Consider the following 57,671-nt stretch of genomic DNA (forward strand, 5'->3'; position numbering starts at 1 on the left):
GGACGACCAGGCGGTAGGAGACCCGGCCCCTCCGCCTGGAACCGGCGTACGAGACGGTGCCCCCGTTCGCGGAGACGCTGAGGGTGCCCAGGTGGTACGGCGCGCCGACGGCACGAGCCGCCAGCATCAGCGGGGAGGCGACTTCGAGGGACAGGAACCACAGCCCGTCCCGTCCGTGCCGGTGCCGGACGTAGGTCCGGAGGTTGGTCTCCGCGAACGTCGGGAGCCCGGGCGCGGTGGCGGGTACGCCGGGAGGGCGTACGTCCGCCATGACGAAGGGCGTGAGCCCCACCCAGGCGACCCCCTCGTACTCGTCCACGACCAGTTCCCCGGGCACCAGAGCCTGCACCGCCTCCGGCCGGAAGGGCCAGTGGACGAACGTCTGCGTCAGCCAGCCGGCCCGCAACGCGGGCAGGCGCACCCGCTGCTCCGCTCCGTACGCCACCACAGCCGGCGAGTCCCCCACGCACCGGCGGCGAAAACGCGGCACAGGCGGCAGGACCGGTGTCAGGCCATGTCCGCGCCGCGCAGCAGGAGTTGTGCCACGGCCATGCCGGCCACCACGATCGCCGCCCGGAACGGCCACCGGCTTCGGCCCCCCGCCGGCACAGCCGTCCCCGCGACCGCCACGATCCCGGCCGCCGCCGCCAGTACCCGGCCCGAGAACGTCACCGCACCGGGTGGCCCCGCGACGACCACGCCCACGGCCGCCACCATCACGAACGGGGCCAGCCACCGGCAGGCCGGGCGGCCCAGCCGCTGCGGCAGCCCGCGCACACCGGCCGCGAGGTCGTCCTCGATGTCCGGAAGCACATTGACCAGGTGCGCCCCCACACCCAGCAGCGCGCCGGCCACGACCGCCCACCAGGCGGGCCAGGACGGCGAGGGCAGGCCGAGGGTGACGAAGGCCGGCAGCGAACCGAAACCCACGGCATAGGGCAGCGCCGAGAGCACCGTGTGCTTGAACACCAGGTTGTAGGTCCAGCCCGCGACCACCATGCCCGCCAGATGCGCCACTCCCGCGGCGGTGCCGCTCAGCAGCGACAGCGGTACACACAGCGCCAGGGCCGTCCCGGCCGCGACAGCCGCCGCCCGGGGCGCGAGTTCACCGGTGGCCACCGGCTTGTCACGCCGCCCGCAGGCCGTGTCGCGCCGGGCGTCGACCGCGTCGTTGCACCAGCCCACCGAGAGCTGCCCGGCCAGCACGGCCGCGGCCACCGCCGCCGAACCCGCCGCCCCGCGGCCCGCCGCCACGGCCAGCGCGGTCACGAACACGGTCACGGCGACCGCCGGCTCCAGGTGGCAGGAGCGCAACAGCAGCACCGGGACACGGTGTGCCGCGGGCGGAAGGGCATCCGGCGGGACGGCGTCGGGCGGGTGGAGTGACACAAAGGGACGTTAAGGGGGCGTATGGCAAGAGGAAGGTATTACCGACATGCGTGTCCCTGTGATCGTCGACGACGTTCCCCTTCCGCCGCCCACCGTGCCGTGCCCGGCGTCCCCGCCCGGCACGGCGAGCACGATCGCCGCGGTCCGCACCGCGCTGCCGCCGCACCGGTACACCCAGGACGACCTCACCGAGGCGATCGGCGACCTGTGCCTCGCCCCGGGGGCCGACCGCGCCGTACTGCGCCGCCTGCACGCCTCCGCCGGTGTGCGCACACGCCATCTCGCCCTGCCGATCGAGCGGTACGCCGGCCTCGGCGACTTCGGGCGGAGCAACGACGCGTGGGTGGCCGCCGGACTCGAACTGGGCGAGGAGGCCCTCAGCGGCGCGCTGCGGGAGGCGGGGCTCCGGTCGGCCGACGTGGATCTGCTGGTGTGCACCTCCATCACCGGCATCGCCGCTCCGTCGCTCGACGCCAGGCTGGCCGGGCGACTGGGCCTGCGGCCCGACGTCAAGAGACTCCCCGTGTTCGGCCTGGGCTGTGTGGCGGGCGCGGCCGGACTCGCCCGGCTGCACGACTATCTGCGGGGGCACCCCGACGACACGGCGGTGCTGCTCAGTGTCGAGCTGTGCTCGCTGACGCTGCAGCGGCACGACGACTCCCGCGCCAACCTCATCGCCGGAGCCCTGTTCGGTGACGGCGCGGCAGCGCTTGTCGCGCGCGGCCACGGCAGGGCGGGGCAGGGCACGGGCGGTCCCTCGGTGGTCGCGACCCGCAGCCGCCTGTATCCGGGCACCGAACAGCTCCTGGGCTGGGACATCGGCGCCAGCGGGTTCCGCGTCGTGATCGACGCCGGCGTCCCCGGGATCGTACGGGACCGGTTCGGCCGGCACCTGTGCGCCTTCCTCGCCGAACACGGCCTGACCACCGACGACATCGGGACCTGGGTGTGCCACCCGGGAGGCCCCAAGGTGCTCTCCGCCGTGGCCGACGCCCTCGGCCTGCCCGGAGACGCCCTGGACACCGCCCGGCACTCCCTCGCGACCGTGGGAAACCTGTCCTCCGCCTCCGTCCTGCACATCCTGCAGACCACCTGGGAGTCCCGCCGGCCCGAGCCCGGCACCTGGGGGCTGGTCCTGGCGATGGGCCCGGGGTTCTGCTCCGAACTCGTCCTGCTGCGCTGGTGAGTGCTCCCATGCCCTGGTACACGCTTCTCGTCCTGGCCGTCGCCGCCGAACGCCTCGCCGAACTCGCCGTCGCCCGGCGCAACGCGGCCTGGACCCGTGCCCGCGCCGGCGTGGAGCACGGCCGCGGCCACTACCCGGTCATGGTCGTCCTGCACACCGGTCTGCTCGCCTGCTGCCTCGCCGAACCCCTGCTCGCCCACCGGCCGTTCCTGCCCGCTCTGGGATGGCCCATGCTGGCGCTCGTCGCCCTGGCGCAGGCGCTGCGCTGGTGGTGCGTCACCGCACTCGGCCCCTACTGGAACACCCGGGTCATCGTCGTTCCCGGAGCACGCCTGATCGGCACCGGCCCCTACCGGTTCCTGCGCCACCCCAACTACGTCGCCGTCGTGGTGGAGATCGCCGCCCTGCCGCTGGTGCACTCCGCCTGGCTGAGCGCGGCGGCGTTCACCGTGGCCAACGCGGTCCTGCTCGCGGTCCGCGTCCGCTGCGAGAACACCGCCCTCACCGCGGCGGTGCCCGCGTGAGCGGCGGCCACGACCTGCTGGTCGCCGGAGGCGGTCCCGCCGGTCTGGCCACCGCCCTGCACGCCGTGCGCGCAGGCCTCGACGTCGTCGTGGCGGAGCCACGCCCGGCGCCGGTCGACAAGGCGTGCGGTGAGGGCCTGATGCCCGGCGCCGTCCGGGCCCTCGAGGCACTCGGCCTTCAGGTCCCCGGCCTGCCGATCAGCGGAATCCGCTACGTCCAGGGGTCCCGCCGGGTCCAGGCGGCATTTCGGCACGGCCCCGGCCTCGGCGCCCGCCGCACCGGCCTGCACGGCGCCCTGCACCAGGCCGTCGTCGACGCGGGCGTCCCCGTACTGCCCCTGCGCGTGGACGAGGTACGGCAGGACGCCACGGGCGTGACCGTGCCCGGGACCGGCCTGCGCGCCCGGTGGCTGGCCGCCGCGGACGGCCTCCACTCGCCGCTGCGCCGTTCCCTCGGCCTGGAGGTGAGGAGCGGCACGGCGCCCCGGTACGGGCTGCGCCGCCACTACGCGGTGCCTCCGTGGTCCTCCTACGTCGAGGTGCACTGGGGGCCGTACGGGGAGGCGTACGTCACCCCGCTCGGTCCCGCGCTCGTCGGCGTCGCCCTGCTGACGGCCCGGCGGGCCCCCTTCGACACCCAGCTGACCGCCTTCCCCGAACTGGCGGCCCGCCTTCCCGGCGAAGCGGCCGTCACCGCCGTACGCGGTGCGGGACCGCTGCGCCAGCGGTCCCGCACCCGCTGCCACGGGCGGGTCCTGTTCGTCGGCGACGCCGCCGGATACATCGACGCGCTGACCGGTGAGGGCATCTCCCTCGCCCTCACCGGCGCCCAGGCCCTGGTCGACAACCTGCGCCGCGGCACCCCCGGCCGCTACGAGACCGACTGGCACCGCGCCACCCGCCGCCACCGGCTCCTGACGGAACTCCTGATCAGAGCCCGCCGGCAGCCCGCACTCGCCTCACGCATCACCCCCACGGCCGCCCGCCTGCCACGCCTCTTCGCGTCAGCGGTCAACGCACTGGCGTGATGCCGCGCCGCCTTGAGGTCACACCTGCAGCAGGGCCTTGATGGCGCTGCGTTCGTCCATGGCCCTGTAGGCGTCGGCGGCCCGGTCGAGGGGGAGGTCGAGGTCGAAGACCCTGCCGGGGTCGATCCTCCGGTTCCAGATCAGGTCGATCAGCCGCGGCAGGTACTGGCGCACCGGGGCGGGGCCGCCGTGCAGGTGGACGTGGGAGAAGAACAGCTCCTGCCCGTCCAGGGTGACGCCGTGGGAGACGCCGACGTAGCCGACGTGGCCGCCGGGGCGAGTGGAACCGATGGCCTGCAGCATCGACTCCTGGGTACCGACGGCTTCGACGACCGAGTGCGCGCCCAGCCCGCCGGTCATTTCCTTGATCCTGGCCACGCCTTCGTCGCCGCGTTCGGTGACGATGTCGGTGGCGCCGAACTCGCGGGCGAGCCGCTGCCGCGGCTCGTGGCGGCTCATCGCGATGATCCTTTCCGCGCCGAGCTGCTGGGCGGCCAGGACGGCGAGCAGGCCGACCGCGCCGTCCCCGACGACCGCGACGGTCCCGCCGGGTCCGGCATGGGCCGCCACGGCGCCGAACCAGCCGGTGCCCAGCACGTCGGAGGCCGCCAGCAGGCTGGGAATCAGGTCCTCGGGGGGCATGTCCGGGGTGGCGACCAGGGTGCCGTCGGCGAGCGGGACCCGCAGCCGCTCCGCCTGGGCTCCCAGCGCGCCCATCAGCTCGCGGTGGACGCAGGAGGACTGGTAGCCGGCCCGGCAGATCTCGCAGGTGTTGTCCGATGCGAAGAACGAGCCGACCACGAACTGGCCGGGCTCGACGTTCCTCACCTCGCCGCCGACCTCCTCGACGACGCCGACGTACTCGTGTCCCATCGGCGCCGGTCCCTCGACCGCTTCGATCCCGCGGTAGGGCCACAGGTCCGATCCGCAGACACAACTCGCCGACAAGCGGATCACCGCGTCCGTCGGCGCGAGGATCCTCGGATCCTCGCGCTGCTCCACCCGGATGTCGCCGGGGGCGTGCATCACCACACCGCGCATGACTGCTGCTCCTTACGTGCCGGCTCGGCCTGCGGGGCGCTGCCGGGCGACCGCACTGTCACCCGGCTCGCCCGCCCGGGCGGTCTGCGCCCAGGGCCGCGGCCCTTTCGTCCGCAGCCGCGAAGGCGGACGAGGGAAAGCCGCACCACCCGGGTAACCGGCTTCCCACCCGCGCAGACAGGTTCTTACGCCTCCGGTGCGGGGCGAGCCGTCCGGACGATGAGGGAGCGGAGTTCTTCCACGGCCCGGGACCGTGTCCCGGTCAGTTCGGGCGACGACAGCACGGCCGCGGTGACGGGAACGGGGCGCGGTGTGCGGCTGAAGTGCTCGTCGACGGCGGTGATCAAGCCGGGGCACAGGCCCCACTCGCCGCCGATGACGACCATGCGGGGGTCCGCCAGTGAGACGGCCGCGGAAAGGACGCCGCCGATGGCCCGGACCAGCGCGGCGCGGACCCGCCCCGCCTGCTCGTCCTGGCCGGCGAGGAGCTCGACCAGTGCCGGGACGTCGATGGCGGTGGAGGAGGGCCGGCGCAGGCCGAGGACGGCGAAGACCTCGGTGAAGGCCATGGCCCGGCCGTCCGGACCCGCTGTGCAGAGGTGGGCGATCTCCCCCGCGAATCCCCTGTGCCCGCGCCGGACGACGCCGTCGCTCACCACGGCGCAGCCCAGGCCCTCACCGAGGTGCAGGTAGACGAAGTCGTCGACGCCCCCGGCGCAGCCGGCCCGGTGCTCGGCGCGGGCGGCCCAGTTGACGTCGTTGTCCACCAGGACGGGTCCGGACACGGTGGTCGCCAGGACGGCGGAGGGATCGAGGTCGCCGACGAGGAAGGGGGCGTCGGGCAGGTGCACGAGCCGGCCTGTCCCGCGGTCCACCGGGTCGGCGGCGCTGACCACCGCGAGGCGCAGCCGGCCGGGGATCCGCCCGGCCAGTTGTCCGGCTGCCGCGGTGAGGGCCTCGGCGGCCACCTGGGGCCCCGCGCTCGCCTCCAGCGCGGTGCGGACCTGCCCGTGGACGTGGCCGAGGGCGTCTACCGCTTCGGCCACCACTCCGTGCGGGGTGATGGCGGCCACCAGGGCGGCACCGAGCTGCGGGGCGAGGGAGTAGTACGAGCCGACCCGTCCGCGTCCGGTGGTGCGTTCGCCGGTGTCCACGACCAGGCCGGCCCGGGTCAGGCGCTGGACGCTGTCGGAAATCGTGGGCTTGGAGATCCCGGTGCGGGCGGAGATCTCCGCCCTGGTCAGGCGCGGGTGGGCCATGAGAGAACGCAGCACGTTCTCGTCGGTCAGGGCGCGCAGCATCTCCAGCGACGGCTTCGGAGGGGTCATGCACACCACTCTAGTAAGGGGTCTTGCCTAAAAGTGGTGAGATGCTTACCGTCATATCTAGTAAGGAGTCCTCACCAAAGGAGTCGGGCGATGACGCTCGCCGCTGAGCCGCACCACGCCACCGCCCTGCCGCACTGGCAGGAGGCCCCGGCGGACCTCACAGCCGCCATCCGCGAGATCAAGCCCGCTCTGCGGGCCCGTATCGAAGCCTCCGGCCGCACCGTCCAGGAGGTGTTCTCGGCCGTCGAGCAGCGCATCGAGGCCCGCGTCGCCGAGATCGAAGCCGACCGGGAGCGCGGCGAGGAGGTGTGGCCCGTCCTGGACTACGACGCGATCGCCGGCGGAACCGTCACGCCGGCGGACATGGCCGAGCTCAAGAAGCGCGGCTGCCTCGTCGTACGCGGCCACTTCCCGCGCGAGCAGGCGCTGGCCTGGGATGCCGGCATCGTCGACTACGTCGAGCGCAACAAGTTCTTCGAGAACTACGCCGGCCCCGGCGACGACTTCTTCGGCAGCGTCGGCTCCAAGCCCGAGATCTACCCCGTCTACTGGTCCCAGGCCCAGATGCAGGCCCGCCAGTCCGAACGCATGGCCACCGTCCAGTCCTTCCTCAACTCCTTCTGGAAGCACGCCTCCGACGACGGCACCCAGTGGTTCGACCCCGACCGCGACGCGATGTACCCCGACCGCATCCGCCGCCGTCCCCCAGGCACCGACTCCTCCGGCCTGGGCACGCACTGCGACCCCGGCACCCTGGACCTGTGGATGACCCAGGAGTACCAGAAGGCGTTCCGCCACCTCTTCGACGGCACCGCCGAGCAGTACGACCCCTGGGACGCGGCCCACCGCACCACCGGCCCCCAGTACCCCGGCTCCACCATGTGCTCCGCGTTCCGCACCTTCCAGGGCTGGACCGCCCTGTCGGACATGGACGCCGACCAGGGCGTGCTCCACACCGTGCCGATCCCGGAGATCATGGCCTACCTGCTCCTGCGGCCCCTGCTGCCGGATGTGCCCGAGGACTCCATGTGCGGCGTGCGTACGAACCAGGTGTTCCCCGTCACCAAGCGCTGGCACCCGATGCTCCACCGGGCCCTGACTCCCATCCCCGACGTCAAGGCCGGCGATTCCGTCTGGTGGCACTGCGACATGATCCACAGCGTCGCCCCGGTCGAGAACCAGAAGGGCTGGGGCAACGTCATGTACATCCCCGCCGCTCCCTGGTGCCCCCGCAACGAGAAGTACGCGGCCTCCGTCAGGGAGGCGTTCGCCACCGGCTCGAGCCCGACCGACTTCCCCGAGGAGCACTACGAGCGCTCCTGGAACGGCCGATTCACCGTTGGCCAGCTCAACGACACCGGCCGCCGGGGTCTGGGCCTCGACTGATCCGGCACGAGCGGGCCGCCCGAGAGGCGCCTGACGGTCGAAAGACCGGTCAGGCGCCTCTTGCCGTGTGTCTGGAAGAAGCCGAACTTCTTCGGTGAGTACGACACCAGGAGGTTCTTCGTCCGCTGGTGGTACAACGGCAGCGCATCGCTGACCAGCGCAAGCGGCGTCTGTCTCGGCTTTGGCGGGACCGCCGGCCCGGAAATGGCCCGGATCTTGACCGATGCGGTCCCTCGGACTGGGTGGCCGTCCGGCGCCACGCAGCGGTCGGAGCCGGAAGAGGGGACCTGATGCATCCGCTCGCACTCTGGTGTGACGTGTCCATCGGCCGAGACCGTCCGATGGTGTACCGCCGAGTGGTGTAGCAGTGATCACCGCGAAAGTGCAGCTCGCGGGCCTGGTTCGAGCGGCTGACCATCGGGCCGACCTGACGCGGTGTCAGTGCATTACTGCCCGAGGCGCTGCGATGCCGGCGTTGACGCGGCCTTCTTCGAGGCCGGGCCCAACAGGCGCGGCGATGGCGGTCACGACGACCGCCCCGACCCGACGGCCAGTCAGGCGATGGTGGCGTCGGGACGAGCCGGCTTGGGACACGACCTGCAGCTTCCCCTTGATCGCTGCTACACCGCATGGCAGGACATGGCCATGCCACGAGGCTCGGCCTCCACGGCACGGGCGACCTGGAGATGCAGCTATGCACCTCAGGATCCGGAGCGTGCCCGGCAACTGTTCCGCACGAGCTACGCGGCGGCGTGAAGATCACGACGCGCGACGAGTCGAATAGATGGCCGTCTCGGCGATGCCTTTCGACATACGGGCAGGTAGTGGCGGTGGACCATCAATGATCCGCGGGATCGCCGGTTTGGCTGACTGGCGATCCCGCGCCATGTTGCTCCGCTTCAAAGCAGTCTGCGTTTATCTGAGCTTGACGCATCATGCCGCTGTGGAACGTCGGTCCCGAATCGGACGTCGTCAGGGGCTGGGCGCTTGCCTGAAGTCGGCGAGCGCGCGTCCCATGCGCGCGAGTGCTTGACGCAGGATCGCCGGTGAGGTTGCGAAGTTGAGGCGTACGCATCCCGCGCCGCCGGTGCCGAAGGCGTGTCCGGAGCTGAGGGCGACGCGGGCTTCGTCGAGGAACATCCTCGCCGGCCCGGCGAGGTCGCTCACGATGCCCGGGCCGTCGGACGGGCGGTCGTCGTGCAGTTCCAGCCCAGTACAGTCCAGCCAGGCGAGGTAGGTGCCCTGGGGCGGGATGTACCCCACGCCGGGGAGGTGTTCGTCGACCAGCTTGCCCAGCAGGCTCCGGTTGTCGTCGAGCCCGAGCAGGAGTTCGTCGAGCCAGTCGGCGGCGTCGCGGAACGCTGCCGTGTGGGCGAGGATGCCCAGGTGGCTGGGGCCGTGGCCGACTTCTTCGGGCATACGCCGAAGGTCGTCCGCGGCTTCGGTGCCGGCGACGGCGACGGCGGCCTTGAGACCGGCCAGGTTCCATGCCTTGGACGCGGAGGTCAGGGCGAAACCGTTCTCGGAGCCGGGAACGCTGAGAAAGGGTGTGAAGACGGCTCCGGGCAGCACCAGTGGGGCGTGGATCTCGTCGGAGACCACCCGGACACCGTGTCTGCGGGCGAGCGCGGCGATCGCTTCGAGTTCCGCGCGGGTGTGGACGACACCGGTCGGGTTGTGCGGGTTGCTCATCAGGAATGCCGCGCGGCGGCCGTGGCGTCGTGCGCGTATGAACGCGTCTTCGAGGCCGGCGAGGTCGACCCGCAGATCGGGGCCGAGACGGGCCTCGATGACGTCCCGGCCGTCGTGCGCGACGAACGCGTAGAACGGGGGGTAGACGGGTGAGCAGACGACGACCGCGTCGCCGGGGCCGGTGATGAGGCGGAGGATTTCGACGATGCCCAGCATGACGTCGGGCACGATCGCCGTGTTCTCCACGCGCAGGCAGTCCCACCGCCATCGCGCGGCGGCGAACGCGGCGACGGCTTCGGCGTAGGCGGTGCCGTAGGGGTATCCGGTGTCTCCCCGCTCGACGGCCCGGTGCAGGGTGTCGGCGATGGCGGGTGCCAGGGGGACGTCCATCTCCGCCACCCAGAGGGGGAGGACGTCCTCGGGGTGCGTGCGCCACTTCATGCTGGTGCGCTGTCGCAGCTGTTCCAGGGACAGCTGGACGAGCGGATCGGTTCGGCCGTCGTCCCCGGATTCGGAGGCTGCCTGGTTCGCGGACTCGCTCATGCGGTGCTCCCCTTGCCCGGCCGGACCGGGCCTGTGCGGTGGCGGTGTGGTGGTCTTGCCGGACGGGTACGGAGGCATGCCTCCGGGGTGGGCGGTGGGGGGTGTGGCGCGCGTTCCGACGGCCCGTGCGCCTGGCGGTCGGGCGAGGCAGCCGGCCGGCCCGGCCCCGAGGGCCTTCCGGCAGGGCGCCGGTCTCGGGCCTGGAGCCGCGGCCGTCCACGATGATCCTCCCGTCCTCCGTGAGGTCGAGCTGCCCGTGGGCGACGGGGTGGAAACACCGTCGCGGCGTGCCCCCTCCTGGTCAGTGACGGCGGGGACGGCAACGCCCACGACCACGCCGACCGGGCCGACGCCGGGCTCAGCTGCGCGGCGTAGCGGAGTCGGCGAGGCCTGCCGGCCGTCGGCGATCAGCCGTGCCGGTCCGCCCACGAGCGGCGCGTAGGCCGCGACGGTCAGCCGGGCACGCGTCATCGTGGGTGTCGCCGCCCTGCTGACGGGTCTTGGCGACCTGGTCGTGCTGCAGGGCGATCAGCGGCGACACCACGACGGCAGGGCCGCCGAACATGACGGTCGGCACCTGATGGATCGCCGACTTGCCGGAACCGGTGGGCATGACGACCAGCACGTCGCGACCATCGAGCAGCGCCCCCATCGCCTCCGTCTGCTCGGGGGACAGGCCACTCCACCCGAAGCGTTCCCGGGCGATGCGGCGCAGCTCGGCGATCCGGTCGCGCGTGCCCGTGGCCGCCCGGGCCGGCGGGCTCCCAGTGTGCCGGGTCATGGCATGTCCGACCGGTCCGCCGTCCGCTCAGGTGGTACGCATCGGCGGTGGGCGGTGGGCGGTGGGTGTGGCTCTCACTTGCACTGTCGCGAAGCCTCCTTCACGACCCCGGGACACTCTCGCGAGCCCGGCCCGGGTATCCCCGTGGCTGCCGGAATTCAGGAGTACGGCGACCGGATCGAGACGCGCATCCGCCCGGCGCCGGGGGACCGCGGGACGGAGTTGGCGGTGCGCCTCAAGGAACTGCGGCCGGAGGCCATGTACTCGGCGCCGGCCTGGCTCGCCGGTGCCGACCCGGGCCGAGATCTGCGTCGGGTCCTGCGCGAGGTCAAGGCGTTGCTGGAGGCGGGCGAGGTCCCGCAGCCCGACGTGCCACCCACCACGCGCGACACCCCGGGCGGGAAATTCGTCGGGCTGCTGGGCCGCCGCCCGCGGCTTCGTTTGCCGTCTGCGCGGGCGGGAACCCGGCAGGACGGTTTACGCGCTGGCCGAGCGCTGCAGCCACCTCGCGGGACCGCTGTCCGAGGGAACCGTCGCGGACGGGTGCGTCCAGTGCCCGTGGCACGGCAGCGTCTTCCGGCTCTCGGACGGCTGGAACGTACGCGGCCCCGCCACCGCGCCTCAGCCTGCCTTCGGCACCCGGATCGTCGACGGCCACGTCGAGATACGCCTGTGCCGGCAGAACCGGGACGAGTGAGCGGAGAACGACGGGCAAGCGGACCGGCAACGGACCGGGACAGGAGCGGGCACAGCCCATGGACACAGCAGCTGACAGCTGCCTCCGTACGACGTCTGCACGGGCTGCTGCGGCACACGGAACGGGACTGTCCGGCAGGGCACGACCGGCCGCTCGGTGGCTGTCTCGCGGCCGTGGCGGGCTTCGCGGCGTACACGGCGGCCTGGGCCACGGCGGATCGGCGACCTGCCCCTTCCGCATGACCGTCTGGGTGGCCTCGACCCTGACGCCGGCCGGCTGCCCCGGCCGCGCGCGACACGTACCGCCATGGGCACGCTCGCCGCTCTCGCCGGGGCGGACACACCGCAACTGGCGTGCAGTGCGCTGATGGAGAAGACCGCCGGCGAGTGAACCCGCTGAGTCGGCCGGGGCGGGCATCCGGGAATGCCAGGCTCCCGATCCGGCCTGGTTGCGGCGGGCAGCGGACGGCGAGGGTCACCCCGACGAGCAGCAGGATCAGGTCGGCGATGTCCCGGACCCAGTCGTACTCGGGGAACGGCAATCCTCGACCGTCTCGTCCCACAGTTTCCCGAATCCCCGGGCCGGTGAGGGGCGTACAGAGCCGTCCTCGGAGAGGGGAACAGCTCTCGCCGCCGTCTGCCTTCGCTGGTCGGGCCGGGCGCCACCCGGGATGCGATGCTCATCCTGGCGCGTAACGTGGAAAAGGAGACGCAAGAGACAGAGAGACCAGGCACCCCTTCTGTCACCGCCGGGAATTCGCGGGCGATGACCGATGGAGGTGGGCGAGACATGGCGTTGGCTCGAAGCTGCGCCGTCGCCCACAGCCAGAAGGAGGGATTCTCGTGGGTGCAGCACCGGAGACCCCGCAGAAAGCCGAACTGACGGAGGAGCAGACGCGCGACACCGAGCGTCAGTGGTTCCTCGATGCCGACACCGGGGAGCTGAAGCCGGAGGAGTATTCCCATCGCGACCGGCAGGCCGGGCCGCGCCCGGTTCGAGTGGCCCGCTGGACCTTCGATTGACCGATCCGCCCGAGGACCGCGTCTGGGCTCGCCACCGTCGGCGTACGGGAGCGGTGTTGATCGTCGGCGCGGGAGCGGTCGGCGGATTTCTTGCCGAAGAGCTCGCACGGATCGGATTCAGCCCGCTCTGGCTGGTCGATCCCGACATGCTCGCGGTGGAGAATCTGATTCGTCACCCACTTGGTGCTCCGGCCCTGGGACAGCCCAAAGCCCTGGCACTGGCTGGGAAGATCCGTCGCGACTTCCCGTCTTGTGACGCCACCGGCCGTCATGTGGACTTCCTCGAGTTGCCTGCGGACCAGCAGCGGTCGCTGGTGGGTGGCGCGGACGTGGTGGTGGCGGCGACCGACTCGGCCGCGTGCCAGCGCCACGTCAACCGCGTGGCCCTCGCAGTGGGCAAGCCCGCGGTGTATCCGGCGGTCTGGGTGGACCCCAGGATCCGTGACGCCGAGGTCGGCGAGATCCTGTGGGTGCTCCCCGGCAGGCGCACACCCTGTTACGAGTGCGCGGCGGCGTTCCGGCGGGCGACGGCCGATACCCAGGCCGCTCGCGGTGCCCGGGTGGACATCCAACTCGTCGCCCTGGCCACGGCCCAGGTCGTGATCGCACTGGCGCACCCCGACGACGACCGCTCGGCGATCCTCGATCCGCAGCGCACCGCCATCTACCTCCACGGACTGACGCCCACCTCACCGGGTGTCCGGGCCACCTTCCCCAACACAGGGCTGAGCAGCCGAAACGTCCGGGTTCCCTTCCCGTCCCGGCCTTGCGCTGCCTGCCGTGGCTGGCGCCATGTGGCCTCTTCCCCGGCATCGGCCGCTGTGGGAACGGGCGGGCGGCCCGGCGATGACGGGGTACGTGGGTGGCCCATCTTCGCTGCCATCGTGTTGTGCATCGTGGTCCTGTTCATCGTCTCGCTCGCCCACGGTACGCACAGGTAGGGCCAGTGGTACTGAGAGTGCTGGTGCCCATCGCATCGTGCCGCGCGGACAGCCCGGCGGTCGGTTTCAGTACCGGCAGGCCCCGTCGGTGTCTTCGGAACCGATACCGATCACGTTCGACCAGATCATGGATCGGCCGCGTGGGGGGCTCGACGAGCGACATCCTCTGTCGGGTACCCCTGACAGGGCCCAGGAGCGGCGAGCAGGCGGCGCGCGATACGCAAGTGGCGGCGGCCGCGGTTCGGGTGAAAGGACGGTGGCAGGCCGGTGGGGAGGTCGGGACACGCGCGGGCGCCGGCCTGCAGCGCCCAGCACGCGCCGCCGGCAGCAGTGGCCGGCGGCAGGCGAATGAGCTGACGCGCGTCTGTGCATGGAGCGGAGTCGGCCTGACCGATGGGTTCAGCCGCGACCTTGCGCACCGGCACGACGTTGCCGGGCGAGGTGGGGCGGGCGACGAGGGGTTCGAGCGCGGAGAGGTCGATCTCGTCTGTGAGGTCGTAGACGGCGTCCGGCTCGGCGGTGAGCTCACGGAGGTCGGCTTCGCGGTCCTCGGCGCGCAGGAAACCGCGCGCCGTGGCATCGGAGGGAAGACGGAGGTGGTGGTCCCCGGGTCGGCGCCCGTGTCGGCGATGACGTGCCGGTCCATGGCGGTCGGTCCCGCAAGGCCCGGGCCGTGGTACTCCGGGATTCGGTTGACCGCTCCCTCGACGCTGTGTCGCCGCAGCAGTCCCAGTACCACGTCCTTGGCGCTCACCCAGTCCGGCAGGCGGCCGGTCAGACGGACCCCTCAGATCCCCGGCATGGTGATGTGCAGGGGCCGTCCGGCCATGGCGAGTGCAGTTCCAGGCCGCCGGTGCCGGGGGCGAGCATGCCGAGCGAACCGGCGGCGCAGGTGTGCGAGTCGGATCCGGCCGGCGTCTTGCCGGGGATGCCGAAGTACTGCATGTGGGTGGGGTGGGAGGCGCCGTTGCCGGGCTTGGAGTACCGGATGCCGAAGCGACGGCAGGCGGAGCGGAGGAAGGTGTGGTCCTCGGCGTTGTGCTCGTCCGCCTGGAGCAGGTTGTGGTCGACGTACTGGGCGCCGGCCTCGGTGCGGACCCGGTCCAGGCCGAGGGCCTCCGGTTCCTGCATCACCAGGGTGCCGGTGGCGTCCTGTGTGGGGGGCTGGTCGATCCGCAGGCCGATCTCGTGACCTGGTTCCATTCGGCCGTCGACGAGGTGATCGGTGATGAGCCGGTGTGCCGGCGTGCCGTGGGAGAACGCCACAAGGCCAGGGCGCGTGTGTGTGCTCCGGAACGGCAAGCCGGCACCGAGGCACTGCGAACAGCGTGGGAGGCGTCTGAACGGGTACCGGGCGTGCCCTTACCCGCTACGGCTGTTCGGGAGCCTGCCCGGGACCGGGGAGCGGTTCGAGTTCGGTCACTGCGTACTCGATCCGGACGTTGTCGGCCAGTTTCAGCGCGCCCAGGAACGCGCTGTACGGCTTGATCCCCCAGGTGGACTGGGTGACGGTCGCCCAGCCGCACACCATCCCATCCCCGTCACTGCCCCCGTGCACGGTCACCGGGTGGCTCCGGCCTTTGATGGTGAGGTCCCCCGTGATCTCGAAGGACTCGGGCGTTCCCGTGATGCTCGTGGAGCGGAAGGCGATGGTCGGGTGCTGTGCGGTGTGCAGCAGGCCCTCGCCCTTCAACGTCCGCTTGATCTCCTCCTTGTCGGCGTCGGTGAGGGGTTTGAGCCCTCCCGTCCCCTCCCGGACGGTCAGCGATCCCGTCTCGACCGTCACGGTCACCGACGACTTCCCGGGATCGCTCGCGACGACCACCGCGTTCCCGGACCATCGGGTGGCCTCGATCGTGAGGTCGTGCCCCGCCTTCCGGCCGAGCCCAGCGCGGCTGGTCTTGATCAGCAGGTGGCCGGCAGGCGGCCCGAACCCGTACGTTCCGTCGCTCAATGTCACAAAATTTACTGTATGTGACGAGTGCGGTGCGCCGCCTGAGGTGTGCGTGTAAGACGGTGGCCGCTCGGGTGGAACTCGAACAGAACCGGTATGGCTCACGGGCTGCTCTGCGGAGTCCTGGAGGGCGTTTTCTCCCAGTGTTTCATCCCGGAACAGCCGTTTGATCCTGCGGTGTCGGGTCGCGCCAGGAGATGGTCCTGCGGCTTCACTCTAGCGGCGGTGGTGCTGCCGGCGCCGTTTGAGGGCCAGGCCGCCCAGTACGGCCGCCTCGCTGGAACCGGTGGTTGAGCAGCCCGTTGATCTCCAGGTCCCTACTTCCGTGACGCGCTGACCAACAACGCTCATAAGGGGGCGAACCAGGGGTGCTGGCTGTGTTGCTTCGCGCGGATGTCTGCCCTGGGCCCACCACTGGTGAGGAGGCGCTGATGAGGGAGAGTTCCCAAGTCGTGGTGGTGACGGGTTCCAGCGGTGGCATCAGTCGTGCCGCGGCGCGGGCGTTCGCGGCGCGAGGGGCGAAGGTGGCGCTGCTCGCGCGGGGTGGGAAGGGGCTGGAGGGAGCCGCGGAGGAAGTGCGGGCTGCCGGGGGAACGGCATTGCCGCTGAGCGTGGACGTCTCCCGCTTCGAGGACCTGCAGGGGGCGGCACAGCGCGTGGAGGAGGAACTCGGGCCGATCGATGTGTGGGTGAACGCGGCGTTCACCTCCGTGTTCGCTCCATTCATGGAGATCCGGCCGGAAGAGTTCAAACGGGTCACCGAGGTGACGTTCCTGGGCTACGTCTACGGAACTCGGGTGGCGCTGGAGCGGATGCTGCCCAAGGACCGGGGCACGATCGTGCAGGTCGGCTCCGCGCCGGCTTACCGGGGCATCCCGTTGCAGTCGGCGTACTGCGCGGCCAAGCACGCCGTCCAGGGATTTCACGACTCGCTGCGGTGCGAGCTGCTGCACGACAAGAGCAACGTGCGGGTCACGATGGCACAGGTTGCAACGGCCGTCCAGCGGTGTCCAGCCGGTCCAGGCTATGAGCGAAGCTGCAGGTCAGGGCTGTGTGGTCCCGGAGGGTTCGTCCCGTCAGTGAGGCGTGTGTGAGACGACGAAGCTCCGCCGGAGCTGTGGGCGGGGCTACGACGACGCGCCGCGTCCGGTGCGGCCTCCGCCGCGCACTCGAGCTTTCTTCGCGGCGCGGCCTGCCGCTGAGGATTGTTGACGCTGTGGACGAGGTGAGCCGGCCGGCCGGTCGCCGACCGTTTCGTGCCCGGCCCCGGTGGACCGGGGCCGGGCCTGTCGTCGTGGCTTTCGCAGCCCCGGCTGGTCGGTCCACGGTCCACGTAGCCGGGATGGCCTTCGACGTCCGGTGTTCCAACCGGTCCTGGAGATCGAAGGCCGCCGCGGTCGGCGTGGCAGAAGGCGCGGGAGAGGGGGACTGCCGGCACGTCCTTGCCTTCGCCTGCCGACCCTCCGAAGCAGGAGCGGCGCGAGTACGACCGAGTCGGCATGCGTCGCGTCGACGCTCTCCGCGATCGCCGTCACTCGGTGGCGTTCCTCTTCGCCGGGGCTCTCCCACGGCGTTCACCCGCGTGGCTGTCCCAACTGCCGGTGGGGCGGCTCAGGCGATGCTCGACTCGACGGCGCCGGCATCGAGCACCGCGGGTCCGGTCTTGGCCCGGACCTCCTCGACGGTGACGTCCGGGGCGAGCTCGACCAGGCGCAGACCGTGGATGGTGACGTCCAGGACGCACAGGTCGGTGATGATCCGCTGGACGACACCCTTACCGGTGAGGGGCAGGGAACACTCCTCGACGATCTTGAAGCTGCCGTCCCGGGCCACGTGCTCCATCAGGACGACGACCTTCTTCGCGCCGTGGACCAGGTCCATCGCCCCGCCCATGCCCTTGACCATCTTCCCGGGGATCATCCAGTTGGCGATGTCGCCGGTGGCGGAGACCTGCATCGCGCCGAGGACGGCGGCGTCGATCTTGCCTCCGCGGATCATCCCGAAGGACGTCGCGGAGTCGAAGAAGCTCGCGCCGCGGCGTACGGTCACGGTCTCCTTGCCGGCGTTGACGAGGTCGGGGTCGACCTCGTCCTCGGTCGGGTAGCGGCCGGTGCCGAGGATGCCGTTCTCCGACTGCAGCACCAGCTCCACGTCATCGGGCACGTGGTTCGGGACGAGTGTCGGGAGCCCGATGCCGAGGTTGACGTAGTCGCCGTCCTCGAGTTCCCGGGCCGCGCGTGCGGCCATCTGCTCACGCGTCCAGCTCATGCGCGTGCACCTTCCTCACTCATGCCCGTACCGTCCTCTTCTCGATCCGCTTCTCGGCGGCCTGCTCCGGGGTGAGAGCGACGACCCGGTGGACGTAGACGCCGGGGACGTGGACCTCGTTGGGGTCGATGTCGCCGGGCTCGACCAGGTGCTCGACCTCGGCGATCGTGATCCGGCCGCACATCGCCGCGAGCGGGTTGAAGTTGCGGGCCGCGTCCTTGAAGACGAGGTTGCCGTGCCGGTCGCCCTTCCAGGCCCGCACCAGCCCGAAGTCGGCCACGATGGCACGCTCGAGCACGTGGTCGAGGCCGTCGAAGGTCTCCACCGTCTTGGCCGGGGAGGTCACCTCGACGGTGCCGTCGGCTGCGTACTTCCAGGGGATGCCGCCTTCGGCGACCTGGGTGCCCACACCGGTGCGGGTGTAGAACGCCGCGATGCCGGAGCCGCCGGCGCGCATCCGCTCCGCGAGCGTGCCCTGCGGGGTCAGCTCGACCTCCAACTCCCCGGCGAGGTACTGCCGGGCGAACTCCTTGTTCTCCCCGACGTAGGAGGCCACCACCCGGCGCAGACGGCCCGCGCCGAGCAGGATGCCCAGACCCCAGTCGTCGACGCCGGCATTGTTGGACACCGTCTCGAGCTCGTCCACACCGGCCTCCGGCAACGCCTGGGTCAGCACCGCCGGGATGCCGCACAGTCCGAATCCGCCCACCGCGAGGGTGCTGCCCGAGGGGATGTCGGCGACCGCCTCGGCGGCCGAGGCCACGACCTTGTCCATCACGCCACCCCCGTGGTCGGAACCAGACGTTCCCGCAGCGCCTGGGGAACCGGTGCCGGGCGGCCGTCGGCGTCGACGTGCACGACGGTGTGTTCGCCGCGCACGCAGACGCCGGCCGGGCCGGTGACGGTCCAGGTGTAGGTGATAGAGCTGTTCCCGACGTGTTCGACCTCGAGACCGACGGTGTACTCGTCACCGGCCGTGAGCGGCCGGTGGTACGAGGCCGCCGTCGCGCGACGGGGGAACCTGCCGATGTCGATGTCCGGAAGCACCGAGCGGTAGAGCGCGTGCTCGGTGTTCTCCGCCCACCGGTACGCGGCGGTGTGGTGGAACCGGCCGGAGGCGTCGGTGTCGGACCAGGCGACGATGCCGGACGTGCTGTGGACGCTCATGCCGGCACCTCGTCGAGCTGCTTGAGCCCCAGCATGTCGCGCGCCTCGCGCGGGGTGGCGATCTCGTAGCCGAGTTCGTGGATGATCCGCACGGCGCGCTCGGTGAGCTCCAGGTTGGTCGCGAGCCGGCCTCGCGAGTAGTAGAGGTTGTCCTCGAGGCCGACCCGCATGTGGCCGCCGAGGAGCAGGCCGTGGGTCGTCGCCGGAAGCTGGGTCGGCCCGATGCCCGAGACCCCCCACACCGTTCCCTCGGGAAGGTGCTCCACGAGCAGCTGGAGGATCTTGGGGGTGTACGGCAGGCCGCCCTGGAAGCCGCGCTGGCCGCCGAGCACGATGTTGCAGTAGTACGGCCGGGAGTCCAGGCCCTCGGCGGTCAGGGTGGTGAAGTCGGACAGGATGTGCCCGAGGTTGAAGACCTCCCACTCCGGCTTGATGCCGCGTTTGGTCATCTCCTCCAGCAGCCAGCGGGAGCGCTTCGGCGTCGTGGTGACGAGGTACTCCCGTTCGGCGGTGCTGGCCGTGATGGTGTGCGAGTCGAGGGTGGCCATCTCGCAGCCCACGCCCTCGATGCCCCTGATCCGTTGGTGCCAGTCGAGTTCCCAGAGCTCGTCGTTGAGCCGGACCGGCATGTCGCCGTGGATGCCGCCGCCGGTGGAGTTGTTGATGATGATGTCGGTTCGGGCCCGGATCAGGGAGTTGATCTCGGAGTAGACCTCGGGATCGCAGGTGGCCAGGCCGTCCTCGCGGCGGGCGTGGACGGCCACGACACTGGCTCCGGCCTCCCAGCAGCGGGCCACGTCGTCGGCGATCTCCTGGGGGGTGACGGGCAGGTGGGGACTCTGCTCCTTGGTGGCCATGCCACCGGTCGGGGCGATGGTCAGGATGATTTTGCGGCTCATCGGTTGTCTCCCGCGGTCGTGCCGGCGCGTTCGAGCGAGGCGAGGTCGAGTTCGAGGTCGTGGAACGGCTCCTGGTCGCTCAGGTGCACGTCGACCGCGAGCAGGGCACCGGTCCGCGGGCAGGCCCAGCCGGTGACCGTCAGGTCGTGGTGGAGGGTCGCGCCGACGGACGGTGGCAGGGACAGGGCGAACCGATGGGCTCCCTCGCGCCACCTGGTGGAGCCGGAGGAGAGCACGACGCCCTCGGGGGTGCGCACCTGGAACTGTCCGGTGTCCGTGTCCCGGACGAGGAGGAGCCGGTCACCCAGCCGTACCGCGTCGTCGGGAACCGCCTCGGTGACCGCCACCGGGTCCATGACGGCGGCCGGCTCGACGCCCAGCCGGGCGGCGCGCTGTTCGCGGCGGGCGGCGGAGGTGGCGGTCGCGTCGACCGACCCGCCGTCCCCGGAGAGGACCACGCCGTAGGTCTCCCGGGCCTCCTCCGGTGTGACCAGGCCGTAGTGGATGTCGTCCAGGACGTCGGCGGGGCCGCGGTCGAGCGGGTCGCCGATGCCGCCGCCGCCCTGCCAGGTCACCTCGAACAGGTCCGCCGGGGTGATCGGGAAGGAGCCCGGCTTCGGGCCGAGGTTCCGGGGTTGTTCCCCGCCGGCCCGGAAGCGCTGGCTGACCATGGCGCCGGGCAGGCCGCCGCCGAGCCCGGTGGAGTTCGGCACCTCGGCGCCGTGCGTCATCACGAGCGCCTCGGCCCGAGGCACGGAGACGGTGACGCCGACCTCGGCCCCGAGGCCCCCACGGCGGCGACCGGCGCCCCCGGTATCGGGGGCGAGACGCCGGTAGTGGTAGAAGAGCGGGGTCTTCTGCTCGTTGACCTCCACGTCGGCGATCGAGGGACACGGGGCGTTGATCGGTCCGGCGGCGTTCTGCCCGTCGTGGTCGGCGAAGGCGCCGAAGCCGCCGGCCAGCGGGTCCATCAGGTGGAGGCCGAACACCTTTCCGTGCCGGTCGCGGCCGGAGAGGTTGAAGGTCGCCATCGTGCCGCTGCTGACGGCCTGGGCGCGGTGCGCGTACTTCGGCGAGGCGAGCAGCAGCCGGTTCAGCGCCGCGGAGACGACGTTGCTGACCGTCCAGACCGCCTCGACGGTGGCGGACCCGACCGGTGCCGGCGGTACGGCGGTGCAGACCAGGCCGTCCGGCGCCGAGATCTCCACCGGGCGCAGCAGGCCCTCGTTCCACGGGATGCCGAAGCCCAGGGTGGGAATCACCGCACCCGCGACGCCGCCGGCCAGGCCGGCGCGTGAGGAGTTCACGAAGCCGTTGGCCTGGGGCGAGGAGCCGGAGAAGTCGAAGTGCAGACGGTCACCGCGTTTGGTCAGCACGCAGTCGATGGTGAAGAGGAGGTTCTGCTTGCCGTCGTGCTCGAGGAAGTCGCGGGTGTGGACGACTCCGTCCGGCAGTTCGCGCAGGCGCGCGCGCATCAGCGCCTCGGCGTCGTCGACCATGGTGTGCATCACCGACAGCACAGTCGACTTGCCGTACCGGTGGGAGAGTTCGGTGAGTCGCTCGGCCGCGACGTTCAGGGTGGCGATGAAGGCCCGGATGTCGAGGCCCACCTGGTCCGGAAGGCGCGAGGCGGTGAGGATCATCTCGAGGACGTCCTCACGCAGTTCACCGCCGTCGACCAGCTTGACGGCCGGGATGCGCAGACCCTCCTGCCACACCTCGGTGGCCTTGGGCGACCACGAGGCGAAGTCCATGCCGCCGATGTCGGTCTCGTGCGCCATCACGCCGGCCCACCCGAGCAGTTCGCCGCCCACGATCAGCGGTGCGCACATCTGTACGTCGTTCTGGTGCAGTGCGCCGATGAACGGGTCGTTGCCGATGATGCGGTCGCCGTCCTTGAGCTTGGTGCCGTTGCTCAGCAGGTGCCGGATGAGCGATCCCACGGGGGGCGCCTCGAAGGTCACCTGGTGCCCCATCGTGACGAACGCGCCGTCCGGCAGGTAGATGCCGGTGAAGAAGTCGCTCGCCTCGGTCACCGTCGGGCTGCCGCTGACCGACTGCAGCGCGAGCCGCATCTGGTCGGTGATGGCGACGAGGCGGCTGCGGACGACCTGGCGGATCACCGGGTCCGTGCTCGCGCCGTCCAAGGAGACGGGGGCGACGTCGATTGCGGCGGTCATGTCAGTTCACCTTCACGTGGATGAGGCCGAGTGCGTCGGTGGTGGCGACCCCACCCGGGGGGACCACCACGACGCACCCGGGAAGCTGGACGAGCGCGGGACCGGCGATCTCCTGACCGGCCGCCGGCCGGCGGCCGGCGTACACGGCGGTCTCGTCGGGCCGGTCGGCGTCGTCGAACACGACCGGACGCGTCCCGAGCCGGGTGAAGGGCTCGCCCGTGGCGTGGCCCTCCGCCCCGGCCGCGGGCAGTGCCGCCACCGAGCGGACCGAGAGGATCTCGAACCCGGCTTCCCGGAAGCCGGATCCCTTGCCCCACAGCTGCTCGTACTCCTTTTCGAAGCGGAGGAGGAGCTCCGCGACGGCATCCTGGTCGGGCGAGGCAGTCACGGTGACGTCGACGTGGTGGGCCTGGCCGAAGTAGCGGATGGACGCCGTGTGGGTGACCGTGCCGAGCTCGGGGTCGGGAAGGGCCGCGAGGGCGCGCGCACGGGTGTCGTCGAGTGCGTCGGCGATGACCCGCGCGTCCTGGGCGCTCGGGCCGGCCTCGGCGAGCACGCGCCGGTAGCACGTGCGGGAGGCCGTGGTCTTCAGGTCGGAGGTGCCGGCGCCGAAGGCCGACTGCGCCGTCGCGGTCGGCGGCACGATGAAGCCGGCCAGGCCCGCCTCGCGGCACAGGGCCCATGCGTGCGACGGCCCGGATCCGCCACCGGCGACCAGGGTGAACTCCCGCGGGTCGTGACCGCGCTCGATGGTGACGGCGCGCAGCAGGTCGGCCATCGCGTTGTCGAAGACGACACGGATCGCCCGGGCCGCTTCGACGGGGTTCAGCCCGAGAGGTGTTCCGACCTTGTCCGCGATGGCCTGCTTCGCGGCTTCGCGGTCGAGGACGATGCCTCCGCTGCCGAACTGCTCCGGGTCGAGCACCCCGAGGACGAGATCGGCGTCGGTGGTCGTCGGCTCGGTGCCGCCCTTGCCGTAGCAGACCGGGCCGGGCTCGGCACCGGCGCTGCGCGGCCCGACGCTGAGCACGCCGCCCTCGACCGCCGCGATCGAGCCGCCGCCGGCGCCGATCGAGGCGATGTCGATGCTCGGCACGCGCATGTCGGCGCCGCCGAAGGTGACCTCGTCGCTCATCAGCGCGACGCCGCCCGCGATGACGCCGACGTCGAAGCTGGTGCCGCCGACGTCCATGGTCAGGACGTGCGGGGTGCCGAGTTCCGCCCCGAGCTTCTGGCCGGCCACGACGCAGGACGCCGGACCGGAGAGCAGGTTCGACACGGGCCGCTCGGTGACCGTCCGCGCCGGGACCACGCCGCCGGCGCTCGTCGTCATCATGATCGGGGCGGTCATGCCGAGGGCGGCCAGCCGCTCCTCGAGGAGAGTGAGGTAGCGCCCCTGGACCGGCCCGAGTGCCGCGTTCGCCACTGTGGTCGAGGCGCGGGCGTACTCACCCACCGAGGGCGCGACCTCGTGGGAGAGGGAGAGGAAGACGCCGGGCAGCTCCTGCTCGACCAGCCGGGCGACGGCGAGTTCGTGGGCCGGGTTCTCGGTCGCCCACAGCAGACAGACGGCGACGGCCTCCACCCCGATGTCCCGCAACCTGCCGATCGCGTCGAGCACGCTGCCCTCGTCCAGCGGCGCGCGGACGACGCCGTCCGAGTCGATGCGCTCCGCGATCTCGACGACCTGGGTGCGGGGCACCAACGGCGGGACCTGGCCGCGCAGATGGTAGTCGCCCAGGTCCAGGCCCTGCAGGCCGGCCGTGCCGCGGCGCAGCCTTCCTATCTCCAGGACGTCGCCGAAGCCGGCGGTCGTGATGAGCCCGGTCCTCGCCGAGCGTCCGGTCAGCAGCGCGTTGAGGCCGACGGTGGTGCCGTGCCCGAACCGGGTCACCCTGGAGCAGAGTTCGCCGGTGCCGAGCCCGACGGTCTCGGCCGCCAGGTGCACGGCGTTGATCACGCCCGTCACCACGTCGGGGGTGGTCGGGGACTTGCACACCCAGGACTCGCCGTCCGGGGACCGGAGCCACAGGTCGGTGAACGTGCCACCGACGTCGGTGCCGATCGCCCAGCCGGAGGCGGGGGTTGTGGTGGTCATGGCTTCCTTTCAGAGTCGGTCGGCGACCCAGTCGGCGATGTAGTGAGCGGGAACGGCTTCGTTGTCCGCGCCGGCGTGCGACGCACCGCCCTCGGCACGGCTGAACACCTTGAAGCGGCGGTCGGGACTGTTGACGGCGTTCTCGTACTCGGGCACGGCGAACTCCATCGGGATCTGCCGGTCATCCTCGCCATGGGTGACGAGAAAGGGGACGGTGATCTGCTCGACGACGCCCTGAAGCGTCATGTTCGGGGCGAAGGCCATGAAGTCCTCGAGGCCGTCCTTGCCGAACACCCACTGCACGTGGTCCCAGTAGTGCGGCACGGGGTTCTCGCCCTCGCGCTGCAGGCGGCGCTTCTGGAGTTCGCCCCAGTTGTAGTTGGCCCCCCAGACCGCACAGAGCTTGAAACGCTTCTCGAACGCGGCCGCGCGCGGGGCGTAGTAGCCGCCGAGCGAGACACCGCTCATCCCGATGCGCGTGCCGTCGACGTCCGGCCGCGTCTCCAGGTAGTCGACCGCGGCACTCGCCCAGCGCTCGCTGTCGTGGACCGCGTGGAGTCCGCGCTCGCGGAGCGAGGCGCCGGTGCCCGGCTGGTCGACGCAGAGCGTCGCGATGCCGCGGCGCGCCAGTTCCCGCGGGAGGCCCAGCCGGAACAGCATCTCCTTCATCGAGTCCAGGCCGTTGCAGAAGACCATCACCGGGTAGCCGTCCGCCGGGGGCTCGCCGTCGGCGGGGACGAACAGCGCGGGATACGAGGTGCCCTCGTAGGGGACCTCGACGAACTCGGCGCGCTCCCCGCCGTGTTCGATCGCGAGCCGGCACGTCCGGACGGACTTGCGGTAGGCGGCCTCGCGCGGTGCGTAGTGACGGCTCTGCATGCGTTCGGCGACCAGGTAGTAGACCGAGGCGCGGGCGTAGCGCGCGGCGGCCGACAGGGGGTGCCCCTCGGTGAGATCCTGCTCGGCCTGCCGGACGAGTCCGTCGGCGAAGTCGCACCACGACCGGAAGAACTTCTCGGTGCCGGCGTCGTCCCCGTCCCTGGCCGCGTCGACGAGCGGGGCGCAGATCTGCTCGATCTCGCCGATCTGGCCACCGCAGTTCATGGCGATGCTGACCGACAGGCTCCAGACGTAGTTGGTCGGGAAGTAGCGGAACATGGTCACTTCCCGACGCGGTCGGCGGCACCGTTGCTGATCACGGCGCGGTTGAACACGCCCTGGTCGGCGACGACGGTCTGGCCGGTCATGGTGGTGTTGTTGCGGGAGGCGAGGTAGGCGTAGAGCGGCGCGTAGTCCTCCGGGGTCGGCAGGGTGGGCAGGAGGGCGAGGGTGAGGAACTGCGCCTCGAAGTCCTCCTTGGGGATGTCGGACTGCTTGTTGTTCTCAAGGCCGAGCGCACGGGGGCCGCGGAGCTGGCTGTTGGCGATGCCCGACGGGGCGACGCCGTTGACCCGCACCCTCGGTGCGAACTCGAACGCGAGCTGGTTGACCACGCTGCGCACCGCGCCCTTGGCGGCGGTGTAGAAGAGCCCGCCGCCGTCGGCGGCGTAGGCCGCGGTGGAGGAGGTCAGCACGATGGAGCCGCCCGTCTCCTCCAGGTCGTCGACGAAGACCTTGGCGGCCAGGATGTAGCCGAGGGTGTCGACGTGGAACACCTCGTCGAACAACGACTCGACCCTGTCGAGGGGGACGTCGCGCAGCGGGATGTTGCCGTCGAAGATGCCGTGGGCGCCGACGAGGGCGTCGATGCGGCCGAAGCGGTCCAGGACCGCCTGCCGGCAGGCGAGGAGGTCCTCGGTGCGGGTGACATCACCCTGGACGAGGAGCACGTCGTCGCCGAACTCGGCCTTGAGGTCGGCCAGTTTGTCCGCGGAGATCTCCATGACGGCGACCTGCGCGCCCTCGCCGATGAAGTGGCGGGCGATCCCGAGGCCGAGGCCGGAGCCGCCGCCGGTGATGAGGACGACATGGTTGTCGAGCATCTGCATGGTGGTTCCTTGCTGAAGGGGGAGGACGACCAGGGGGTCAGGCGGACGCCGCGCCCAGGGCGTCGTTCAGTGACGCGCGGGCACGGAGCAGCTTCCGATACGTCCGCAGGGCGCGGACGCGACCGCAGACGGTGGCGCCGTGCAACTCGTCGCCTGCGCCGTGGGCGACGACGAAGTCGCCGGTGGAGAGGGAGCCCTCGACGACGAGGTCGGTGTCGCCGGGGCGGCGCTCGCCGAGCATGTGGAGGGTGAGGCCGTATTGCTCGGTCCAGGCGTAGGGCACGGCATCGTGGGGGGCGGCTTCGCCCCGGGCGATGTTGAGGCCGACCCGTCGGCCGTGCTCGATGGCGTGGGTCCAGTGCTCGAAGCGGCGGGGACGGCCGTGGAGCGGGTCCCGGCGGGCGGCGACGTCGCCGGCGGCCCACACCCCCTCGACGTTCGTCCGTCCGGCCGCGTCGGTGACGACGCCGTGGTCGAGCTCGACGCCCGAACCGATCAGCCAGTCGGTGGCCGGCTCCGTACCGACTCCCGCGAGCACGCTCGCGGCCCGTCGTACCCGCCCGTCGGCGAGGTGGATGTCGTAGCCCTGCGCCGTCTCCTCGACGGAGGCCGTGGCGCTGCCGAGGTCGAAGGAGACCCCGTTCGCGAGGTGCAGACCGTGCAGCCAACCGGCGACCTCGTCCCCGAGGATTCCGGCAAGGGGCAGTTCGGTCGCGCACAGAAGGGTCACCTCGACGCCGCGCGAGCGGAGAGCGGTGGCCACCTCCAGGCCGATGAACCCTCCTCCGATCAGCGTCACCGGACGCCCGCTCGCCGCGAGCCGCCTGGCGGCGGTCAGATCGGCACGGTTGCGCAGGGTCGGCAGGGCGGTGCCCTGGGCCGTCACGACCGGGCGAGCCGTGACGCCGGTCGCGACGACGACGTGCCGCCACGCGATCGCCTCGCCCCAGTTGGTCACCACGAGGCGGCGGTCGATGTCCAGCCCCATGGCCCCGTGGCCGGCGAGGAGGTCGATTCCCTTGGCGGCCAGGTGCTCGCCGGTCCGCAGCGGAGCCGGCGTGGCGTGCTCCTCGGCGGCCAGCAGGCTCTTGGAGAGCATCGGCCGGTCGTACCCCGGTTCGAGCTCCCCGTCGAGCACGGTGAGGGGGCCGGTGTACCCGCCCTCGCGCAGGCCGTCGGCGGCGGAGAGCCCCGCCGCGGACGCGCCGACGATCACGATGCCGTCGTTGACACGGGTCACCGGTCAGCCCTCGATCAGGCGCAGAGCCTGCGCGGGACAGGCCCGGACGGCCTCCTGGACGTCTTCCAGGTCGTCCTCGGACAGCACGTCGCGGGTGACGACCGCGACCGGGCTGCCGGCCGGAACGGCGAAGACCTCGGGGTGGATGCCGACGCAGATTCCATAGGCGGTGCAACGCCCGGGGTCGACGGTCACGCTGGTCACAGGAACACCCCCAGGTTGGCGGTCTTGAGGCTGGTCTCGGTCAGGATCACTTCGCGGGCCAGGAGCCGCGGACCGGCGGCCGTGAGCCGGATCCGGTCGTTGCGGCGGCACGGGATCAGGTCGAAGTGGACGTCGATCCCGCGCTGCCGGTAGAGCAGCAGCGAGCTGTGGGCCTCGACGACGTCGGGCTCGGACGTGGCCCGTACCTCGACGCTGCCGACGAGCCGCATGGTGCGCGACGGGGGCACCTCGGAGTAGGCGTGACCGGTGTTCTGCCGGTCGATCCGGGTCCGTATGTGCGCCTTGGTGTCCCGGATGCGCCATGCGGCGCGGTTGACCTCGATGTCGCGCGGTTCGGTCGACTGGCGCGACGGCACGGTGTAGAGCAGATCGTCGTCGAGGAGCGCGAACCACTCCTCCTCGCGTGCCTCGTCCAGCAGACGTGCCTCGTGCGCGAGGAACTGCGCGACCAGGGCGTACGTCGTGGGGTCCACCGCGAGGGTGTCCGGGGCTTCGGCGGCGGTCATGACTGCGTCCCTTCGGTGGCCTGGTCGTCGGTGGCGGTGCCCTTCATCTGGCGCAGCCACTGGCGGAGGAAGTTGAACTGCACGTGCTCGCCGTAACCGGTGTTGCGGTGGACGCCCGGTCCTCTCCAGTCCGGGTCCGGAGCGTCGTCGACGGGCGAGTTGTGGCCCTGCTGGTAGTTGAACTTCAGCCCTTCCTTGCGCATCCACGGGCTGGAGGCCGCACGCGCCACGCCCTCCCAGGCGACGGTGTCGTCCTGCTCGTAGAGCCCGGCCGACCCGAAGCAGTACTGGCCGCCGACGTAGTCGCGCTGGGCGGACTCCTCGTCCTGGAAGTTCCACACGAACTGCCAGTTCCACAGTTCGAGCTTCCCCGGGGCGACGGGCTGCCACTGGCGGAAGCTGGTCATGACGGCCGGCGGACCGTCCGGGAGCGGGGAGAAGATCCGGATGAAGCTGAGGTTGGGGAAGATGGTCCCCACGGTGGGAGGCTCGTGGTCGACCACGAAGCGCTGGGTCTCGTCCAGGCCGCTGAGGTCGAACCGCTCCTTGTATTCGTCCGGGTAGCCCCACAGCGTGAAGCCCGGGTGGATGACCTGGGTCCAGGCGTGGCCTATGAAGGTGTGCCCGTTCTCGAACTCGTAGGTCCGGCCGATCTCGCAGGTGCCCTGGACGCCCTGGAGCATGTCGACCTCCTGGACGCTGAAGTGCAGGGTCGGCAGGTGGTAGACGTCGCCGGCGAAGTTCTCGCCGGCCGTCTTCCAGTCGCCGTTGACCATGTAGCGCTCGGGCGGACCGGCCACGCGCATGCCGTCGGGGTGGAGCTGGGTGATCAGGTCGAGCATCCAGGCACCGCCGCCGAGCCACTCCTCCAGCTCGGGCACGTCCTCGGACAGCGAGGCGAAGACGAAGCCCTTGCGGTTCTCGACCCTCGGGGCGCGCTTGAGGCTCCACAGCTCCGGGTCGAGCGGCTCGCCGTACGCGCGGTGCATCAGCGGCGTACCGACCAGCCTTCCGTCGTTGGCGTAGGTCCAGCCGTGGTAGGGACAGGTGAAGAAGCGCGAGTTGCCCGCGTCGGTCTGGCACACCTGGGTGCCGCGGTGACGGCAGTAGTTGGACAGCACGTTGATGCCGCCCTCGCCGTCGCGGGTCACGATGACCGGGTCGAGCCCGATTCTGCGCTGGACGAAGTCACCGGCCTTGGGAATCTCGCTCTCGTGAGCGACGAAGACCCAGGTGCGGGTGAAGATCCGCTCCATCTCGGCCCGGAAGACGTCGTCGTTGCTGAAGATCTCGGCCGGGACGAGATCCTCCTGCATGTCCTTCTCGACACGGTCGAGCAGCACGTCCAGCGGGGTCGAGAACGGCGCCGACGACCGGGGTTCGTTCGTGAGAGTCATCGTTGACTTCCTGTTCACGGGATGGTCTTCACGGGAGGGATCAGAGCGGGGGCGCGACGAACACGCCGCGGTCGGGGTCGTTGAACTGCTGCTTGGCCACGAACTCGTTCATCTGGTTCGCGGTGCCCCACTGGTCGATGAAGTCGGGCTTGGTGACGTCGTAGACGGACGGGTGGTGCCGGTCCCAGTCGACGGTCTCGAGCTCGGTGGTGTACTCGACGCAGTTCCCGACCCGGTCCAGGAAGTAGGAGTAGGTGTTGTCGCCGGCCTTGTGACGGCCGGGGCCCCAGATCTGCTGGACACCCTCACGCAGCATCCGGCCGGTGCCGCGCATGAACTCGTCGATCCCGCGCATCTCGAAGGAGAGGTGGTGGATCGCGACGTGCGGACCACGGGCGACGGCGAAGGAGTGGTGCCAGTCGTTGCAGCGCAGGAACCACATGAAGTCCCCGCGGGCGCCGAGGCACAGGGTGTCGGAGAGCTTGAAGCCGAGGTGCTTGACGTACCAGTCGACGGTCGCCTCGGGGTGGTCGGAGTTGACCACGAAGTGCGAGAGGCGGACGGGAATCGACTCGCGGGCCTCGATCGTCCGGAAGTCCCGGGTGGCGACGTCCGAGGAGACCTCGACCACGCGTCCGTCGCCGTCGAAGAACCGGAAGCCGTAGCCGGCGCCGGGCGTGTCGAGCTTCCGCGGCTCGTGGACGATGCGGACGCCCTGCTGGGCCAGCCGCGCGGCGAGGGCATCGACGTCCGTCGCGGAGGCGGCCCCGAACGAGACCAGGTCGAGCCGCTTCTGGTCGTCCTTCCTCAGGCGCACGATGTACTGCTCGGGGGACCCCTCCGCGGCCAGGAAGTGCACGCCGGTGTCGGACGCGAGGGGGGCCAGGCCCCAGAGGTCGCGATAGAACGCCAGCTGGCGGTCGAGGTCGGGGGCCGCGATCGCCACATGGCGCAGGTGGGTGATCAGTGGCTTCGTCACGTTTTCTCCTCGTTGAGTGGCGACGACAGCGGTGACGAGGCGCGCGTTCACGCGCTGTTCAGGTGAACGTAGTGACGCCAATCACCGCGCACAAACAATTCCTGGCAATGCCTGGCATTGATGAAATCAATTACCATGGCGCTATGGACCTTCGGCGCGTCGACCTCAACCTGCTCGTCGCCTTCGACATGCTCATGATTGAGCGGAGCGTGACCCGCGCGGCACAACGGCTCTCGATCGGGCAGTCGGCGATGTCCTCGACGCTGTCCCGCCTGCGCAAACTCTTCAACGACCCGCTTCTGACCAGGGAGGGGCGTGGTCTCGTCGCCACGCCGCTGGCCGAGTCACTCGCCGAGCCGGTGCGCGAACTCCTCACCGGCATCGAGATCGTGCTCGCCCAGCGGGAGGCGTTCGACCCGTCCACGGCCCGGCGGACCTTCTCGGTGATAGCCAACGACTACCTGACGATGACGTTTCTTCAGCCGCTCATCGCCCGGCTGTCCGTCGAGGCGCCCGGCATCCGGCTGAACATCTTCCCGACCGGCGACGACTTCGCCGACCAACTCCGCGGACACCGCGCGGACTTGCTGGTGATGCCGAGGGAAGCCTTCGAGGAACACGAGCAGTTCCCGCACCGGGTGCTCTTCCAGGACCGCTATCTGGTCGCCGTCGACAAGGACCATCCCGAGGTGGGTGACGAGATCACCCTGGAGCAGTTCACGACCCTCCCGTATCTGGCCGCGTCCTCGGGACATCTGCGGGGTCTGTCGGAGATGCAGCTCGACTTCCTGGGCGTGCCGCGCAACGTCGAGATCACCGCCGGGTTCGGCATGGCGCCCTTCCTGCTGAGCGGTACGCGTCTGATCACGCTGGTCCACGAACGGCTCGCGCACAAGATCGGAGAAGCCGCGGGGATCCGCCTGCTCGAGCCGCCGATCCCACAGCTTCAGCCCATCACCGAGATCATGGCCTGGACCAAACGGACCGACCGCGATCCCGGGCACCGCTGGTTCCGTCAGTGCCTGATCGACCTGGCCGCGGAGGAGCCGGTGAGTCGGCCCGGCCTCCTGCCGGATCCGGACAACGCCCGCCATCCCCGGATCGCGCCCGCTGCCGACCGCGCCTAGCGTGCGGCCGGTCACCGAGGTGAGGGAGCAGTCGTGGAGCGGGACGGACGCCGGAGTGTACTCGTCGTCGGCGGAGGAATCGGCGGCCTGACGGCCGCAACGGCGCTGCGCAGGCAGGAGCACAGGGTCGAGCTCGTCGAGCTCCGCGGCGGCTGGACGGTCAGCGGGTGGGGGCTCAGCCTGACCGGCCCCGCACTGCGCGCCCTCGAAGCCCTCGACCTCGCCGAGCCCTGCCTGGCCCTCGGCTACGGCATCACCAAGATCGCCCACTGTGACGGTGCGGGGCAGGTCCGTACGGTCATCGACCTGCCGGGCCTGCTGGGGGAGGGGCGCCCCTCGCAGGCGGGCATCGCCCGGCCGGATCTCGCACGGGTGCTGCGCGAGGCAGCCGAGAAGCACGGTGCGACGCTTCGGACCTCGCTCACCGTCACCCGGCTCGGTGACGAGTCCGACGGGGTCCGAGCGGAACTCTCCGACGGTACGACGCGCGACGTCGACCTGGTGGTCGTGGCGGACAGCGTCGGATCGAGGACCAGGACGCTGTTGGGCTTCACGGAGAAACCCGAGTACAACGGCCAGATGGTCTGGCGGGCGGTCGTCCCGCGTCCCGCCTGGGCAGATCGCCTGTTCACCTTCGCCGGAACCACGCACAACGCCGGCCTGATACCCGTCTCGTCAGAGAGCGCCTACTGCTTCCTGACCGAGAACACGCCCGTGCAGGCGCCGCTGCCGGACGACGAGCTGGCGACGAGGATGCGGGAACTGCTCGCCCCCTTCGGGGGACGTGTGGCCGAGGTACGCGAGTCGATCGCCGACGCCGACGCCGTCGTGCGCCGTCCGGTCCGGACCGTGCTGGTCGAGGCGCCGTGGCACCGCGGCCGGACGGTCCTTCTCGGAGACGCGGCGCACACGCCGTCCCCCCAGCTCGTCAGCGGTGCCGCCCTGGCCATCGAGGACGCCGTCGTGCTCGCCCGGGAGCTGGAACGGCACGCGGAGACGGCCGGGGCACTGGAGGCTTTCAGCGCACGTCGCATCGAGCGGGCCCGGCTGGTCGTCGAGACCTCGCGGAAGATCGCGCGCCTCGAGCAGGCCGACCGGCACGGCGAGGCCTACGAGCTCCAGGGACGCTGCCACGGTGCTCTGGCGGCTCCGATCTGAGCGGTGCCGTCGGATCGAGGACCGTGGCCGTGCGGGCGCCAGTGACGATCCGCGTGCCCGGGGACTTCGTTCAGCGGACCGGCCACTGACCGGGCCACGACGTTCTCCCCGGATCCCCGCCTGACGGGCGCCCAGCCAGGCGGGGATCGCACCGCTGTCGCTCACGCACGCGCAGCGGTGGCCGAAGGCAGCTCGCCGTACCGGTGCCGGTAAGCAGCGGCGAAGCGGCCGAGATGCGTGAACCCCCAGCGGTGGGCGACGGCGCTGACACGGTCCGATCCCGCCAGGAGATCGGCGCGGACGCGTTCGAGCCGGCGGTCTCTGAGGAACGCCATCGGCGAGCAGCCGAAGTGCTCGCGAAAAGCGTCGCTCAGTGTGCGGGCGCTGCAATGGCCCGCCTGGGCGAGGTCGCTCAGAGTGATCGGGTCACCGATCCTCTGATCGATGAAGTCGAGGGCCCTGCGCAGCGGCCGCGGCCGAAGCGGCGAGTGCCCCTTGAGGAGCAGATCGCTGAAGTTGTGGCGGTGCGCCGGCAAGAGGCTGATGACGAACGACCGCACGTGTGCTTGGCGGACTGCCGGGTGGTCGAAGATCTTCGAGCCCGTATCGAGTTGGTCGATGAGCGACTCGACCACGATACGGAGACCGGCGTGGTCGGCGCCCATGAGATCGAGCGCGAGGTCGAAGACGATCGGACCGTCCGGCTCCCGGCCCAGCAGGGCGGTGAGTTCCGTCTCGACGAGTGCACGATCGAGCCGGATCCCGAGCGTCTCGGTGTCCGGTCTCGCGGGGAGCAGGCGCTGGCGGTCGCCAGGATTGAACACCGCGGCTCGCGAACTCGTGTTGACGGTGTGTTCTCCACGCCGTTCGGCGTTCAGCAGACCTGACACCACGAAGTCCACGAAATACGAGCGCTCGGCTTCCGGCCCCGCAATCTCCACACCGAGCCCCGCGCGCCACGGATCCCCAACCGCTGCTGCTGGTGATGTTCCGCGAGACAGGACTGCTGCGTCTCCAGCGGCGGGTGTACAAGTCCGTGGAACGCCTGGCCGGAAACCGGCCGGTGATGCTGCTGCAGATGAGCCGGACTCCGCACGGCGACGGCTCCGGGCTGAGGGTGGAAACCTCCTCCCGCACACGCGGGCTGCTGTACGCGGCGGGAGCGATCCGCGCCGCTGCCGCGCACGGGGTGGCCACTGTCCACGTTCCGGAGAACGGTCAGTCGGCCCTCAACCCGCCTTTGACGCCCGCGCGTTCGGCCGCCTGCTCCACCCGTTCCGTGCACCCGCGGACGCTGGCTGGTCTGAACGCACTGGTGAGTGCCGTCAGCCAGGCGGGCAGCACGGTAGAGGTGGTCAACCCCTGGGCCCAGCTGACGAGAGGCGAGGTGTGCAAGGTCGGAGGTGACGCCGGCCTCACGCCGTCCGACCTGGAATCCACGCTGAGCCGCGGCAAGCCGCCGGCGCGGCGCAACGGCGGACCGCCGATTGCCAACTGCGGCGTCTGCTTCCCGTGTCTGGTCCGTCGCTCCGGTCTGCTGCATGCCAACGGCACCGACAACACCAAGTACGAGGCAGTGCCATGGGCGGCCGACGGCCTCTCTCACGAACGGGGCACAGACCGGCGGGCCCTGCAGCGATGGCTGCTCGGCCGGTACACCCTGACCGATGTGGTTACCGATACCCCATTGCCGCCGGAAACGGACCCGAGGGCGGCGTTCGATTTGATCAGGCGTGGGCGGGAGGAGCCGGCCCGGTTGCTTCGCATCGCGGATACGTGCGGGGTCGCCGACGCGGCGTAGCGCACGGCCGGCCCTGCCGATGGTCCGACTGCTGGCCGGCGGTTGCTCATTGCGTGTGCGGAGCCGTTGTACTCCTGGTCGGTGACGGGCCCGGCCCACACCGTTTCGGGTGCGTCATCGCCGGCGCCTTCCCGCAGGGCGATGTGCTCCACGAACCGGCCGGGAACGGCACCGGGCCAGCGCTCCCCGTCGGGCGGGCATCCGACTGCTTCATCGGCGTGCGCTTGGAGGACGACGCCGCTGCGGATGCCGATCAGGGCGACGTCGGAGACTACGTGCTGGGCCTGCCCCACGGTGCGGGAATGTCAGTCGGTGAGTGCTACGCCACTGGGTGGATCGTTCCCTGATTCGGTCCCTGGGGAAGCGGCGAGGCTCCGACTGGTCCGTGGCCGGTCCGGGAGCCACGCCGATTCAGGATGAATTACGGCGGGTGGTTGCTGGGCGTTCACGGACAGTGACTTCGAGCCTGAGGTGCCTGGAGGGACAAGGTTCCCCCCAGGCAACCGACTTGATCCCTCTAGAAGAACCCAAGTTTCTTCGGGGAATAGCTACAAAGAAGGTTCTTCGTCTGCTTGTGGTACAGCAGCTGCACCTGCATTGACCAGGCGAAACGGTAGTTGGCGCAGTCTTCGGTCGGGAGCTGGTCCGGACATGGTCCGGATCTTGCTCTGGAGGTGTCGGTTCGGTTCATGCTGCGACTGCAGTGCGAGCGATTGGGAGCGAGCGGGACTTGACGGCGCAGATGGTTGCCTGGCCTCGTCGGGCTCTTCCAGCACATAGGAGGCGCCGGTCGCCGGTGACTCGCGGGCCGTACCGTCGCACAACGCAGGGGCTCCGGGATGGTTGCCGCCTGCGGAATCGCGACCGCGCACGCGGCACAGGCGTCGGCGCTGCCAGGTCCGGCCCCAGTCTGCCCGGATCAGTACCAGTTGCTCTGAGCCTCGCTCTCGCGCGGGCCTGGAGCCAGGAGCTTCGCGGGGCCACCGCGGAGATGGAAGGCGAGCGGCTCCGCGGCATCGTGTCCACCGCTTTCCCCTACCTGCGCGAAGCAGGGGAGGACCGCAGAGCGGGCCAGATCGAGCGGCCTGAACGGGACGTAGCTCAAGTCGGTCGGAGTGTCAGTGGTCGCCGCCATACTCAGAAGATGTGCAACTGACTTTCAGGCGCATGTCCAGGAGTCCTCGACCGAGTAGGAACGAATTGACACCCGAGAGCGACGCGGTGCCTGACCGCGACCCCTACCTTCTGGCGCAGATACGAGAGGCCTTCGGGCGCGTGGTCTACAGCCACAAGACCCATGAGAAACAGGCGGACATCTGCTTCACCAAGCACCGGTGGCAGCAGGGCGTCCTCATTGCTCTCACCGCGATCAGCTCGGGCACCTTCCTTGCCGCGGTGGTCGGCCTGCTCGGCAACGCAGTGCTGACGAGTCTCGCGACCTCTTCTATCGCGCTCCTGGTCACCTGGATGAGCCTTGGGACGAAGACCTTCAAGTTCGAGGAGGAGTCCGATGCCCACCGCGGCATCGCCTCTCGGCTGTGGGACGTCCGGGAGTCCTATATCTCCCTCATCGCCGACCTGATGTCCGGCACTGTCTCCGTCGCGGAGGGCCGAGAGCGGCGGGACGAGCTGCAGCGGGCCGCGCGCGACGCGTACGCCGACGCGCCTAGGACGAGCAGCAGGGCGTTCGCGCGCGCCCAGGGCGGGCTGCAGAACAACGAGGAGATGACGTTCACCTCGCGCGAGATCGACCTCTTCCTCCCGGAGGCGCTCCGGCTCGGCGAAGGCGAGGCATGAAGATGAAGACCTCAGAGATCTTCGAAACGCTGCTCGAAAACCTAAAGGTCGGAGACACGGCCACGACGGTCGCCTCGCGCCGGGATGAGATCACGAAGGCGCTCAACAAGGACTTCCGCGACAAGGACGGCTGCACCGACTACAAGCTGATGGTCGGATCGTTCGGCCGGCACACCGCGATCAAGGGCGTGTCCGACCTCGACATGATCTTCATCCTGCCGCCCGGGATCCGGTCGAGCTACGACGGGGACACCGGCCCGCGGAGGATTCTCGAGAGGGTTCGCGACGACCTTAAGGCGCGGTACAAGAACACGGAGATCCGCGTCGACCAGTGCGTCGTCCGAGTGCGGTTCGCGTCCAACGCCTTCAAGTTTGAGGTCCAGCCTGCGTTCGAGAACGCCGACGGCAGCTTCGACTACCCGGACACGAAGGCTGAGGGCTGGAAGGTCACCAAGCCGCGCGAGGAGATCGCCGCGACCAAGGAGTGCAACGACCGCACCTCGACGAACATGCGCCACCTCGCCCGGATGGCACGGGCCTGGAAGAACGCGAACGGCGTAAACATGGGCGGCCTGCTCATCGACACCCTCGTCTACAACTTCTTCGACCAGACCGACGACTACGACGCAGCGGGCACAGGCTCGTTCGACCTCATGGCCCGCGACTTCTTCGAATTCCTCAAGGATCAGTCAGAGCAGGAGTACTACCTGGCGCTGGGCAGCCGACAGCGGGTCCACGTCAAGGCGCAGTTCCAGCCGAAGGCCAAGAAGGCGTACAACCGATGCCTCGAGGCGATCGCGGACGAAGGCAAGACGTCCGCCAACAAGAAGTGGCGCGAGGTCTTCGGCACGTCGGTGCCGCTGGCGAAGAGCGCGAGCGAGTCGTCCCGGTCGTTCAGGGACACCGAGGAGTTCATCGAGGATGAGTTCCCGGTCGACGTGTCCGAGGCTGTGTCCATCGACTGCGAGGTCACGCAGGCCGGATGGCGTCCGACCTGGCTTCGCGCGATGCGTCGCGGCGGGATCCTGCTAAAGGCCGACAAAAACTTGAGGTTCGTGGTCACCAGTTGCTCGGTCGGGGAGCCCTACACGCTGAAGTGGAAGGTGCTCAATCGTGGTCCGGAAGCCGAGCGGCGGGACGCGATCCGCGGCCAGATCGTCGACTCGAGCAAGCGGGGAGTCCGCATCGAGCACTCGGACTTCAAAGGCGAGCACGTCGTCGAGTGCTACGTAGTCAAGGACGGGGTCGTCGTCGCTCGGGACCGGATCGACGTGCCGATCGGCAACACGAGCGTGAAGAGGGCGAACGCCTTGTAGAAGACCGATCCTCGAAGCGTGACGAGGCCCCGACGACTCTGCCGGGGGCTCGTCGCATCAGACGCATCCGCCCCCCAGGGTTGAAGTATGGGCAGCTCTCTCGCTGTCATGTCCGAGTGCCTGCTCAACGCGGAGCTGGCTTCCGCGAAAGCGGTAGGCTGCCCGCCGCCCGGCTGAGCTGCGTTCCGGGGATCCCGGCAGGTCCGCTGAGTGGATCGTCGATCTGCTCAGCGACGAAGCAGATGCCGCGGAAGAGGAGTTTCGGCGGGTTTGGGACCTCGGCTGAAGCTGGTTTTCCGTCGGACGCTTCCGGAGAATGGTGCCGTGGAACGGCGGATCGACTTCTGGCGAGAGCGGCAGATGTTCTGTGGGCGCTGCGATCATGGGTGGCGTGTCGATTTGGACTGGATCGATCGGTGGGAGCAGGCGACGGAAACCTGCCCCGGCTGCGGCATGACCTGCGAGCACGAGGATTCGCCTCGGGTGACGCTCGACTCCTGCGACCCGGCACTCGACGGCGACAGGGTCGCGCAGTTTTTCTGGTACCACGCCAGTACGCAGGCGCACTGGCCGACGCGGGACTTCGACCCGTCAGCCGTCTTGACTCCCGAGATGCGCAGGAGGATGGGCGGAGAGCAGCGGGTTTCCGCGTGGGTCGCGAGCCAGCGGGCGAAGGCCCTCCACGTCGGCACGTACGAGGCCGCTGTCCACAACATGCTGCGTCGGATCCGTGACCAGGCCGACCAGCGCAGCCAGTTCAATCTGTATCAGGTCCGTCTGAAGCCATCCGTTGTGGTGCGGGAGGGGTGGCTCGTCGACCCCGCAAACTTCGTCGGCGACGTCGTGCTCGACGAGGTCTGCCCGCCAGGCGTCGACGTCGCCCGCTACCTGAATTACCACGAGGATCCGGGAGGGCTCTCGCTCGCACTGGGGAGGAACGCGATCGCCAGCGTTCAGCGGATCGCGGTTCCGCTCCCCGACACCCGGGATGGCGGCTGGGTGCGCGATGCCGTCGCGGCTCTTGAAGGCGTGAGCGACACCGCCGCCCCGGCGACCGGCAAGCTGGCCCTCCGCATGCGGCCGCCATCGGCGCGCGCCGTCCTGGGCCGACAGCTCGGTGCGTCCCTGGCTGACAGACTGCCGGTCAATCTCCGGAACCAGTTCAGGTCGGCCGCGGCGTTCGCGGAAGGAGAGGATCCAGAGCGCTGGGCGCGACGGACCAGCGGCCTGTTCGATCTGATCGACGATCCGACTTCCGTGCTGGCTGCGCTCGACCAGCAAGATCCCCGGGAGGTCTGAGAACGGCCTGTCCCGCTTCTGTGGGGCAGGAAGCCCTGAGGTCGCTGCCGGTCTTTCAGGTGGGCGCCGCCCTGAGCCTCGATCCACCGCGTGATTTTTGATCGCGCAGTGTGATTGCTTTTCGGGGTGGGTTTTCGGTTTGGGGCAGGGCGGGGTTCCGGATGGCCGTTCCGGTGGCGGGTTCTCCGAGGTCTTCCAGGTCGTGGGTGGACGGCGGGGTCTGGCTGCTCAGGTCTGCATGCGCTGGCCGGTGGCGGTCCACAGGCCGATGAAGTCGTCGGCCCAGCGCCAGTGTTGGGGCAGGTGCAGCACGAGGCGTCGTCCTGGGCGGGCGATGCGGGCCGGGACGGTGATCAGGTGGCGGCGGATGGTGCCGGTCCGGGCCCGTGCGTGGAAGGTGGAGGTGAGGTGGCCGGCGGCGCGGGTGAGGTTGTAGGCGGCTGCCGCCAGGGTGAGCCAGGCCGCGTTCGCGGTGAACTTCCCCGAGGGCAGGTGGGCCAGGGCGGAGTCCTCCAGGTCGGCGAAGACCTGTTCCACCGCGGCGTGAGCGCGGTGCATGGGCTCGGCGTCGGTGAGGACGAAGACGCTGTCGGTGAAGATCGCGTGGTGGCGCCAGACGGCGAACAGTTCGCTCTGCCCGTCGGGGACCGTCTTGGGGTTCAGCCGTTTCACGCGGCGCACGATGAGCCGGGCGGTGGCGCGGAAGGCCTTCTTCTTGCTGGTGAACGCGGTGAAGCCGATCTCGGCGATCTCTGCGTCGGAGATCCAGCGTTCCTCCTCGTCGTCCCAGATCGCGTCGGTGTACTTGATCGATCTCCAGGCGTCGGGATCGATCGTCTCGATGGCTACGCGGATCGTCTTGGTGACCGCGACGGCCAGGGAGAAGCGGGCGCCGGCCTTGCGGCAGGCGTCCACGACCTTGTGGGAGAAGTAGGCGGAGTCCGCGCGGACGATGATCTGTGCGGTGATGCCCATGGACCGCACCGCCGCGAGGGCCTCGCGCAGCAGCGAGGCGGCGCCCTTGCCGGAGCCCGCCGAGCCCTTGCGCAGCCTTGTTGCGACGATGACCGGCGCGCAGGTGGCGGTCTTGACGGTGACGATCTGGAAGTGGAGGCCGCGGACCTTGGTGTAGCCGAAGGAGGCGCCCTGCTTGGCCGGGCCGTAGACCTGCTTGACCTTGGAGTCGATGTCGACGAACACCACCTCGTCCCCCTTCGGGACGAAGCCCGTGTGGGCGGCCAGATTGCAGGTGAACGCGCGTACCGCCGCCTCCAGTTGACGCACGTGTCCCCAGGTGAAGGCACGCAGGAACGTGCCGAGCGTGGACGGTGCCCGCACCCCTGCGAAGAGTTTCGGCAGCCCGCCGTGCCGCAGCACATCCAGGTCGTCGATGGAGTCCGCGCCGGCCACCATGCCTCCCACGACGCTCATCGCCTTCGCGTCGGCGGCCGTCCCGGCGCCGTTCTTCGCGCCGGTCAGCTTGACCTTCTCGGCGACCAGGGCCGGCAGGCCGCACCGCTCGGCCAGCCGGATCACCGGGACCAGTCCGGCATGCGCGATGAGATTCGGCTCGTCGAACGCGGCGAACACCCGCGCCGGGCTGTGGAACAATTTCACTCGAGAGGTGCCTTGCTGATCGTGCCTGATGTGAGCGTAGAGAACTCTCATCATCGCAGGTCACAAGGCACCTCTTCGTTCCCGGCCCTCACGCCGACCGGTGATCACACGGTGGATCGAGGCTGAGTGGGGAGAGCGTGAGCAGCTCAAACGCCGCGGAGCGTCATGCTGACCGCGGAGTCGATGACGGCTTGGGAAAGTCGCTTCCATCCGATTTCGTTATCCCGGTCTAGTGCCGCCGTGTCGAGACCATCGAGGCCATCGTAGATTTCGCGAATCGCGGCGTGCTCCCCGGCGCGCACCGCTTCCAGGAGGCGCAACGTCTGCATCTTGAAGGGCATGCACGTCACCCTCGCCTGGAGACTGAGCTGTTCGGCCAATCATGCCTGACGTGATGCTGACGAGAATGGACAGCACTTGATGGCTCTCAGGGGCAGGTGGTGCGTCGGCTTCGCCGACCAGGACCATGAGTGAGGCGCGGCACTCAGGCACGCCGGAGGCGACGGACAGCTCCACACGCAGCCCTACATCGTGCAGGGTCCTGGCGATCACCTGCGGATGCATGGGCCGCTCGACCGAATACGCGTGGATGGATTGAAGGGGTTCCAGGGCATCGTTCCATCGGTTTTGATACACCAGGACCTCGGTGAGGAACCCTCTCAGCTCAAGGCGCTGGGGGCCGCGCAGACCGTCGTCCTTAAGCAGCGTTCGGCAGCATTGCTCGACTTCCTCGTCGGTCATGAGCCCGGTCGTGAGGGTGTCATTGATCTGGCCGATCTCGCGCTGAATGCGCGCGGACGGAATGGTCGGCATCCGTTGGCTCAGCGAGTCGAGATCGGCGGCGAGGGCTTGCACCTCTGGCTCCGGGGTGCCATGGCCAGTGTGACTGCGGAGCACTGTCAGGCAGTTGGCGATGGCCAAGGACGCGTCCTCGGGCGGGGAGTCGGCCAGTTGGAAGGCGAGGTCTCGGGCGCGCTGTAGATGGTGCAGCCATATTGCCGGCGCTTCTAGGTACCCTGTCGCGCTTTCCGGCGGACCGATCCGGCGGCAACACGACCCAGCTCTCACCGGGCGCGATCAAGATGCGATGGCACAGCCTCGCGTCCGTCCGGATGGGGCAGGGCGCCGGCGGACCGGTAGGCGAGCCAAAACCCTCGGCCGGGACTCGAAATTGTGTTCGGGGATCGTCGCAAGGGCGAGAAGCGGGAACGATCCAGATCCGGATGTATCCGGCCTCTTGCCTGCCGTTTTCCCTCCCCGAGGCAGCCTGGCCTATCCCGTCATCGGCTCGGGCCGAGTCCCGTTGTCAGTGGTGGCCTCTACGGTTCCTTGTGGCCGGCGCGGAATGCCCATGCGCGGCTGTGCGGGCATGAGTGCCGATCGAGTGGGGCGTCCATTTTCGCTGTTGGCGGGAAATGCGGTCGTACTTGCTGGGGTAGTGAGAGGGCAGGATGTATGGAGTTGGACTACGACCGCCTGGTCGCCCTGCGGAAGCAGAGCGCTGCTTGGCGGCTGCTGAAGGCCGACAATGCGGCACTGATGTTGAGCTTCTTCAACAAGGTGTTCGTCGAGCAGGGAGCGCGCTCGATTGCCGGTGCGGAGCTTGTCGAACGTCTGGACGATGAGTTGTTCGCCCTCAATGACCGGCTCGGGCAGGGCACGTTTCCCAAGTCCGCGAAGGCGTATCTGGATGTCTGGTCGGCACCGGGGAACGGCTGGCTGCGCAAGTATTACCCGGCGGATTCGGACGAGCCGCACTACGACGCCACGGCCGCGGTCGAGAAGGCGATCGCGTGGGTCCGGTCGCTGGAAGAGCGTTCGTTCGTCGGTACGGAGTCGCGCCTGAATACGATCTTCGATCTGCTGCGGCAGATGACGTTCGGCACCGAAACGGACCCCGAGGCGCGACTGGCCGAGCTCTCCCGGCGACGGCATGAAATCGACCAGGAAATCGAGCGTGTTGAGGCCGGCGAGGTAGACGTTCTGGACAGCGCGGCGCTGCGGGACCGCTACCAGCAGGTGACAACGACGGCGCATGGGCTGCTGGCCGACTTCCGCGAGGTTGAGGCGAACTTCCGGGACTTGGACCGGGACCTGCGGAGCAAGATCGCCGCGTGGGACGGGGCCAAGGGCGAACTCCTGGATGAGGTGCTGAGCAGCCGCGAGAGCATCGCTGAGTCGGACCAGGGACGGACCTTCCAGGCGTTCTACGACTTCCTGCTCGCCCCGAGCCGTCAGGACGAACTCAAGACGCTGCTGGCCGAGGTTGAGGCCATGGAAGCCATCGACGAGCCTGACCCGCGCATGCGTCGCATGCCCCGGGACTGGCTGGAGGCCGCCGAACGCACCCAGGCCACGGTGCGGCAGCTGTCGGATCAGCTCCGCCGATTCCTGGACGACCAGGTGCGCTCGGAAGACCGCCGTGTCCTGGAACTGGTGCGCGCGATCGAGACGCAGGCCCTGGCCCTGCGCGACGTGCCGGGCGTGAATCTGGTCGCCGAGATCGATGCGGCAGCCCCGGCCATCGCCCTGCCGATGGAGCGGCCCTTGTATACGCCGGTGGTCAAGGCGCCGATCGACAGTACCGGCATCGAGGCGGGGGACGATGAGTTCACCGCCGACGCCTTGTTCGAGGCGGTGTATGTGGATCCCGCCCGGCTCACGGCCGCGGTGCACCACGCCCTGGGCTTGCGCACGCAGGTGTCCTTGGCCGAGACGCTGCGCGAGCACCCTCTGGAGCAGGGGCTTGCCGAACTGGTCGCCTACTTCGCGCTACCGGACGACGGGTTCACCACCGTGTTCGACGACGACCGCCAAGAAGAGATCACGTGGATCGGCGAGGACGACGTCCAGCAGGTCGCCACCGTGCCCGTGGTCACCTTTGCTCGCACCAGCCCCGGCATCGCCTGGGTATCCAGCCCGAAGGAGGGGCGATGACCACACCTGCCACCCCCACCCCGCAGCAGCCGTACACCCTCTCGCTGCCGGTCAACCAGCTACTCAAGGGCCCGGTCTTCCGCGACCAGCACGAGCGGGCCTGGGACGCGCTGCTGCACCACAGTGCCGGCGTGAAGGACTACGTCGACGTCATGGGGCTGCGCGTGGTGATCGACGAGATGGAGGGCTACGCCTTCCTCCAGTCGAAACCCGACGACGAGGACGATGACCGCGATCCCCGCATGGCGCCGCCGCGGCTGATGCCCCGCCGCTCGCTGTCCTACCCCGTCAGTCTGCTGGTCGTGCTGCTGCGCAAGAGGCTTGCCGAGTTCGACGCGGGCGCCGACGGCACCCGCCTGATGATCACCCGGGACGAGATCGTCGAGATGATCCGGATGTTTCTCCCGGCCGGCAGCAACGAGGCACGTCTGGTCGACCAGATCGACGGCCACATCAACAAGGTGGTGGACCTACAGTTCCTGCGCCGCGCTCGCGGGCAGGAGCAGCTGTTCGAGGTGCAGCGGATCATCAAAGCCTTCGTCGACGGGCAGTGGCTCGCCGACTTCGACACGAACCTGGCCCAGTACGCAGCCACCCACACCCCCCAGGAGAAGTAGCAATGATCCCCGCCCAGCCCGGCCCCGCCGACACGAGTGCCTCCACCGACCTGGCTGCGGCAGGCTTCCGACTGGAGCGTATGGAGGTCTACAACTGGGGCACGTTCGACAAGCACGTGTGGTCGTTCGGTCTCGGCGGCGCCAACGCCCTGCTGACCGGTGACATCGGTTCCGGCAAGTCCACCCTGGTGGATGCGATCACCACGCTGTTCATGCCCGCCCGCAAGATCGCCTACAACAAGGCAGCCGGTGCGGAGAGCGGCGAGCGCAGCCTGCGCTCCTACGTGCTGGGCCACTACAAGTCCGAACGCAACGAGACCACCGGGACGACCAAGCCAGTAGCGCTGCGAAAGCCGGGCAGCTACTCCGTCATCTTGGGCGTGTTCACGAACCCGGCGATGGCTGCGACCGTCACGCTGGGGCAGGTGTTCTGGCTGGCCGACGGGAACGCCACCAGCCCCGAGCGGCTGTTCCTCGTCGCCGACCGGACGCTGTCCGTCGCCGGGGACTTCGCCGACTTCGGCACCGAGGTGCGGGCGCTGAAGAAGCGTCTCGAAGCGGGCGATGTCCGCGTCCACAAGACGTTCCCGCCATACAGCAAGGATTTCCGGCGCCGGATGGGCATCGAGTCCGAACAGGCGCTGGAGCTCTTCCATCAGACGGTGTCGATGAAGTCGGTGGGCAGCCTGGACGAGTTCGTGCGCAGTCACATGCTCGAACCGTTCGATGCGGCGGCGATGACGGACAACATCGTGAGCCACTTCGACGCTCTGACTACTACCTACAACTCCGTTCAGCGGGCCCGTGCCCAGATCGAGGCCCTCACCCCGCTGCTTGAGGACTGCGACGCCTATGAGGGCCTGGCCGCACGCATCGAGGAGGCCGACGGCCAGCAGGCCGCCTTGCGGTACTTCATCGCCCAGCGCACGTCGGCGCTGCACGAAGCCCAGCGCGCCGAGGCGGAGCGGATGCTCGCCCGCCTGGAGGGCGAGAAGAAGACCGCGAAGGACGAGCTGGAGCGGCTGCGGGACCAGGAACGCCGGTGGGAACTGCAGCGTGAGGGCCTGGGCGGCGGGCGCCTGGGCGAACTGGAGCGCCAGATCGAGGAGACGGAGCAGCAGCGCGCCGCTCAGGAGAAGCGTGCCCGCCAGCACGCAACCCTGCTGGAGCAGGCAGAGCTTGCCCCGGTCACCGATCAGGCGCAGTTCACCGACCGCCTTGAGGAGGTCGCCCGGGCCCAGCACGACGTCGCCGGGACGACACAGGAGACGCGCACGGCCCTGGAGACGCTCGCAGTCGAGGCCGCACAGCTGAAGCAGCGGGCCGAGGACCTGAACGCAGACCTGATCAGTCTGCGCTCGCGCCGCAGCAACATCCCCCGCAAGCAGCTGGAGGTACGCGCTCGCCTGAGCCGCGAACTCGGCATCGAGGACAGTGCTCTGCCCTTCGCCGGCGAACTCATTCAGGTCCGAGACGAGGAACAGGCGTGGGCCGGAGCCGCCGAGCGGCTGCTGCGCGGCTTCGCCGTGTCCCTCCTGGTCCCCGGCGATCAGTACGCTCGCGTCTCCGACTGGATCAACGACCACCACCTGGGGACGAAGCTGGTCTACTTCCGCGTCCCGGAGAAGCTCCCGCCACGGCGCCTGCCCACCGGTGCGTCCATGGCGCTGTTCACCAAGCTCGAAGTGCGCGAGGACTCGCCGTTCGCTCCGTGGCTGGTCGGCGAGCTCGAACGCCGTGCCTCCCACGCCTGCGTGCCGACGATGGAGGACTTCCGGCACGCCGAACTAGCTATCACCGCACAGGGGTTGATCAAGGGGACGCGGGGCCGCCACGAGAAGAACGACACCACCCGCATCGACGACCGCAGCACGTATGTGCTCGGCTGGACGAACCAGGCGAAGATTGATGCCCTCCTGGATCAGGCGGGACGAGTCCATGGCGCCCAGCGCGAGATGGACGAGAAGAGACGCACGTTGGGGGCCGCCTACGAGGACGCCATCAGCCGTGACAAGGTCCTCGACCGGCTGACGGCGATGGTGGACTACAGCGAGATCGACTGGCCGTCCGCGGTACGGCGCATCACCGAGCTGACCGCGGAGAAGCAGCGCCTGCAAGCCGCCTCCAACGACCTGGACGAACTCACCCGCCGCCTCACCGAGACCGCAGACGAAATCGCCGAACAGGGAGCCGCCTACGAGAAGGCCAGCCAGAGCTGGGGACGGGTCGACGGCGAGCGCGACGCCGCTGAACGCGCCCGCGACGAGGCCCGCGCGGTACTCGACGAACCGGCCGCCGGCGCTGCACAGGCGCACTTTCCGGCCCTCGAACAGCGCTTGAACACCGCCCGCCTGGCGTGCCGGACCGCGCAGGAGTGCGCGCAGACGGAAACCCGGCTGCGCGAGGAGATGACGGCGCACAAGCACCGCTGGGCCAAGGAGCAGACCCGCCTCGCCCAGACGATCGCCGCCCAGATGAGCTCCTTCCGCACCACCTATCAGGTCGAGACCAGCGAACTCGACGCCTCGGTTGCCTCCGCCCCTGGCTACCGTGCCCTGCACCAGCAGCTCGTTGCCGACGACCTGCCGCGCTTCCAGGACCAGTTCCGCACCTACTTGAAGACCAACGTGATCCGCGAAATCGCCGGATTCCACGCGCAGTTGAACATCTGGGCCGACGAGATCGACGACCGCATCAACACCATCAACGAGTCGCTGGCCGGCATTGACTACAACCCGGGCCGCTACATCATGCTCAAGCCCGAGCAGACGCCCAACACCGAGATCCGCGAGTTCACCGCGGAACTGCGCGCCTGTACCGACGACGTCCTATCCGGCGACGACTCCGACCTGTACTCCGAGGAGAAGTTCCACCAGGTCCAGCACCTAATCGAACGCTTCAAGGGCCGCGAAGGCCACGCGGACAGCGACCGCGGCTGGACCAAGCGCGTCACCGACGTGCGGTACTGGTTCGTCTTCAGCGCCAGCGAACGACGCCGCGAGGACGACTCCGAGTACGAGGTGTACTCCGACTCCGGCGGCAAGTCCGGCGGACAGAAGGAGAAGCTCGCGTACACCATCCTGGCCGCCTCTCTCGCCTACCAGTTCAAGCTCGACACCACCCACAGCAGAAGCCGTACCTTCCGCTTCGTGGTCATCGACGAAGCCTTCGGGCGCGGCTCGGAGGAATCCGCCCGCTTCGCCCTGGACCTCTTCAAACGTCTGGGCCTGCAACTCCTTATCGTCACCCCACTGCAGAAGATCCACGTCATCGAGCCCTACGTGTCCGCCGTCGGCTTCGTCGACAACCCCAGCGGACACCATTCCCGCCTACGCACCCTGACCATCGCCCAATACCGCCAAGAACGCCTCGCCCACACCCTGGCCAGCCTGCAGCCCGCCGCCGGACAGGGAGACTGAGATGACGACGCATCAAAACCTCAACTGGACTACGCCGCAGGCCGTCCTCGAACGCCTCCGCAAACGCTGGAACACGGGTACCTACCTCACCCAACTCGCCAACGGGGCACCCTGGGAACCCGTCGAGATTCCCCTGCGCGGCCCGAAAGCCGGCGACATCACCCGCCACTACGACGACGTCCTCGCCTGGACCGAATCGTGGGCGCCCAGCGCACACCGGCACCTGCGCATCGAATACCGCCGGCTCGGCGGACGCCTGGCCGGCGTGAACTACATCCCCGACCGCGTCTGGGTCGACGACCGCGACGACCTCTGGCGCATACTCGGCGTCACCCCCACGGTCGCCCGCTACCAAGCCCTGCTGGCCTCCACCCAGGAAAGGCTGCCCGCTCTCATCGACTGGATGGTTGCCCACCCCATGCAGGTCCTCCAGCGGGAGGCCGACTGGCATCGCCTGGAGGGCACGATCCGCTGGATCACCGACTACCGTGGCCCAGCCGTCTACCTACGCCAGCTCGACGTACCTGGGGTGGACACCAAGTTCATCGAACGCCACCGCGCTATCCTGACCACCCTGCTCGAACAGTGCCTTCCCGACGACCGCATCGACGCCGAGGCCGCGCGCACTGACTTCGCCGCCCGCTTCCGTTTCCTGCGCAAGCCCGCCTACCTGCGATTTCGGCTGCTCGGCGGCGAGTCGCTGGGGGGCTTCAGCGAACTCATGATCCGCGCGGATGAGTTCACCGCGCCGCCGCCCGGCATCACGACCGTGTTCGTCATCGAGAACGAAACCACCTACCTCGCTTTCCCCGACCAGCCCCACAGCATCGTGATCCACGGCGGCGGCTACGCCGTCACCCAACTGTCCGCCCTGACCTGGCTGCACGATGTACGCCTTGTGTACTGGGGCGACCTGGACACTCACGGTTTCACCATCCTCGACCGGCTGCATCGGGCCTTCCCGCACACGCAGTCCATCCTGATGGACCGGAGCACTCTCTTGGAGCACCGCGGCCAATGGGTGAAGGAGGACGCCCCCACCCACCAGCCTCTCGGCACGCTCACCCCGGACGAAGCCGACGTCTACGCCAGCCTCGCGGACGGCGAGTTCGGCCCCAACGTGCGACTCGAACAAGAACGCGTGCGCTACCACCTGCTCGAAGTCGCCCTCAACGACCTGCGCCAAGGGCCGCGGTGACTAACCCTCGTGCCTGGCCGGCAGTCGGAGACCGGGAACTGCGGCGTCGCTGCCGTTCTGTCGCGCCCCGGGGTGCAGGCGCGGCGTCGGAGCCGAGCGGTTCGATCTGCAGACCAAATACCCAGAGCGGCATGGGCCCCACGACCGATGGGCTGCGCGGCAATCGCCGCTGGGACTACATGGGTTGAGGCAACCCCTTTTTCGGAACAGACGTTCGAAACGAATGATGCTCCGGCGGGGGGTCCTGCGTAGACGGGGGCCTGATACGACGACGCCCCGCCGGCTTGCTGCGGCGGGGCGTCGTCGTGCAGCCAGCGCGCTACGCGCGGCCGATGCGACCTCTCGATGCCTTTTCGGGAGCCATGGGCCCGGGCTGACCGGGGCGCAGTGGTGCTGACTAGCCGGGTGCCGATTCGCTGCGCCAGGTGCTTGGTGGGCGCCAGCCCGGGGCGGTGCAGGCATCGGACCGTGGCGCATCGAGCACACACCTGGGCACCAACTTCTCCGCCGTGCTGCCGACTACTGACCGGGTGCCCGCGCGGCGGGGCCCTCCAGCCAGTGCCTGATGCGCCGGGACCACTCCTGAATCTCGAACGCAGCCCGCGACCGTTCGTCTCCGTACTGGTCCAGCACGGCGAAGCTCGCGTCAACCACACTCAGGGCGTCGTCGTGACGTCCTTCGTCGCCGAGCAGGACGGCGAAATTGATCAGGCTCATGGCGTGGTCCGTCCAGACGCGCCGCGCCTCCTCCGGAGGCAGGGCACCGTAGATCTGGGTAGCCTCGGCGACGGCCGTCCGAGCCTCGCCCTGCCGTCCCAGGTCGCCCAGGCGGCTGCCCAGGTTCGTGAGACTCCTCGCCAGATCGCCCCCAACCGCCGGCTCACCCAGCTCGGCCCTTCTGCGCCCGATGAGAACAGCCTCCTCGATAGCCTGGAGTGCCTCACGGTACCGACCTGCCTCCGCCAAGCGGTTGGACTGGTTGTTCAGGGTCATGGCGTGGCCCGCGCCGAAGAAGCCGAAGTCCCGGCGACTCAGCTCCCGGTACAGCGTCTCCGCTTCTGCGACCGCGTCGAGACTCTCCCGCGCCCGGCCGGCTTCGCCCAGTCGCACGGAAAGATTACTGAGGGCCTCGGCGAGACCAGACGAGAAGGGGACGGGGGCGGAGTTACCCCCTACCGACAGCAGCTCTCGGTACACCTCCACGCTCTCCAGGGCCGCAGCGAGCGACTCCTCCCGCTGCCCCACGGAGGCCAGTTGGTTCGAGAACGTCAGGAGAAGACGGGCGAATTCCAGCCCGTAGGTGCCGATGTCCCGCCCCGCCAGATCCCGAACCCGCCGGACGTCCTCAGCGACGACCTCCTCCGACGCTCGGTCGGCCGTCGGGCCTCCGGACGCAAGGGCGAACGCCTCGGCCAGGGTAGCGGCGGAGGGTCTGCGGGCGGGGTCACGCTCCAAGCAACGCCAAAGAGTCCGCAGGAGCACCGGGCCGATCCTGGGGTTGGTCAGGGGACCATGTCGCGAGTTGTCGTCCCTGGGGTCGCTCCACCGTCCCGAGAGGAAGGCCAGCAGCAGCGCACCGACGGCGTACACATCGCTCTGCGGCGTGAGCGACCGCTCGTCGTCGTCCGCCTCCAGGTAGGTGTCGCTGAGGGGCAGCACGTCGCGGTGAGCACTGTCGACTCCGTCGATCGTCGCGGTCGCCCAACCGACCAGCCGGACGTCGCGGTCGGTCACGAGAACGGCCAGGGGTGAGAGCGAGCCGTGCACGAGCCCCCGAGAGTGGGCGAAGGCAACGGCCTCCGTCAGGCCCAGCCCGATCCGCAAGAAAAGCTCCTCCGGGACCATTCCCCCGTGTTCGTCGAGGACGGCGCGCAGGTTCGGTGCGGGCGGTGAGGACGGGGCGTCTGTGCGGCCGTGGACGCAGCTCGCCGCGACCCACGGCAGCTCCCCTGTGGTGGGCGCCGCCACACCGAGGAGTGCGGGGGCATGCGTGCCCTGCATCCGCGTCAGGCACTCGGCTTCCGTCCGGACGAGGTCCCGCGCGGTTCCCGGGTCGCGGGTATGCAGCATGACCGGCGCCCGGACCGTGGCGACGGTGCCGTCATCGTCCTCGGCCAGGTACATCGTCAGGTGAGGCCACCCGTGGGCACTGCGTGCACGGAGCCGGAATCGACCGAGCCGTACCGGGTCCTCCGGCAGGAGCTCCACCCAGCCGGCTGGCAGGGTCTCGCCCGGCGCGTCGTCGTACGCCTCATCAGTCCCGGCGGCTGCGGAGTCCCGGGGCTCGGTGGAATCCCCGGTCTCGCCCTCGGGGACACGGGTTTTCGGCATGGGCGCCACTGGCCTTGCGTCGGCGGACGGGATGCCGAGCCGCGATAGTGCCTGCTCCCGTAGCCAGCCGAAGGAGCGCCCGGTGTCGTCGATGACGGCCGCGCCGTCCGGGTGCCCGACCCACGCCGGGAAGACCGGGGCGCGGCCGACGGCGGCCTCAATGCGCTGCGTCACAGCCTCGGCGGTGCGGAGCAATTCCCTAGGGGAGACGGCGCTGAGGAGAACGCGCCGGGCGCCGTCTGTGAAGTCGTACCGCCGGTGGTGCGGCAGCCGGTCCGCACCGTCGGCGTCGAGCTCGTGCATCAAGCCCCCTAGGAACACCTCCATGAGGTGTCCGATGTCTGTCGGCGGCCCGAGGGCGGCCTGCACCAGGCGCATCACGGGCGGCGTGACGGGGGCGACGGCCGCCACGTGGGCCGCGAGCCGATACGCCTCGGCGGACGCGGCCTCCCTGAAGCGGAGTACCGCTTCGGCGGCGTCGCCGTCCCGGGCGTCGGCGACGGTCCGGCTGGAGCCGGGACGGCCGGCGTCCCACAGCGGGAGGAGCGCTGTGCCGCCGGGTGAGGCGACGAGCCACGCCCAGTCGGCGACGGCCGCAGGGGTCGGCGCGAGGACCGGGACGGGTACGGAGTCGAAGCGGACCAGGTCCGGCGGCAGGTCAGGGTCGGTGACGTGCCAGGCGCGGGTGGGGCCGCCGCGGCGATGGGTGGTGACCTGCCAGCGCCGTGCGCCGATGCCGGTGCTCGCCCAGAGCCGGGACGGCAGTGCCTGGACGATCGCGATGGGACCGCAACGTCCCCAGCGGTCCGTCACCCGGCGCATCCCGCCGTCCCGCCAGGCTTCGCCCACACCGTCGCTGACGACCAGGACGAGGGTGTTGCCGGTTAGGTCGCACAGGACCTTCGGCGATAAGAGCCGGCCGCGGTGGCGGTAGGGGGTGGTCCGCAGAGACGGAGTGTCGCTGCGCGTGTCGAGTCCGTACACACGCACGTCTCGGAAGGCCCCAGCACGTTCCATCAGTGCCCGGACGTCGGCGGCGAGCCGCTGCCAGAGGACCATGGAGACGCCGTCGTCAACCACGAGGGCCAGGGACAGCCAGCGGGTGCGCACCGCACGGGCGACGGTCTCGGGCACGCCCGTCTCAGCGATGGCAGCGACGGTTCGTGTGACGTCGAGTTCCTGCTGGCGCCGGTCGGGGAAGCGCTGCCGCAGCGGCCGGAGGGACTTGCCGAGCCGGAGCTGCCCGGCGCCGAGGATGCTGCTGTCCGGGGCGCGGACTGCGAACGCCGGTGACAGGCCCGCGAGCGCTGGCGCGTCTTCGGTGGGACTGGCCTGCGCCGAGGCCAGAAGCGGGCGCGCGGACCGCTTCTTCGTGGACTCCGCAGCGGTCGGCTCTGGTGCGGGCTCCGCGGCCTCCGGCGCCGCCACCGTCGACCCCTCGTGGTGGGGCTCGCCGTGCCGCTCCGAGCTCGCAGCGGCCACGCCGATGGAGCGCACCAGGGGCCCGGAGTCCCGAGGCAGCTTCCCGGCGAGCCACATGGCGTCCAGGAGTTCCTCCAGAGAGAGCTCCACCCCGCTCTCGGCCAGGACCTTCGTCACGCGCGAGATCACGGCGTCACACGGCTCCGCCGAGACGGTGCAGGACGCCCTGGAGGAGGGAAGCCGCGTCGAGGTTCACGCCACCCTTGCGGAGGAAGACTGCGTTCAGCAGCTGATCGGTGGCCAGTTCGCCCTCGGCACGGCGTTCGAGGAACTCCCGCAGCAGGTCGTCGGTGTCGTCCAGGGCGTCGGGACCGAGGTGCGCGGCGACGATCTCCCGAAGCCGCCGCTCGTTGGGCTCGGGGAGATCGAGGCGAACGCAGCGCCGCAGGAAGGCGGGCGGGAATTCCCGTTCGCCGTTACTGGTGATGACTACAACCGGGAACTCACGGCAGCGGACGCGGCCGCGCGTGACCGGGGCGGTCTCATCCAGGTCGTCGGTTCGAACGTGTACCGGTGCGTGGCTCGCGGGCAGCCGGGTGAGTTCGGAGATGGCGAACTCACCCTCCTCGAAGACGGTCAGCAGGTCGTTGGGTAGATCGACGTCACCCTTGTCCAGCTCGTCGATGAGCAGCACGCGGGGGCGCTCCCGGGGCACAAGCGCGTTGCCCAAAGGGCCGAGCCGGATGTACTGGCCGATGTCCGGTTCGGTGCCGTCCGCGTCGCGCCGCAGGGTCGCCTCGCGCAGCCGGCCGACGGCGTCATAGAGGTAAAGGGCATCCTGAAGAGTTGAGCGGCTGTTCACCGGCCACTGCAGGACACGGCCGAGCGCGAGTTCGTGAGCGATGGCGTGGGCCAACGAGGACTTGCCCGTGCCGGGCTGCCCGGTCACCAGGAGGGGTCGGCGCAGGTGGAGTGCCGCGTTCACCACCTCCACCTCGTCGGGGCCGATGAGGTAGGGCCGCGGGTACGGAACCCTGTCACCGGTCACGGTCTCCTGCCGGTCGAACCGGCGCCACGGGGGTGCAGCGGGGAACGGTACCTCACGGCGCTCGCCGTCTCCGCGGAACAGCCACCAGTCGTCGCCTCCGCCGTCGGAGGATGAAAGCCGAGGGCTTGTACCGGCCAGGGGCTCTGAGGTGGTCATGACGCGTGCGATCCTCTCCAAGGGTCACTCAGTTGAAGCGACTCAGTCTGCGGGAGACGACCTTCCGGTTCCCACACGAGGGAGGGCCGTGCCCGCCGCTCCGCCGGGCAAGCCGCCGAGTCGCTCCGGAAGCCCCGGACCCGCTCGGGAAGTCCCTCCAGGTCGCCGGCGGGAGCCAGGATCTCCAGTCTCCCTGCGTCCTCGTAGCCAATGGCCTCACGGTCCCACAGCACGACCGGGACGCCCAGGACGAGACATTTCAGCAACCAGGACCGACGCTCGTTGGCGGGGCCGTGGAGAACCACCCGCGCGGTATCACGATGCTCAGTCTTCAGCAGATTCACGAGCTGCCTGGCGTCGCCGGACGTCCGGCCGGTGACGAGCACCGACGCGCGTCCGTTCTTCCACCGGCGCTCCTGGTCGCCTTCGCGTTCCGGCCTCTGGTCACTGAGTTCCGGGCAGCTCAGGGAGACGCGGTATTCCGCTCCGATCGGCCACGCCGGAAGAATGTCGTCGAGCGCTCCGGGCTCCCATTCGTCGACGGCCAAGTCGAGCCCCGCCCGGTCGACCACGACGGTCACCCACGGCACATGGTCGCCTTGCCCCGGCTCCTGGGCCGCGGCGAAGACCGCCTCGCTCAGGGTGCTCGCCGCCTCCCGCGGGGTCTTGGGCTCCGACTCCGCCTCCTTGAGCACGCGGTACGAACCGTCGTCGCGGACGAGCAGAATCCGGACCCGGTACCGGTCGTCTCCCGCGGCGGGGTCGTGTGCCAACTCCATCACGACCCGCGACACCGGCGACGCTGCGCGCTTCGCCCACTGGGCGGCGTCCGCACGCCGCTCGGCCAAGGCCCCGGCGTGGATACCGAGCCGCCGGGCGGTCTTCCCCGACCACGCGCGCAGGTCGTCGCCCAGCCCGTCGCCCGCGGCCGCCGCCACGTACTCGACGAGCCGCAGTAGCGCCGGCACCGGCGGGGCATCCTCGGGACCGCTCACACCGTCGGACAGATCCTCCAAGCCCTCGACCACGCCGCAGACATCGTCCGCGCTGAGCTGCGGACGGGTGAGGATCTCCGGAAGTACGACGTACCGCAGCGCCTCACCGGCTGTTCGGGGCAGCAGCGCCGGCTGCTTCTCGCAGAGCCGGCGCAGCAGGCCGATCAGGGCGTCGTACTCGTTCACGGAGAGCAGCGACCCGCAGTCGAGTCCCCTGGCCCACGAGAACAGACGAGTCAGCGCGGTGCGGGCCGTCCCCTGCGCGCTGCTCGCGAGGGCTTCGCCGAGAGACGCGAGCGCTCGGGGATGGGCCATGAGGAGCGCCACGAGGTCGGCAGCAGTGGGCTCATACCCCTGGGCCTCGTAGCCCAGTTCGCGCGCCAGGGCCCGGGCGTGGTCGACACGGACGCCGGGGTGCGAGAACAACGGCGCAAGCAGCGTCTCCAGTTCGCGCTCAGCGGGCGTGCGCTCGGCGGCGGGCCCGGCCTCGGGCAGGGACGCGCCGATCGCACTCAGCTCGGGAGACCGACCGGTTTGCTCCTCGACGTGGGACACGAAGCCGCCGTCCCCGGCGAAGGAGGACACCGGCAGGGCGATCAGCCGACGGGCTCCGTAGGCGTGGTCCTCCTCGGTCACGACGCCGACGAGGTGGCCGCCGCAGAAGATCGCCGTGCCCGAGGCCCCGCCCCAGGCGTTCCCGCCGTCGGTACGGGCGGTGGGGGCCGGTCCCTGGTCGAGGACGTAGCGGTCCTTGCCTCCAGAGAGGACCGGCAGCACACCGCGCAGGTGCTCCGGGGCCCGGGTCTCCCCTTTGGCGGCCCAGGGATAGCCGAGGCCCTCGTACGGCAACGGCGCGGTGCCCGCTGGGCAACCCCAGCGGACGGAGCCGGGCGGATCGATCTTGCGGTCGATGCGCAGCAGTGCGACGTCCAGCCCGTCCGGGTGGGCCCAGAGCAGCTCCGCGTCCGCGCGCGTCGTCTCGCCGTCGAGGTGGTGGCCTACGCGTACGGTGATGACCGGCCACAGCGTTCCCGTGTCGCGGTCCTCCAGCACATGGCGGGCGGTCAGTACGAGCCGCGGGGCGATCAGATAGCCGGAGCCGACGGTGAGGCGCCCCTCACCGGTGCCCCCGCTGCGGATCAGAGCCAGTCTGCGGCGATCCACGTCACTCCTCGTCCAGCGACCCGAACTCGTCGTCGCCGATCTCGGGGCGCGCGCCTCCGAGGGCCCGGTCCTTGACCGACAGCTTCAGCACCAGCTTGTGGGTACGGACGGTGGTTTGCTCGCCCCCCGCGCCGACGACAACTACGCCGAAGGAAAGCTTGCCGTCCCCTTTGGCGGACTTACGCAGCTCCAGCTGCAGCTCCAGCTCGGCCTCCTCGACGCCGAAGGCGAACTGCTGGTTGATGCCAAGCTGCTGCGCCTCGTACAGCTCTTGGCGCAGCTCCTCGATGGCTGCGGCCAGTCCGATAGTCGACACCTTCGCCCCGCCCCCGGTTCAAGACAATGAGAAAAACAGTAGGTCGCCGGTACGGTACAACGCTCGCGAGACACCACAAACCTCGGTCATGGACAATGACTCGGTGGAAGGAACCGTCCACCGCATGCCACCGCGCGAGAAGAAGTCCACCGAGCAGGAGGAAACTTGAGCGCCTCCACCCCCGAGGAGATCCAGGCGATCCTCTGGAAGGCAGCCGACAAGCTGCGCGGCTCCGTCGACTCCGCCCAGTACAAGGAGTTCATACTCGGGCTGATCTTCCTAAAGTTCGTCTCCGACGCGTTCGACGAGCACCGGAACAAGCTCGCCAAGGAGCTTGCCGAGGACGGCCTCTCGGACGACCGAATCGGCGTCTTCCTGGAGGACCGCGACGAGTACACCGGCGCCCACGTCTTCTGGGTACCGGAGACCGCCCGTTGGCCCTGGATCGCCGCGAACGCTAAGAGGCAGGGTGTGGGCAAGCTCCTCGACGAGGCGATGGACACGGTCATGCGGGAGAACGCCTCTCTGGCGGGCGTTCTCCCCAAGGTCTTCAACCGCGATGACGCCAGCCAACAGCGCGTGGCCGAACTCTTCGACCTCATCACCGACGCGCGCTTCGGCAGCACCGAGGACAAGCCGGCCCAGGTCGTGCTGAGCGACGTGTACGAGTACTTCCTCAACAACTTCGCGCGCGCGGAGGGCAAGAAGGGTGGCGAGTTCTACACCCCTCAATCAGTGGTCCGGCTGATCGTGGAGATTCTGGAGCCGTACAACGGGCGCGTGTACGACCCGGCGTGCGGCACAGGCGGCATGCTCGTCCAGGCGAGCAAGTTCATCGAGGCACACGGGGGCCGCGGCCACAAGGCCGACATCGCGGTCTACGGCCAAGAGGTCAACGAGCGCACCTGGCGCCTGGCCAAGATGAACCTCGCCATCCACGGCATCGACGCCAACCTGGCCGCCCGTTGGGGCGATACCTTGGCCGACGACAAGCACCCGGACCTCAAGGCCGACTTCGTGATGGCCAACCCGCCGTTCAACATGAGGGACTGGGCGCGGGACGAGAGCGACGTCCGTTGGCAGTACGGGGTTCCTCCGAGGAACAACGCCAACTTCGCGTGGCTCCAGCACGCCGTCTCGAAACTGTCCGACCGCGGGACGGCCGCCGTCGTCCTCGCCAACGGCTCACACTCCTCGCCCAGAGTCGAGGCTGAGATCCGCCAGGCGATGGTGGAAGCTGACCTGGTCGCCTGCATGGTTGCATTGCCGCCCCAACTCTTCCGGACGACCCAGATCCCGGCCTGCCTGTGGTTCCTGACCAAAGACAAGTCCCCCCAGGGCGCGAAACGCCTGGACGACCGGCGCGGCACAACCCTTTTCATCGACGCCCGCGGAATGGGCGAGATGGTTGACCGGACCGAGCGGAATCTGACAGAAGCCGACCTCGCAAAAATCGCTGGCACCTACCACGCCTGGCGAGGCACGGCATCAGCG

General features: G+C 69.9%; 46 protein-coding genes and 3 pseudogenes (2 of these 49 cut by a window edge). 20 read left to right on the forward strand and 29 right to left on the reverse strand.

All coding sequences use genetic code 11. The annotated features are described in order from the left end of the window. Together ACX25U_RS31320 and ACX25U_RS31325 are read right to left on the reverse strand one after the other, a co-directional pair. A protein-coding gene (locus ACX25U_RS31320; RefSeq protein ID WP_454385016.1) for a YqjF family protein crosses the window boundary here: on the reverse strand, positions 1 to 448 show its 5' portion. Its footprint begins 278 nt before the window's first position; the window shows 448 of its 726 coding nt (coding positions 1-448); it begins with the start codon at positions 446 to 448; the stop codon falls past the left edge of the window. Positions 449 to 507: 59 nt separating this feature from the next. Continuing rightward, on the reverse strand, positions 508 to 1,317 hold the full coding sequence (locus ACX25U_RS31325; RefSeq protein WP_454394598.1) for a UbiA family prenyltransferase: 810 nt from the start codon (positions 1,315 to 1,317) through the stop codon (positions 508 to 510). A 118-nt stretch (positions 1,318 to 1,435) separates the two neighbouring features. Here ACX25U_RS31325 and ACX25U_RS31330 point away from each other — a divergent pair, with 118 nt between their 5' ends. From ACX25U_RS31330 to ACX25U_RS31340, 3 genes are read left to right on the forward strand one after another with little or no spacing between them, the layout of a single operon-like run. Further along, positions 1,436 to 2,575 carry a type III polyketide synthase gene (locus ACX25U_RS31330; protein ID WP_454385018.1) on the forward strand — a complete coding sequence of 380 codons (1,140 nt, stop codon included), beginning with the start codon at positions 1,436 to 1,438 and terminating at the stop codon, positions 2,573 to 2,575. A gap of 8 nt (positions 2,576 to 2,583) precedes the next feature. After that, complete coding sequence (locus tag ACX25U_RS31335) at positions 2,584 to 3,099, forward strand: isoprenylcysteine carboxyl methyltransferase family protein (RefSeq protein ID WP_454385019.1); 516 nt, start codon at positions 2,584 to 2,586, stop codon at positions 3,097 to 3,099. Next, complete coding sequence (locus tag ACX25U_RS31340; RefSeq protein ID WP_454385021.1) at positions 3,096 to 4,127, forward strand: NAD(P)/FAD-dependent oxidoreductase; 1,032 nt, start codon at positions 3,096 to 3,098, stop codon at positions 4,125 to 4,127. The genes ACX25U_RS31335 and ACX25U_RS31340 overlap by 4 nt, the downstream gene beginning before the upstream one ends. Positions 4,128 to 4,145: 18 nt before the next feature. Here the strand turns inward: ACX25U_RS31340 and ACX25U_RS31345 are convergent, their stop codons facing one another. Both ACX25U_RS31345 and ACX25U_RS31350 read right to left on the reverse strand, forming a co-directional pair. Continuing rightward, positions 4,146 to 5,168 (reverse strand): zinc-dependent alcohol dehydrogenase family protein, encoded by a 1,023-nt coding sequence (locus tag ACX25U_RS31345; RefSeq protein WP_454385022.1) that lies wholly within the window; start codon positions 5,166 to 5,168, stop codon positions 4,146 to 4,148. Positions 5,169 to 5,353: 185 nt separating this feature from the next. Beyond that, positions 5,354 to 6,496 (reverse strand): ROK family transcriptional regulator, encoded by a 1,143-nt coding sequence (locus ACX25U_RS31350; RefSeq protein WP_454385024.1) that lies wholly within the window; start codon positions 6,494 to 6,496, stop codon positions 5,354 to 5,356. A gap of 90 nt (positions 6,497 to 6,586) precedes the next feature. On the opposite strand from ACX25U_RS31350, the gene ACX25U_RS31355 reads away from it, so the two are divergent. Then, complete coding sequence (locus tag ACX25U_RS31355) at positions 6,587 to 7,882, forward strand: DUF1479 domain-containing protein (RefSeq protein WP_454385026.1); 1,296 nt, start codon at positions 6,587 to 6,589, stop codon at positions 7,880 to 7,882. A gap of 972 nt (positions 7,883 to 8,854) precedes the next feature. Here the strand turns inward: ACX25U_RS31355 and ACX25U_RS31360 are convergent. Both ACX25U_RS31360 and ACX25U_RS31365 read right to left on the reverse strand, forming a co-directional pair. After that, positions 8,855 to 10,117 carry a MalY/PatB family protein gene (locus ACX25U_RS31360; RefSeq protein ID WP_454385027.1) on the reverse strand — a complete coding sequence of 421 codons (1,263 nt, stop codon included), beginning with the start codon at positions 10,115 to 10,117 and terminating at the stop codon, positions 8,855 to 8,857. Positions 10,118 to 10,610: 493 nt separating this feature from the next. Further along, positions 10,611 to 10,898 (reverse strand): annotated as a pseudogene (locus ACX25U_RS31365) (DEAD/DEAH box helicase); the annotation flags it as partial. A gap of 478 nt (positions 10,899 to 11,376) precedes the next feature. On the opposite strand from ACX25U_RS31365, the pseudogene ACX25U_RS31370 reads away from it, so the two are divergent. From ACX25U_RS31370 to ACX25U_RS31380, 3 genes and pseudogenes are all read left to right on the forward strand, one after another. Continuing rightward, a pseudogene (locus ACX25U_RS31370) lies at positions 11,377 to 11,670 on the forward strand (Rieske (2Fe-2S) protein); the annotation flags it as partial. Between the two features lie 767 nt (positions 11,671 to 12,437). Further along, a complete protein-coding gene (locus ACX25U_RS31375) occupies positions 12,438 to 12,617 on the forward strand; it encodes a hypothetical protein (RefSeq protein WP_454385029.1) in 180 nt (59 codons plus the stop codon). 56 nt (positions 12,618 to 12,673) lie between these two features. Then, positions 12,674 to 13,558: a HesA/MoeB/ThiF family protein gene (locus ACX25U_RS31380; RefSeq protein WP_454385031.1), complete on the forward strand. Its 885-nt coding sequence runs from the start codon at positions 12,674 to 12,676 to the stop codon at positions 13,556 to 13,558. On the opposite strand, the gene ACX25U_RS31385 is transcribed toward ACX25U_RS31380, so the two are convergent. From ACX25U_RS31385 to ACX25U_RS31395, 3 genes are all read right to left on the reverse strand, one after another. Beyond that, positions 13,524 to 14,312: a hypothetical protein gene (locus ACX25U_RS31385; protein WP_454385032.1), complete on the reverse strand. Its 789-nt coding sequence runs from the start codon at positions 14,310 to 14,312 to the stop codon at positions 13,524 to 13,526. The two genes, ACX25U_RS31380 and ACX25U_RS31385, sit on opposite strands and share 35 nt — an antisense overlap. A 20-nt stretch (positions 14,313 to 14,332) precedes the next feature. Then, positions 14,333 to 14,824, reverse strand: a complete 492-nt coding sequence (locus ACX25U_RS31390) for an aconitase family protein (protein WP_454385033.1) — start codon at positions 14,822 to 14,824, stop codon at positions 14,333 to 14,335. A 103-nt stretch (positions 14,825 to 14,927) separates the two neighbouring features. Next, positions 14,928 to 15,518 (reverse strand): YceI family protein, encoded by a 591-nt coding sequence (locus ACX25U_RS31395; RefSeq protein ID WP_454385035.1) that lies wholly within the window; start codon positions 15,516 to 15,518, stop codon positions 14,928 to 14,930. A gap of 425 nt (positions 15,519 to 15,943) precedes the next feature. Here ACX25U_RS31395 and ACX25U_RS31400 point away from each other — a divergent pair. Beyond that, positions 15,944 to 16,501, forward strand: a pseudogene (locus ACX25U_RS31400) (SDR family oxidoreductase); the annotation flags it as partial. 622 nt (positions 16,502 to 17,123) lie between these two features. Here ACX25U_RS31400 and ACX25U_RS31405 read toward each other — a convergent pair. Genes ACX25U_RS31405 through ACX25U_RS31465 form a run of 13 tightly spaced genes read right to left on the reverse strand, consistent with a single transcriptional unit; the run spans position 17,124 to position 30,459 of the window. After that, the gene (locus tag ACX25U_RS31405) at positions 17,124 to 17,780 is read right to left on the reverse strand and encodes a CoA transferase subunit B (RefSeq protein ID WP_454385037.1); all 657 of its coding nucleotides are present in this window, start codon (positions 17,778 to 17,780) and stop codon (positions 17,124 to 17,126) included. A gap of 19 nt (positions 17,781 to 17,799) precedes the next feature. Then, positions 17,800 to 18,555: a CoA transferase subunit A gene (locus ACX25U_RS31410; RefSeq protein WP_454385039.1), complete on the reverse strand. Its 756-nt coding sequence runs from the start codon at positions 18,553 to 18,555 to the stop codon at positions 17,800 to 17,802. Beyond that, positions 18,555 to 18,947, reverse strand: coding sequence for an acyl-CoA thioesterase (locus tag ACX25U_RS31415; RefSeq protein WP_454385041.1), 393 nt, complete (start codon positions 18,945 to 18,947; stop codon positions 18,555 to 18,557). Before ACX25U_RS31415 ends, ACX25U_RS31410 begins: the two co-directional genes overlap by 1 nt. Continuing rightward, the gene (locus tag ACX25U_RS31420) at positions 18,944 to 19,846 is read right to left on the reverse strand and encodes a 3-keto-5-aminohexanoate cleavage protein (protein ID WP_454385043.1); all 903 of its coding nucleotides are present in this window, start codon (positions 19,844 to 19,846) and stop codon (positions 18,944 to 18,946) included. Before ACX25U_RS31420 ends, ACX25U_RS31415 begins: the two co-directional genes overlap by 4 nt. Further along, positions 19,843 to 22,026 carry a hydantoinase B/oxoprolinase family protein gene (locus ACX25U_RS31425; RefSeq protein ID WP_454385045.1) on the reverse strand — a complete coding sequence of 728 codons (2,184 nt, stop codon included), beginning with the start codon at positions 22,024 to 22,026 and terminating at the stop codon, positions 19,843 to 19,845. The genes ACX25U_RS31420 and ACX25U_RS31425 overlap by 4 nt, the downstream gene beginning before the upstream one ends. A 1-nt stretch (position 22,027) precedes the next feature. After that, positions 22,028 to 24,124, reverse strand: a complete 2,097-nt coding sequence (locus ACX25U_RS31430; protein ID WP_454385047.1) for a hydantoinase/oxoprolinase family protein — start codon at positions 24,122 to 24,124, stop codon at positions 22,028 to 22,030. A gap of 9 nt (positions 24,125 to 24,133) precedes the next feature. Then, the gene (locus ACX25U_RS31435) at positions 24,134 to 25,282 is read right to left on the reverse strand and encodes an alpha/beta hydrolase family protein (RefSeq protein ID WP_454385049.1); all 1,149 of its coding nucleotides are present in this window, start codon (positions 25,280 to 25,282) and stop codon (positions 24,134 to 24,136) included. 2 nt (positions 25,283 to 25,284) lie between these two features. After that, positions 25,285 to 26,112 carry an SDR family oxidoreductase gene (locus ACX25U_RS31440; RefSeq protein ID WP_454385051.1) on the reverse strand — a complete coding sequence of 276 codons (828 nt, stop codon included), beginning with the start codon at positions 26,110 to 26,112 and terminating at the stop codon, positions 25,285 to 25,287. A gap of 37 nt (positions 26,113 to 26,149) precedes the next feature. Continuing rightward, positions 26,150 to 27,352, reverse strand: a complete 1,203-nt coding sequence (locus ACX25U_RS31445; protein ID WP_454385053.1) for an NAD(P)/FAD-dependent oxidoreductase — start codon at positions 27,350 to 27,352, stop codon at positions 26,150 to 26,152. Between the two features lie 3 nt (positions 27,353 to 27,355). Then, a complete protein-coding gene (locus ACX25U_RS31450; protein WP_454385054.1) occupies positions 27,356 to 27,556 on the reverse strand; it encodes a ferredoxin in 201 nt (66 codons plus the stop codon). After that, positions 27,553 to 28,083, reverse strand: a complete 531-nt coding sequence (locus ACX25U_RS31455; protein ID WP_454385056.1) for an aromatic-ring-hydroxylating dioxygenase subunit beta — start codon at positions 28,081 to 28,083, stop codon at positions 27,553 to 27,555. The genes ACX25U_RS31450 and ACX25U_RS31455 overlap by 4 nt, the downstream gene beginning before the upstream one ends. Then, complete coding sequence (locus tag ACX25U_RS31460; RefSeq protein WP_454385058.1) at positions 28,080 to 29,480, reverse strand: aromatic ring-hydroxylating oxygenase subunit alpha; 1,401 nt, start codon at positions 29,478 to 29,480, stop codon at positions 28,080 to 28,082. The genes ACX25U_RS31455 and ACX25U_RS31460 overlap by 4 nt, the downstream gene beginning before the upstream one ends. A 40-nt stretch (positions 29,481 to 29,520) precedes the next feature. Continuing rightward, positions 29,521 to 30,459, reverse strand: coding sequence for a VOC family protein (locus tag ACX25U_RS31465; RefSeq protein ID WP_454385059.1), 939 nt, complete (start codon positions 30,457 to 30,459; stop codon positions 29,521 to 29,523). 143 nt (positions 30,460 to 30,602) lie between these two features. On the opposite strand from ACX25U_RS31465, the gene ACX25U_RS31470 reads away from it, so the two are divergent. Continuing rightward, positions 30,603 to 31,586 carry a LysR substrate-binding domain-containing protein gene (locus ACX25U_RS31470; protein ID WP_454385061.1) on the forward strand — a complete coding sequence of 328 codons (984 nt, stop codon included), beginning with the start codon at positions 30,603 to 30,605 and terminating at the stop codon, positions 31,584 to 31,586. 33 nt (positions 31,587 to 31,619) lie between these two features. After that, positions 31,620 to 32,744, forward strand: a complete 1,125-nt coding sequence (locus tag ACX25U_RS31475) for an FAD-dependent monooxygenase (RefSeq protein WP_454385063.1) — start codon at positions 31,620 to 31,622, stop codon at positions 32,742 to 32,744. Between the two features lie 161 nt (positions 32,745 to 32,905). Here ACX25U_RS31475 and ACX25U_RS31480 read toward each other — a convergent pair whose 3' ends face one another. After that, positions 32,906 to 33,685 carry an AraC family transcriptional regulator gene (locus ACX25U_RS31480; RefSeq protein ID WP_454385064.1) on the reverse strand — a complete coding sequence of 260 codons (780 nt, stop codon included), beginning with the start codon at positions 33,683 to 33,685 and terminating at the stop codon, positions 32,906 to 32,908. Positions 33,686 to 33,780: 95 nt separating this feature from the next. On the opposite strand from ACX25U_RS31480, the gene ACX25U_RS31485 reads away from it, so the two are divergent. From ACX25U_RS31485 to ACX25U_RS31500, 4 genes are all read left to right on the forward strand, one after another. After that, positions 33,781 to 34,545 (forward strand): hypothetical protein, encoded by a 765-nt coding sequence (locus ACX25U_RS31485; protein ID WP_454385065.1) that lies wholly within the window; start codon positions 33,781 to 33,783, stop codon positions 34,543 to 34,545. A gap of 1,200 nt (positions 34,546 to 35,745) precedes the next feature. Then, positions 35,746 to 36,342, forward strand: a complete 597-nt coding sequence (locus ACX25U_RS31490; RefSeq protein WP_454385066.1) for an SLATT domain-containing protein — start codon at positions 35,746 to 35,748, stop codon at positions 36,340 to 36,342. Further along, positions 36,339 to 37,658 carry a nucleotide-binding domain-containing protein gene (locus ACX25U_RS31495; RefSeq protein WP_454385068.1) on the forward strand — a complete coding sequence of 440 codons (1,320 nt, stop codon included), beginning with the start codon at positions 36,339 to 36,341 and terminating at the stop codon, positions 37,656 to 37,658. Before ACX25U_RS31490 ends, ACX25U_RS31495 begins: the two co-directional genes overlap by 4 nt. Before the next feature lie 324 nt (positions 37,659 to 37,982). Continuing rightward, entirely contained in the window at positions 37,983 to 38,957 is a 975-nt protein-coding gene (locus ACX25U_RS31500) for a hypothetical protein (protein ID WP_100572684.1), read from the forward strand. 228 nt (positions 38,958 to 39,185) lie between these two features. Here the strand turns inward: ACX25U_RS31500 and ACX25U_RS31505 are convergent, their stop codons facing one another. Together ACX25U_RS31505 and ACX25U_RS31510 are read right to left on the reverse strand one after the other, a co-directional pair. Beyond that, positions 39,186 to 40,574 carry an IS1380 family transposase gene (locus ACX25U_RS31505; protein ID WP_454385070.1) on the reverse strand — a complete coding sequence of 463 codons (1,389 nt, stop codon included), beginning with the start codon at positions 40,572 to 40,574 and terminating at the stop codon, positions 39,186 to 39,188. Positions 40,575 to 40,720: 146 nt separating this feature from the next. After that, positions 40,721 to 40,915: a hypothetical protein gene (locus ACX25U_RS31510; protein ID WP_100572683.1), complete on the reverse strand. Its 195-nt coding sequence runs from the start codon at positions 40,913 to 40,915 to the stop codon at positions 40,721 to 40,723. Between the two features lie 244 nt (positions 40,916 to 41,159). Here ACX25U_RS31510 and ACX25U_RS31515 point away from each other — a divergent pair, with 244 nt between their 5' ends. The 5 genes from ACX25U_RS31515 to ACX25U_RS31535 all read left to right on the forward strand — a co-directional run bounded on the left by ACX25U_RS31515 (position 41,160) and on the right by ACX25U_RS31535 (position 48,745). Beyond that, on the forward strand, positions 41,160 to 41,555 hold the full coding sequence (locus ACX25U_RS31515) for a hypothetical protein (protein WP_159025030.1): 396 nt from the start codon (positions 41,160 to 41,162) through the stop codon (positions 41,553 to 41,555). Between the two features lie 474 nt (positions 41,556 to 42,029). Then, positions 42,030 to 43,511, forward strand: coding sequence for a DUF3375 domain-containing protein (locus ACX25U_RS31520; protein ID WP_454385073.1), 1,482 nt, complete (start codon positions 42,030 to 42,032; stop codon positions 43,509 to 43,511). Further along, complete coding sequence (locus tag ACX25U_RS31525) at positions 43,508 to 44,128, forward strand: DUF4194 domain-containing protein (RefSeq protein WP_454385074.1); 621 nt, start codon at positions 43,508 to 43,510, stop codon at positions 44,126 to 44,128. Before ACX25U_RS31520 ends, ACX25U_RS31525 begins: the two co-directional genes overlap by 4 nt. 2 nt (positions 44,129 to 44,130) lie before the next feature. Further along, positions 44,131 to 47,547 carry an ATP-binding protein gene (locus ACX25U_RS31530; protein WP_454385076.1) on the forward strand — a complete coding sequence of 1,139 codons (3,417 nt, stop codon included), beginning with the start codon at positions 44,131 to 44,133 and terminating at the stop codon, positions 47,545 to 47,547. A 1-nt stretch (position 47,548) separates the two neighbouring features. Next, positions 47,549 to 48,745 (forward strand): Wadjet anti-phage system protein JetD domain-containing protein, encoded by a 1,197-nt coding sequence (locus ACX25U_RS31535; RefSeq protein ID WP_454385078.1) that lies wholly within the window; start codon positions 47,549 to 47,551, stop codon positions 48,743 to 48,745. Between the two features lie 519 nt (positions 48,746 to 49,264). Here the strand turns inward: ACX25U_RS31535 and ACX25U_RS31540 are convergent. Genes ACX25U_RS31540 through ACX25U_RS31555 form a run of 4 tightly spaced genes read right to left on the reverse strand, consistent with a single transcriptional unit; the run spans position 49,265 to position 56,177 of the window. Continuing rightward, entirely contained in the window at positions 49,265 to 52,675 is a 3,411-nt protein-coding gene (locus ACX25U_RS31540) for an SAV_2336 N-terminal domain-related protein (RefSeq protein ID WP_454385079.1), read from the reverse strand. Positions 52,676 to 52,691: 16 nt separating this feature from the next. Next, complete coding sequence (locus ACX25U_RS31545) at positions 52,692 to 53,702, reverse strand: AAA family ATPase (RefSeq protein ID WP_100572677.1); 1,011 nt, start codon at positions 53,700 to 53,702, stop codon at positions 52,692 to 52,694. Further along, positions 53,699 to 55,861, reverse strand: coding sequence for a VMAP-C domain-containing protein (locus tag ACX25U_RS31550; protein ID WP_454385081.1), 2,163 nt, complete (start codon positions 55,859 to 55,861; stop codon positions 53,699 to 53,701). The genes ACX25U_RS31545 and ACX25U_RS31550 overlap by 4 nt, the downstream gene beginning before the upstream one ends. A 1-nt stretch (position 55,862) precedes the next feature. Beyond that, positions 55,863 to 56,177, reverse strand: coding sequence for a trypco2 family protein (locus ACX25U_RS31555; RefSeq protein ID WP_100572675.1), 315 nt, complete (start codon positions 56,175 to 56,177; stop codon positions 55,863 to 55,865). 165 nt (positions 56,178 to 56,342) lie between these two features. Here ACX25U_RS31555 and ACX25U_RS31560 point away from each other — a divergent pair, with 165 nt between their 5' ends. Further along, positions 56,343 to 57,671, forward strand: the 5' portion of a protein-coding gene (locus ACX25U_RS31560; RefSeq protein WP_234375911.1) for a class I SAM-dependent DNA methyltransferase. It continues 198 nt past the right edge of the window; only the first 1,329 of its 1,527 coding nucleotides appear in the window; its start codon is at positions 56,343 to 56,345; its stop codon lies off the right edge, out of view.

It is taken from the genome of Streptomyces sp. JNUCC 63 (assembly GCF_054366325.1).

Excerpts from the sequence above, each read along its gene's own strand:
- ACX25U_RS31330 (WP_454385018.1), top strand. The coding sequence starts at position 1,436 with ATGCGTGTCCCTGTGATCGTCGACGACGTTCCCCTTCCGCCGCCCACC.
- ACX25U_RS31335 (WP_454385019.1), top strand. The coding sequence starts at position 2,584 with ATGCCCTGGTACACGCTTCTCGTCCTGGCCGTCGCCGCCGAACGCCTC.
- ACX25U_RS31345 (WP_454385022.1), bottom strand. The coding sequence starts at position 5,168 with ATGCGCGGTGTGGTGATGCACGCCCCCGGCGACATCCGGGTGGAGCAG.
- ACX25U_RS31350 (WP_454385024.1), bottom strand. The coding sequence starts at position 6,496 with ATGACCCCTCCGAAGCCGTCGCTGGAGATGCTGCGCGCCCTGACCGAC.
- ACX25U_RS31355 (WP_454385026.1), top strand. The coding sequence starts at position 6,587 with ATGACGCTCGCCGCTGAGCCGCACCACGCCACCGCCCTGCCGCACTGG.
- ACX25U_RS31360 (WP_454385027.1), bottom strand. The coding sequence starts at position 10,117 with ATGAGCGAGTCCGCGAACCAGGCAGCCTCCGAATCCGGGGACGACGGC.
- ACX25U_RS31405 (WP_454385037.1), bottom strand. The coding sequence starts at position 17,780 with ATGAGCTGGACGCGTGAGCAGATGGCCGCACGCGCGGCCCGGGAACTC.
- ACX25U_RS31410 (WP_454385039.1), bottom strand. The coding sequence starts at position 18,555 with ATGGACAAGGTCGTGGCCTCGGCCGCCGAGGCGGTCGCCGACATCCCC.
- ACX25U_RS31415 (WP_454385041.1), bottom strand. The coding sequence starts at position 18,947 with ATGAGCGTCCACAGCACGTCCGGCATCGTCGCCTGGTCCGACACCGAC.
- ACX25U_RS31420 (WP_454385043.1), bottom strand. The coding sequence starts at position 19,846 with ATGAGCCGCAAAATCATCCTGACCATCGCCCCGACCGGTGGCATGGCC.
- ACX25U_RS31425 (WP_454385045.1), bottom strand. The coding sequence starts at position 22,026 with ATGACCGCCGCAATCGACGTCGCCCCCGTCTCCTTGGACGGCGCGAGC.
- ACX25U_RS31430 (WP_454385047.1), bottom strand. The coding sequence starts at position 24,124 with ATGACCACCACAACCCCCGCCTCCGGCTGGGCGATCGGCACCGACGTC.
- ACX25U_RS31435 (WP_454385049.1), bottom strand. The coding sequence starts at position 25,282 with ATGTTCCGCTACTTCCCGACCAACTACGTCTGGAGCCTGTCGGTCAGC.
- ACX25U_RS31440 (WP_454385051.1), bottom strand. The coding sequence starts at position 26,112 with ATGCAGATGCTCGACAACCATGTCGTCCTCATCACCGGCGGCGGCTCC.
- ACX25U_RS31455 (WP_454385056.1), bottom strand. The coding sequence starts at position 28,083 with ATGACCGCCGCCGAAGCCCCGGACACCCTCGCGGTGGACCCCACGACG.
- ACX25U_RS31460 (WP_454385058.1), bottom strand. The coding sequence starts at position 29,480 with ATGACTCTCACGAACGAACCCCGGTCGTCGGCGCCGTTCTCGACCCCG.
- ACX25U_RS31470 (WP_454385061.1), top strand. The coding sequence starts at position 30,603 with ATGGACCTTCGGCGCGTCGACCTCAACCTGCTCGTCGCCTTCGACATG.
- ACX25U_RS31495 (WP_454385068.1), top strand. The coding sequence starts at position 36,339 with ATGAAGATGAAGACCTCAGAGATCTTCGAAACGCTGCTCGAAAACCTA.
- ACX25U_RS31510 (WP_100572683.1), bottom strand. The coding sequence starts at position 40,915 with ATGCCCTTCAAGATGCAGACGTTGCGCCTCCTGGAAGCGGTGCGCGCC.
- ACX25U_RS31520 (WP_454385073.1), top strand. The coding sequence starts at position 42,030 with ATGGAGTTGGACTACGACCGCCTGGTCGCCCTGCGGAAGCAGAGCGCT.
- ACX25U_RS31525 (WP_454385074.1), top strand. The coding sequence starts at position 43,508 with ATGACCACACCTGCCACCCCCACCCCGCAGCAGCCGTACACCCTCTCG.
- ACX25U_RS31530 (WP_454385076.1), top strand. The coding sequence starts at position 44,131 with ATGATCCCCGCCCAGCCCGGCCCCGCCGACACGAGTGCCTCCACCGAC.
- ACX25U_RS31535 (WP_454385078.1), top strand. The coding sequence starts at position 47,549 with ATGACGACGCATCAAAACCTCAACTGGACTACGCCGCAGGCCGTCCTC.
- ACX25U_RS31545 (WP_100572677.1), bottom strand. The coding sequence starts at position 53,702 with ATGACCACCTCAGAGCCCCTGGCCGGTACAAGCCCTCGGCTTTCATCC.